Below are 46,271 nucleotides of genomic sequence, written 5' to 3' on the forward strand. Positions count from 1 at the left end.
CAGGCACGGACAAGACCAAGCTTCTGGCAGCAACCATCTTCGTAACGGATCTCAACAAGAAGCCTGAAATGGATAAGGTCTGGAAGGAATGGATTGATCCTTCGCTGCTGCCAACCCGTGCAACTGTTGGCGTTGCCGATCTGGGTGGTGATACGCTGATAGAGATTGTGGTTTCCGCTTACAAGTAATCAATACCAAACATCTGCAAAATCCGACAACCCCCTGAATAACAACAGGGGATTGTCGTGCGGCACATCCCACTTCGGTAGTAACCTGGACTCCATCGGATATAAATTCCGCTCTAACCGTTAATTCAGTCCAGTAAACGAACGGTCTAAATCCGATATCTCTTCCAACTTGTATAGTGACACGACGCTACTGGACGCCCCTTTTCGGATTTTCACCCACAGCACCCGAGCGACCGGCATGAAGGTGCTAAGCAGGCAATCGCGGCTTTGATTGCCAGTCAGAAATCGCTCAATGGCCGACCGCTGATAATGTAACTGCCCAGCCAACAGATGCGAAGGCATTATTAAACACTATAAGTATGCAAAGCGCCGGATAAGTGCATCCGGCGCCGGCTATCAAAGCAGGCCTTATTTCGCGTCCACGATTTCTTTTGGAAGCGGTGTACCATGATACTTTTGGTAGATCTCGTTTAACTTGCCATTTTGGAGGTTTGCCACAACCCATTCGTCAAGTTTGGAGAGCAATTCCGGTTCATTCTTATTCACACCAATTGCAAGGTTCAAAACGCGGATCGTTATCTTCGGTTCGAAAGCCAATGTTGGATTCTTGTCATGAATCTGTTTCACGAGCGTGGCTGATGTCGCAATCGCCTTGGCCTGACCTGACACAGCTGCTGTAACCATCGTCGCGTCATCGTCGTAACGAGTGACAGTAAAACCATGCTCGCCTGCGAGCTTCGTCAGTTCACTGTCCTGGGTCGTACCACGTGTCACGGTTACTGATTGTCCCTTCAGATCTGCCCAATCGTTGATCGGAGATTTTGCCGGGGCTGCAATCACCGAGACCAGTCCCGCATATGGCTTCGAAAAATCTATGACTTGTGCCCGCTCCGGGGTTACCGACAGCGTTGAGATGACGATGTCAGCCTTGTTCGTTTGGAGGTTCGGAATACGCGTGGCGCCCGTTGTCTGAATGAACTCCAGCTCAACACCCCAGTCCTTTGCGAGAAGCTGCGCGGTTTCGACATCGGAACCCACGGGTTTGAGGTTGGCATCAAGCATGCCGGACGGCGGAATTGCCAGGTCCGTCGACACCCGAATTTTCTTTGCTGCGATGATGTCGGCGTATGTATCGGCCATGGCCGGAACGCCTTGAGCAGTCAGCATCGCCCCTACGATGCTTAATACGAGAAACCTCTTCAACATTACATTCTCCTCCATTTTATTTTATCTCATAGATCGTGGCTCAAGAAGTCCTGGAGCTCCAATGTCATGGGTGCATTCAAGATCGATGCGTCCCCCTCCTCGTGAACGAGCCCGCGGTGCATGAAGATCACACGATCGGCGACCTTGCGTGCGAAGTTCATTTCGTGGGTAACCATGATCATCGTCATCCCGCTTTCTGCGAGTTTTTCGATCACTCGTAGAACCTCTCCGGTCAGTTTTGGGTCGAGGGCGGAAGTGACCTCATCGAATAGCATCACTTTCGGTTCCATCGCGAGCGATCGCGCGATAGCGCCTCGCTGCTGCTGTCCGCCCGATAATTGCTCGGGATAGTGGTTAGCCTTCTCATCGAGCCCGACGCGTTCGAGCGCAGCCCGCGCCATTTCGCGCGCCTCATCCTTTGGGATTTTCTTCACCGAACGAGGCGCAAGCATGACGTTCTCTTCGATCGTGAGATGTGGGAAAAGGTTGTAGCTTTGAAACACGATGCCGACGTCAAGGCGGAGTTTATGGAGATCAAGCTTTGGGTCATGAACCTTGTGGTCGGCCACGATGATCTCACCGCTATCGATCACTTCGAGACGATCGACGCATCGCAGCGCAGTACTCTTTCCGGAGCCACTTGCACCGATCAGTGCCGCGACCTGGCCCTTCTCTACTGAAAAACTTACTCCTTGAAGGACGGGAACCGCGCCGAAGCTCTTCTTGACTTGATTTAATGCGATCATGACCATGATCACCCTCCCTGAATTGCTGTACCCTGTGCTTCCGGCTCTTTTCGATTGCGCCGTCTCGGCCCCATGTTCTCAAGCCGTTGGCTGAATGCTGACAGAGGGAAGCAAAGGCAGAAATAGAGGGCGGCAACGATAAGATAGATGAGAAAGGGCTCGAAAATCGAGTTGTTGATAAGCTGCCCCGCTCTCGTCAGTTCAACGAAACCGACGACCGATGCGAGCGACGTGTTCTTGACGATCTGAACACTAAAGCCAACGGTTGGTGGGGTTGCGATCCGAACCGCCTGTGGAAGGATCACTTTGAACATGCGCTGCGTTCGAGAAAGCGCAAGGCACTCAGCCCCCTCCCACTGCGCCTTTGGTACTGATTCCAAACAACCCCGCCAAATCTCTCCAAGGTAGGCGCTGACATAGATTGTCAGCGAGATGCCGGCTGCAAACAATGGCGTGATCGAGAACCCAAGTGTCGGCAGTCCGAAGTAGATGATGAACATGATCACCAAGAGCGGGGTGCCCTGGATGAGCTGGACATAGGTCGCCGCAATGAGGCGGAGTGCACGCGATGGCGTGATACGACCGAGCGCAACGATGAAGCCAACAATCCCTCCTCCGATAAATGCCATTCCGGTAAGGATGACGGTCCAAAGAGCGCCTTCGAGAAGGAAAATCAGATGGTTGTGGTTGAATGCGGTAGTCACTGCTCGCCTCCCTTACAACGGCGTCCCGAGCCTGCGGCGGCGCGGGAACAATGCCATACCCAGCCCCCAGAAAAGCGCTCGCATCCCGAGGGAAAGGAAGAGGTAGATGACTGCGATGACGAGATAGGTTTCAAACGGTCGGTAGGTTTCCGACTGGATGAAGTTGCCGGCAGCGGTGAGTTCTTCGGCAGAAATCTGGGAGGTCACCGAGGAAGCAAGCATCAGCAGGATGAACTGACTTGTGAGGGCTGGATAAACCCGCTCCATCGCGGGGCGAAGCCCCACATGCCAGTAAAGCTGCGTTGAAGACAGGCCCAGACACTCCCCCGCTTCCCATTGCCCCTCCTGGATGGAATCGAACCCTGCGCGCATGATCTCGGCGGTATAGGCTCCGACATTGACTGTCAGAGCTACGACAGCCACGAAAATTGCGCCAAACGAATATCCAAGGCTGGATAGGCCGAAATAGATCACAAATATCTGGACGAGGAACGGCGTGTTACGAATGCTTTCGACATATGCGGTGGCCAACCTGCGCAGCACCGGTCCGCCGGATCGGCGCGCTATCGCACATGCTGTTCCAATAATGAAGCCGGTCACTGTCGTGATCAGGGCCAACTGCGCCGTCAGCGCCATGCCATCGACCAGCATGTGCCAGCGGAGGAGGACGACTGAGAAATCGAAGGTCATGGTCTGACTGCCATGTGTCGCGGCAGGTTCTGTCCCGTCATCCGGTCATAGACCCTGAAAAGGGCCTGGTTGCCGTTCGATCCTTCGCCATGCGCCCTCGCCTCGACATATTGCGAGGTGACAAGCGACGTAGCAGGAAGTGGAACATCCTTCTGTCCCGCCATTTCCAGGACAAGTCGGAGGTCTTTGAGCATCAGGTCGATGCGGAACCCAGCGCTAGTATCTCCAGCGATCATCGCCGGACCGAGCTTGTCGAGCATCCAGGAGGAAGCTGACCCGCCAAGCAGGACATCTCGCATCTGATCAAGATCGACGCCGCTGGCACGACCGAGCGCAAGAGCCTCACAGACTGCCTGGATGTTGACCGCGCAGACGAGCTGGTTACAAAGCTTCACGGTCTGACCAGCGCCCGGGGCCCCGACGTGCGTCACGGTCGCACCCATGACTTTGAACACCTTTTCGGCGCGTTCGAAAGCAGCCCGCTCGCCTCCGACCATGATCGATAATGCAGCGTTCTTTGCACCAATCGGCCCCCCCGAAACCGGGCCGTCGAGCATGAAGATGGATTTGGCAGCCAAAGCCGAAGCCATGGCCCGTGTAGCCTCCGGTGAAATCGTACTCATGTCGATGTAAATTCCCCCACCAGGCATGTGATCGATTATGCCGTCCCGATATACGACTTCCTCAACCTGAGGTGTGTTGGGAAGCATCGAGATTACGATCTGTGCATCGCATACCGCGGTGGCGACACTATCCGAAGCAGTGCCCCCCTGCTCTGCCAATGCTGAGATAGCATCTGACGAAATGTCATAGATCTTCACCGGATATCCAGCCGTGATGAGATGACGGACCATCTCCCGACCCATCACGCCGAGCCCGATGAAAGCGATCTTTGGAAAGTTGCTAGTCCCCATGTCTGCTCTCCAGTCTTTCGGTCACGCGACTGACTGCGCATTTTCCAATGCGGAAAGTTTTTCGACACGGCGGACGAAATCTTCGTTGCGGTCAAACCGAGCGTTCAGATAGGACAAGACCAAGTCGCGAGCGAGCCATGACCCGACGATTTTTGCGCCGATGCACATGACATTCACGTCGTCATGCTCCACACTCTGGTGCGCCGAATGGACGTCGTGGCAGACGGCTGCGCGGATGCCGTTGATCTTGTTTGCTGCGATGGCGGCGCCAACGCCAGTCCCGCAAACAAGAATGCCACGTTCGGCTGAACCATCCCGCACCTTCTTGCAGAGCAGGCCTGCTATGTCAGGGAAATCGACAGGATCCGGCGTGAAGCTACCAATGTCTTCCACCTGATGACCGAGCTCTTTGAGGACCTCGATCACGTCAGCTTTCAACGGAAAGCCCGCATGGTCGCTTCCAACGACAATATTCATGAATATCCTCCCTGATGAATGAGTGAACTAGTCTGAAACACTGGTTCCCTTTGCCAGTTCGTGCAGACTCGCCCGGCGCCGAAAATCGGCTCCGATTTCGAAGTGCTGATGCAGCAGATCATCGGCCCGAACGCGATCGCGGGCGGCAAGGGCTTCGAGGATCAATCGATGATGATCGATCAGGAACTCCTCGATTCCTTCGACTCGAATTATCTTCTCGCGGCGTTCCAGGTGCGAGCGCATCATGAGCTGCGATATCGAGGCATAGATCGTGACCAGCGTCGGCGAGTGTGACGCAGTGACGATTGCCTCGTGGAATTTGAAGTCTGCAGTGCCGCCCGCATCCGGATTTTCTATCGTCTCGATGATGTGCCGCAACGCAATTGCAATATTCGCAAAATCCTGTTCTGTCGCTCGCTGACACGCCAGACGAATGGCGTGGTGCTCGATGGCCTTTCTGGCCTCCATGATGTCACTCGTGATATCCGAGCCATGTGCGAGCATGAAGCTGAATACATCGCCCAGTGCCGATGCGTCCGGCCTTTTAACAATCGTGCCGACGCCATGCCTGATCTCAACGGCGCCGATCATGGAAAGCGCGCGAAGGGCTTCCCTGAGGACAGGCCGGCTGACATTAAGCATGGCTGCGAGTTCTCGCTCTGGCAAAAGGCAATCGCCAGCCTTCAATTCCCCAGACAGCAACTGGTCGCGAAGGAACGCAGTGACACGGTTATGTGCACCAGCTTCCTGCGTTTCGCGTCGGATTGATTTTTTTTCTGTCATCCCGTGTCCAAACCGTGGTATTACCACTAATCTATCCACGTCGAACATACTGTCAAGCAGCTTGGATCGAATTTCTGCTAACCCACTGTTCCAGATATCGTTTTGTTGACGCCGCCAAGCCATCCGGAGTCAGCTAAAAGAGCGTGGACTACACTTAACCTAGACTTCGGAGCTACTGCTTACCGGTATCCGGCGCGTATAGTTGCCGAACAGGATTTTGCCGTCGTAAGCTATACGCCTGAATCTCGTGTTCCGACGACACTGCCGAAACATCGCCGGACGTGCATTCAATCCGCGCTTATTTTTGAATGACCGGATTGGGGCCGGTAGCGGAATGGCGGCTCCTTGGCGGCGGACGTAAGTAAGCAGACATTCGTCGTAGTCACGTGTGCTAGGGTGCATTCCCGGGCCAGAAGCGGGACGTGATTAAAAGTTGAATTTTGCTTCCCCTTTTCGGCGCGGAACGATGTCTGGGCAGTTTAACATGTGATCAACTCGCGACTTTTTAGGCATGACTGGGCTGAACACGGTCAGGGTGAGATTTCTTTTCAGGTCAACACACTGACCACCACACAGCTGTAGCAAGTTTTACCCTCAAAGGTCACATTTTTGGGGATGAACGCAACCGCCAATATTGAATGGGTGTTTCGCCGACAGTACATTCGGAGAAATCAACGGGACGGCGGGGTTGCATGCCTAAGAAAATTTTGACCGTCGGCTTCGACTTGGTAGGGGACAACATCGAGAGCGCAACTTTCAGTGATAAAAACTCGCTCCTCGACTGGGACATCGTCCTCTTCAGACCTAATATTTCCCAGATCACTACCTACGCATATGGCAATGACGAGTATCTCGGCAAACTCTGCTTGAATGACAGTAAATCATTTGCGCTCCGGGAAGCGTGCGCGCACTGGCGGAGGGAAATCACGCAGGGCTGTAGACGCGGGCAAACTAGTTGTTGCCTTTCTTTCCCCGCCAGCCGAGGTGTATGTCGCGACCGGGTCGAAATCCACTTCTGGGACTGGTCGCAATCAAAAGGTGACGCGACACGTCGAATTATGCACAAGCTACAATGCCCTTCCGGTTGCGTCCAAATGGACTGCGACGCAGGGATCTTCAATGGCGCTCAGCCAAGGCACGCAAGAACTGTTCGCGGCGTACTGGCAAAAGTTTGGAAAAGACTCACGTTATAATGTCGTCTGGCCAGTAACCAGCAAAGGTGTGTGTGTTCAAACACAGACCGGGCACATCCCCGTGGGGCTATTTCTGAGAAGCAAGGTCTCCACCGGTGCGCTTCTACTCCTCCCCGACATGGATTTCGACCGGGACGAGTTTAGCGAAGAAAATAAAGATGGCGATTGGGTCTGGTCTCAAGCAGGCCAACAATTCAGCGCTTCACTTATTGGGGAGATTGTCGCTCTATCGAAGGCAATTGCCAGCGACGGTGAGAAAACGCCGCAACCCGAATGGGCGTCGGCTGACGAATTCGCACTCGCCCCGGAGGTCGAGCTTCGCCAGCAATTGCTCCAGGCAGAGACAGAACTGGAGAAAGCCCAGCGCGTGAAGGACGATCTATCCAACCAGATGGAGGACGCAGGACAGCTGCGCGCGCTGCTATTCGAGAAGGGCAAGCCGCTGGAGGCGGCGGTCATCATCGCGTTGACGGTGCTCGGCTTTAAAGCAGAACGATATGAGGACGGGAAATCGGAATTCGATGCAGTCTTCGAGAGCGCGGAAGGCCGCCTTCTCGGTGAAGCTGAAGGCAAGGACAACAAGGCAGTAAACATCGAGAAGCTGCGTCAGCTGTCAACCAACCTGCACGAAGACCTGCAGCGCGAGGAAGTTAGTCGACCGGCCAAAGGCATTCTATTCGGAAACGGCTATCGCCTGACGAATCCGGGTGAGCGCGCGGATCAGTTCACCGATAAGTGCATCACCTCGGCCACATCAATGTCATACGGATTAGTGTCGACCGACCGACTGTACGCCGCCGCACAGTATCTTTCCGGCACTTCAGACGACGAATTTGCTCGTCGCTGCCGTTTGGCCATGATCGAAATGTCAGGCATTGTAAGATTCCCGGATGTTCCGGTCACTGCTGACGAGGCTGCAGATGGGATTCAGATAGCCGAGTCGACAGAAATACGCCGTAATAATAATTCTTAATTAATATTATTAGTTTCAATCTAAATCTCGAACAACTCCTTTTGAGTTCAACAATGCATGCTTTCCAAGAAATTTTATCAAAATTGTTTCAATACTTAGGCATAGCTCGGGGTCAGAGATAGATAAAAATGAGCCACGCACGACCAATGGTGACTTGAACCAAAACCGTGTCTGATGATCTTTCACTCTGTTTCGGACATTTTTACTGGATTTCCCCACATATACAGGACGGTCAGTAATATCATAGAATACGTAAACTCCACTGGCCTGCGGTACTGTCTCCAGATCAGTGGGTGTGAAATCTACCCATTCGAGACCTGGTAACAACGCTGACTGACTGACGATTTCTGCTTCAATCGCAGGTGGAATGATTTCATTTAAGGCGGATGCCAGTTTCTCTCGTGTTTCTTTACGCGGCGAAGCTGTATTGCCTTTAATGATGTTCCAAATGCCAGTATATGTTATACCTGTCCTTTCTACCAAAGAAGCGATAGTTAATCCTTGCTTTGCCATCTCTCTGCGAAGCCAATCGCCGAAGGCTGAATGCTCATCGTTGTTATTGATTAGCTCGACAGATTCGGCTTTCTCAAGAATATCCATGTCAATTCCTATAGTTGACCATCTACTGCGTCTTTGAATTCTGCGATCAGAAAATCCACGGTAGCTTGGTCACGAAGTTTGCATACGATGTTCTGATTGGCAAAAGCGCCTTTGAACCACTTGGCTTGTGACGGCTCCACAGTCTTGATCCATTCAACGCCGACGACATATTCCGCTCGGTCAGGCGGTTCGCCAAGACGCTTCATTCGGGCTTCGGCAAGCGGTTGCTCGAAGAGTAGCCCGTCTGGAGTCATAAAGTCAGAGGCAAGCTGGGCTTTGCTGGTAACCGTCCCATAGCCGATATAGCCCTTGCCCTTGTCGTACACGAATATCTCGTCGCCAACGGCAAGCTGCTCCAGGCGCTTGGTGTAGAACTCGCCGCCGCCGGCGCTCACGAAGCCGTAGCGCTTCATGTCGGTCCAGGAGCGGTGTTCGCCGAGGCCGGCATTGACAAAGTAATAGCCGGACCACGGCGAGCGGACCTTGCGTTCGGAGCGCTCCTCCACTTCTTCCTGATCGAGCAGAAAATCCGTCGTCAGCCATTCTTGGCCGTTGGCCTCGAAGACGTTGAAAAAGACGGTGTTGATAGCAACGCCATGCTCTTCAGACAAGTATTCGACGATCCGCCGGGACGCCGGGTCGAGTTCGCTAGCCACGATCAGCATGGAGTGGCTGCCGTTGAGCTGTTCCGGAATGGCTTCTCCGAACTTCTCCCGGAAGGCGGTCACCAGGCGCGTCTGAAGATACCGTTCAGCCCGCTCGTAAATCTGGGGTGTCGTCAGCGTTCGAACCCAGGAGGCGTAATCAAGCACCTGCGCCACAATTTCGCGCGGGGTGCGGTCCTTCTTCAGTTCGATGATAATGATAGCACCTGAGGCATCCAGCGCCAGCAGGTCAATGAATTTGCCGTGGTCCGTCGGCACCTGCCGGCCGATCACCATGGCGTCGAGGCCGAGCAGGGACGGATCGGCCGCAACCCAATCCTCGATCAGGCTTTCCTTCATCAAGGCACGGCGCGTGGCAGGTTTCAATTTTCCGTCAACAATGGAGTAGAGCGAGCTCATGCCGCGTCCTCCATGTCTTCAGGTGGGTAGAGTTCTAGCAATTTGGCGTGCAAAGCCTGAATCTCGTCGTAGTGCGCCTCTCCGGCCAACGCGGAGACGTCAAAGTCGGAGCAGATGCCGATATCGGCGGATGACATATAATTCGCATGAACCAGGTTTGCAGCAATCTCGTCTGCTGGATCGGTATACTGGCGCTCTTCTACGTCCGAGCTTGATATCAAAAATCGCCGATAGAGCTCAAGGATAACCGGCTCCATATGCATCTCAATATTGCGGACTTCCCTCATCATGTCAGCGATTTCAGCGTCAATCGCCGCACGATCGTTAAAGAACACTGTTCCTGTCGGATGCGCGATCTTGTTGCGCCGCTTTACAAACTTGGCGAATTCTCCAACCTGCTGATTGGAGCAACCAATCAGCTTGAGAAACCGGAAAATCTGGCTTTCCTTCAGACGGTCGTAGAACTTAAACGGGCTTTCACAATCCATCAGACTGCCCTCTTCGTCCGAACGAAAACCAACCATAGCCATTGCGAACTGCTCGGGCCGGGCCAGCCTGATCTGCCAGATGGAGAAGCTCACAAAGCTCATATAGAGCAAGTGAAAGGCGAGACTGGCAAATTCGAAACGTTCAGCCTCGTAGTTCGTCTGGAAGGCGGACCAAAGAAAGTCGAGATAGGCCTGTTCGCTGGCGTTGGAGAATGAACGGGGCAAATAGCTACCCAGGTCGAGCGCTTCATCCATCAGACAAGCTCCTCCGTCTTGGCCTCACCCCAGACGCGGGCAATGGCGGCCTCGATCTTTTTCTCAAAGCGGGTGATCAGGTCGCGGTTGCCTTCGATAAGGGCTCGCTCGGCTTCGATTTCGGCAACGATGGATTTTTGAACGACCAATTCGGGCAGAGGTATCAATTCCTCTTCCACCACGGCGCGCGGGACACGCTGGAGGCCGCCAGTTCCGGTCATCTTAGCTGTCGCTCTCGCGCGGAAGTCGGGGGTGGTGAGCCAATGAAATAGCCATCCAGGCAGGGTTTCTTCATTTGCTCGGACAACATAGAACTCGCTCGATCCAAAGCCGATGCCGTTCTTAAGCCCTCGCGCGATGCCTGCTTTGCCATTCTCGAAGCATGGCGTAACCTTGGCTACCAGCACATCACTCTCACGAAAGTAGGTGTAGCTGCCTACGACTTCGCTGATCGTCTTTACCTCGACCGGATCGAAGCGGACGTTGTTTTCATTCAAGACTGCCATAGGGACGAATGAGACGGGCGTCGAAGGATCAGTATCCTTGAGTTCGCTTTTCTTCGGATTCACCTGCGCTACCTCTGATAGCGGGCGCATTGGCCACTCAGGATCAACAGGTATATAGGAACGATAGTTGTCAAGGACAGCGCGCGCACCGTCGATGACGCGCTGATAGCCTTCCACCTCGGCCACAATCTCGCGCTGCATCTCAAGTGGCGGGAGAGGAATTTCCAATTCGCAAAACTTGCTTTTCGAGATTTCCGCAAATGTACCACCCGTTGCCCAACTTTGCATCGTCGGCACAAGCTTCGTGACGGCAAAAGCGAGATACTCCGGCAGTACCCGTGCTTCGTCTGCAATGACGATGTTTTTGAAGCCTTGATTTGTAGCCAGCGGAACGCGGTTAATTGCAATTCGTCCGATGGTCGCGCGAGACGAGACCAGCACAGAATTTGCTGGTAGGATCTTGGCCGATGAGCCTTTCAGGCCTGCCTCACTAATGGTTCGGACGGTCCCCGTAATTTCAGTAATGAAATTTGAGGCGGGTAGGTCGACCAGCGTCGCCCATGGAATGCCCCCGTCCCAATACTCCGGAACGTCGGATTTAGGTGTGCCTCCGCTTTCGACCTTGAATAGGGCTTCATCGCCAAGCGAAACCATCGGAAAACCGGATTTTCCGATTTCTCGTGTCAAATACCGCTCGGCGCTTAATGTGATTGATCCTTCGGCCAGCAACTCTTTGCGCTCCACCGCAAAGCCAACGTTGCTTTCTAGCTCCTTACCACCACCTGCTCGCGCAGCCTTCAGCCAAGCCGCAAGCTCGGTCTTCACCTGCGCAAGTTGCGACCCCTTCACCGCCTTACGCTGCGCGCCCAGCGCAAAACCATCATTTTCGATCTTGAAGAACGCGACGTGCTGACTGGCCTTTGCCACCGCGCGGTCAAGTATCAGGATCGAGGTCTTCACGCCGGAATAGGGGTTGAATACGCCTGCGGGCAGCGAAATGACAGCGGCAAGGTGGTTCTCGACCAGCATCTTACGCAGGGCCACATAGGCGCTTTGGCTTTGGAAGATGATACCCTCGGGCACGACGATGGCGGCGCGGCCGTTCGGGGTCAGGTGTTCGGCGATATAATCGACAAACAATACTTCGCTGCGCTTGGATTGCACCTGGAAGCGGGTGTGCGGCTTAATCCCGCCTTTCGGCGACATAAAGGGCGGGTTAGCGAGAATGACGTCGGCCGTCTCTGTCCACTTGTCTTCGCTGGTAAGCGTGTCGTATTCCTCGACCTTCGGGTCAGCAAACCCGTGCAGATAAAGGTTCACAAGCGACAGGCGCACCATGTCGGGCGAGATGTCATAGCCCCGGATGTTGCGGGCAAGGCGGGCGCGGTCATCGGGTTGCAACAGGTCGCCGGGATAGCGCATCGGGCTCTCCAGTGCCTGCTCGGCGGCGTCGCCCTCAGTGCTGGCGCCATTGCTATTCACCACGCCGGTCGAGTTCTGCTTTAGGATATGCTTGTAGGCCGAAATCAGAAAACCCGCCGTGCCGCAGGCCGGGTCCATGATGACCTCGTTCTTCTGCGGGTTGATAATCTCGACCATAAAATCAATGATATGGCGGGGTGTGCGAAACTGGCCCGCGTCCCCCTGGCTGCCCAGAACGGACAACAGGTACTCGAAGGCATCACCCAGCTTTTCGCTATGGTCGTAGGTGAAGCTGTTGATCTCGCGCAGGAAGGCACGCAGCGTTTCAGGATCGCGATAGGGCAGATAGGCGTTGCGGAAAATGTCACGGAAGAGCTTTGGTAGCCCTTCGTTTTGCACCATGTTCGTCAGCGCTTCGGAATAGGTGTTGAGCATGTCTTGCCCCGACACGCCGGGGGCCACCAGTTTCGCCCAGCGATACCGCTCGTAGTCCTTGGTGAAGAACCGCCGCTCTCCGCCCAATTCCTCGGCCTCAAGGTCCATGTCATCCATGAACTTGTAGATCAGCGCGATGGTGATCTGCTCCACCTGGCTTTTCGGATCGGGCACCTTGCCCACGAGAATGTCACGGCAAGTGTCAATTCGGCGTTTGGTATCTGGATCGAGCATTTCGGGCTTTCATCACATAAAGGGGTTCAGGGACACGTAGTCCTTGATGTATTCGGGAATGCGCTTGCGCCACGGGGCGGGCACTTCCTTAAGGTCGCGGGTGGTGAAGGAAGGGTTTACGTTGAGGTCTGCGAAATGACCAGCGTCGATCAGCGCCCGAACTTTGGCGTCGCGGATATAGGCCTCGAAGAAGTAGCGCATTTCGCGTATACGGTCGGCTTCCTCAGGTTTTTGGTCGACCAGGAATTTCTGGAATTCGTCATCTATCAATTCTCCCTTGTTCTTGAACTTCGGAATAAAGCCGAAGGCTTTTTCCACCAGCTCTCGAACCGAGATACGGCGATCGACCCCTGCGGCGCGGCGCAGCTTCTCCAGGCTGAAAAACTCGCTCGGCTTGTCGAATAGCTCTTCGACGACGTGGCGCGTGGCCGCATCCCAGTCCCGCTGCTCAACCAGTTCAGCAAGTTTGGGATCAGAGCGCGCTGTTTCCTCGAATTTCTGGAATAGCTCACGGTCGATCCGCATGCCCTCCAGGCCGATCTGCTCTTCGACCTGGTAGACGACCTGATCGGGTTCCAAAAACTCGTAGATGGTAGGTTTCGAGGCGATCGCCGAACCATCGTCACCGCCATTTGACAACGGCATGGCGGCAGGCTTTGGCAAAGCCAATGCCTGGTCATAGTCGAACTTCTCTTCGAAGAATTCGCAGTTGGCGAAGAAGTCGAACAAGCGGTAGGAAGCTTTTTGGACATCCCCAAGCGCTGCCTTCCTGGCGGGATCGAAGAGCTCTTCCGCGAAATTGTGCTTTCGTGTTCCGCGCCCCTTCATCTGCACAAAATCCGATGGGGAGAAGATTGGCCGCATGAGGGCAAGGTTCAGAATGTCGGGGCAGTCATAGCCAGTCGTCATCATACCAACTGTGACACAAACTCGGGCCTTGCTGGTGCGGTAGTTTTCGACGAAACCGGTGTGTCCACCGAGATTGTTGTTCGCAAAATTGATTGTCATCTGCTGCGAGGCCGGTATGTCGCTGGTCACCTGCATCGCGAAATCAGACTGGTAGCACCCTGGCCACAACTGTTCAGCCAGCTCGTTGAGGATCTCCGTGATTTTGAGGGCATGGTTCTGGCTGACGGCGAAGGCGATAGCCTTGCCGAATTCGCCGGAAATCGGATCCCGTAAGCCGTTTTCGAGAAGAGCTCGGCAGAAGGCCCGGTTGGTCGCTTCGGAAAAGAAGCGCTTCTCAAAATCGCGGCCACCGAAGGCTTCCTTGTTCTCGGTGCCGTCTTCTGCCGTCGTTTCGATTGTGAAGCCTTCGTCTGACAACAGCTTGGTTGTGACACCCGTTCGGGCGTCGATGACGTAGGGATTGATCAGAAACCCTTCCCGCACGCCGTCTAGGAGAGAGTAGCGGAAAGTCGGATCGCCCGACTCGCAGCCAAACGTGCGATAGGTGTCGAGCATCATGCGTCGCTCGGCTTCTCGCGGATCGCGTTCCTTCGGTTTGTCCTTCTTCGTCTGCTTCAGATAGTCCTTTGGCGTCGCCGTCAGGCCGAGCTTGTAGCCGATGAAGTATTCGAACACGGCGCGGGCGTTTCCACCGATCGAGCGATGCGCTTCGTCCGAGATGACGAGATCGAAATCCGTAGGCGAAAACAGCCGGCGGTATTTGTCATTGAACAGCAGGCTTTGCACCGTGGTGACAACGATATCGGCTTTCCGCCAATCGTCACGCTGCTCTTTGTAGATGATCGAGGTGAAGTCCTTCTTCAAATAGGCTTTGAAAGCCTTGTCCGCCTGGGTTTCCAGCTCCAGCCTGTCAACGAGGAAAAGGACGCGCTTGGCGTTGCGCGTCTTCAGGAAGAGTTTGATGACCGCAGCGGACGTCAGCGTCTTACCGGTGCCTGTTGCCATTTCAAACAGAAACCGCGTCGCGCCCTTCTTGGCGCTCTTTTGAATCTCCTGGATTGCGCGTTCCTGATAGGGTCGAAGGAAGCGGAGCTTTTGCTTCTCGACGAATGATTCTCGCTCTGCCTCGTTCTTCCATGCCGCCTCGTTCGCGTAACCGGGCATCTGCGTGAGGACGATAAAGTCACGCTCGACCTTCTCGGCGAAGAGACGCTCCGCGTTTGGCTCAAAGGCGTAGTGGTTCTTGATTTCGTCAGGGCCAGGGAAAGCAGAGATGACCGTCGGATTGCCTTGCTCAAGGTCCCACAGATAATGGATGTTTCCGTTGCTGAGGATCACGAACCGAGCATTCTGAGCGCGGGCATATTTGCGCGCCTGCTCCTTGCCGATGCGAGGATCTTTGTCCTCAGATTTCGCTTCGAGAACGATCAGCGGCTTACCGTCCTTGTCCAGCAATAGGAAGTCTATGAAGCCCTTGGCGCTATTTTCGAAGTCCTCGCCAAGACTCTCAATGTGCTCGGGCTTCAGCTTTACGTTGGGCTCTAGTACGACGTTTGCGGCCCCGTTCAGATCATCGAAGAAGCGCCAGCCGGCCGCCTCCAGCAGCCGATTGATTTTGATCCTAGCTGCAGCTTCTTTTCGCAACACTTATCTTGCCCCCTCGAATACCCTGTGACAAAATCAAAAAATAAGCTATCCAAGCTGGGGTATCCGAGTAAACGGATAAACGCAATTTTGCCAATCCTAAGCGCAAAAATATCTGCTACGTTTGCCACAATTATCGCTCGACGAGTACCTGAAAAATGTCCCAATCGACATATGGCAAAATCACGTTTTTGCCATATGTTAAGCTCTGGATTCTTTGGCCGCAAGTTTCGCGCCTCTTATCTCTTATAAAGTCTTCTGAATGCTGCTCAAACCCTTCATAAATTCTGAAAATTGCCCTGCCTGCCGAACGGGTGGTTTTCCATTTCGACGTACCGGAAGAAATCCGTGATATCAGGAGAGGAGGATATCGAACAAATGACCGATGATTTCCGTTTCGCTACTCCCCTCCGTAACCAGCAGAAAACGTTGGACAGCCGAGCCGTCTGTGAAGTCATTGCGTTCGAATATCCGCTTTCATCGACGTCTACAATATCCCAGAAAACCATCAAACTAAGTTCTCGGGGCATCCGCTAGCACCCGATGATGTCCGCCTTTAGTTATCGACGCAGCCGGCTTGAACGGCCGAAATAAGGCGCAAAACAGTCCGAGCACTAGCAGTCCAATGTCGATCACCAGAACCAGAAGAGGGCGACCGAGAACAGCCGTTTCAGCCGTGAATGGTCTCTCCGCGTTCAAGCATACTAACGAAATCCCTGATCTTTCGAGCTCTGGTCTCAGCTTTCTTCACCGCGCCAATCCGATACAAGATCGCATATCGGTTAGCGCCAGTGAGCGTAGCGAAGAAAGCTGCGGCCTTCGGGTTCGCATCGAGCGCAGTCTGCAAGTCCGTTGGGACCTCAGCTTTGCTAGCTGGAGCATACGCCGCCTCCCATCTGCCATCTGCCATCGCTTTATCAATTTCCAATTGCCCAGACGATTGCATGCGCCCCGCCAAGATCAGTTCCAGCGCGCGTTTCCGATTTTCATCCGACCACTTGCTACGCGGTCGGCGAGGGGTAAAGCGGACTAACCAGCTGTCAACATCGTACTTGTCGAGTTGACCGTCGATCCAGCCATAGCAAAGGGCACTGTCGATCGCCTGAGCTTTGGTGACGCTTGCGATGCTCGAACCCTTCTTACGAAATCTAACCCATGCACCCTTGGAATCGCTCGGTTGCTCCGCCAACCAGCTCTCCAGTGCGATTTGATCAGCAAATGAAACTATCGGAAGGCCAGAACGCAATTCAGTCATTCTCCATCTTTAGCGCGGTCCGAGGATTCGATAAAGATCCGCTTCTGTTAACCGGGGTCCGATCGCTGTCGATCCGCAAACCATCCGTTCTCAGGCGTAATTCAGGATAAGCGCAAGACCGCTGTGGAGCCTGTGGGAATGCTACGCTAATGACTGAAATGAACTGCATAGCGATTCCCAAGGGTGGGCAACACCACTCGATTTTGCACGAACGGCATCGCCCGGTACGGCGCAGCGATTTTTTAGATCTCCGTATGCTCGGCGAGTTCCAGAGCATCCTCGATATCTACACCCAGATATCTCACTGTGTTCTCGATCTTGGTGTGACCGAGCAGGATCTGGATCGCACGGAGATTTCCGGTGGCTTTGTAAATTATCGCAGCTTTTGTGCGTCGAAGTGAGTGCGTGCCATAATCTTCACGTCGCAATCCGATTGCGGTGACCCACTCTTCGACCAGCCTGGCATATTGGCGAGTGCTGAGATGATCGGCATGATCGACCCGGCTCGGAAATGCGAAATCATCTATGGTGCCGCCTCTTCGCTGAAGCCACGCGAGCAAGCTTGCTCTGACTTCCGCCGTAATCTCGAACTGTACAGGACGTCCGGTTTTCTGCTGGATGACCGTTGCTCGTGTTCGGATATCCTGGCCCGTAACGAGAGTTCCGATCTTGATCCTGACCAGATCGCAGCCTCGTAGCTTGCTATCGATCGCCAAATCGAACAACGCTCGGTCTCGCATGCGCCCCTCTCTATCGAGGAAGAAACGAATTGCCCAGATTTGCCGCTGTTTGAGTGGCTTCTTCACGCCGACCTTTCGGCCAGCGTTCCAAGCTGGCCTACCCAGTGCAGCAGGATCATATTGTGCGATACCCATTTGAGTTCTCCTTTTACCAATATTGGCTTTGGGAAAACGCATCAGCGTGAGGGGCCGTCTGCAGCGGTACGGAATTAGAAGGGCCGCGCGAAACTGCCGCTCCGAAATCTAACGTGCCTGGCTACGAAGCGGCCTGATCCAGCTTTTCAGAATCGGGCATCGAACGGCCGAAATAACCTTCCGGCAAGCTATCGTAGGCCAAAAGCACGCGAGACCGCGTGTGCCTCATCGATCTCTTACCGACGACCTGCAAAGTTACTGTGGTAATGCAGTCCGGGAGGAATCCATGTTCCTCCCGGCGAACGGTTTACGGCTAACTTCTCAGGCATTACTGCAGATCAGGAAGACCGAATGAACCAGATTGGCCCCGCTTCAGACTTATTGATCGACACAGCCATCAGGCGCAGGTTTACCGGCGAAACGATCAGCAATCCAAGGCAGATACAGCGGTTCTGAAGCCGCAGGCGTGCTGAAATGGTCCTGCTCGCCCGGCAATTGTACACGCGCGATGTTACCGCCCATTTTGCACTTTTGTTCACGGTAGAGTTCACCCATAACCGGGGGAACAACGGTATCTTTTGTGCCCCAATAAATAATGACAGGGGCGACGGGCTTGGCATTGGGAACACTACCTGCCAGCATGGCATCTGCCCACGCCTTGGTGTTCGTCGGCGTTGCCTTCAGCATCGCGCTGAATTTATCGCCCACCGCATAGTTCAACGTATCCGAAGCCACATGGATGCATTTGTTCATCATAACTTCGTCAACCAGCTTGGCGCCATCTTCCGTGAAGATATCCGTCAGCTTCAGCTTTTCCGGAAAGGCTGACTGTGTTGCCCACATGTTCTGCGCAAAGTGGGTGAAATCGAACACGTTGCTGGAAAAGCTGCTCACCAGACCTCTCAGCATAGCTGCGCTTGTCGCTTCTGTTATCTCTCCCTTGGGAGCCGCAGCTGCGATATCCTGTGGCGCCATGGCCACAAATCCGACGAGTTCGATGCCATCGAAGGCCGTCCCAGTTTGATTGATGTAGTCGTCCGAACTGGCCGCAGCAATGGTCGTGCCGCCGCCTTGCGACCAACCATAAATAAGGGCGTTCTTTCCAGCGCCGACTTCCTTCAGGTCTCCTGCGGCGCGAATAGCGTTGATCGCATCCCGTCCATTTGTCGCCGCAACCGTATACTGGTGCTTGCCTCCACCGCCAAGGCCTTGATAGTCCGTTGCCACAACGACATAGCCGGCCTTTATGAATGTTTCGATAGCAGGGACGCCATAATCGGTGGATGCGTTGCCATTCGGAAGAAAATATAGATTCAACGGCGCTGCCGGGTTAACCACTTGCGAGGGGCCGCAATTCTGCGCAGTGCCCGTGGTGCCATGCGCCCAGGAAATTACCGGTCGCCCGTCCTTCGGAGCTTCTCCAACAGGCGCAATTAATAGGCCGGTGGAAATCGTTTTACGATCATTGAGATCCGAGGAAATATAGGCAATTCGCCAGGCCTCAGCGCCTTCGATTGGCGTAGATATTTTTTCCTTGCTTACGATCTGGCCAAGCTTACCCTCCGCCTTCATCTCCATCACCGCGGCATAGAACGGCGGCACGTCCACGTCGGCAAACGATGTTGTACTTGCCCCTATGACGGTTAAAGCAGTAACCGCAAATCCAAGGACCTTCTTTTTGAGGAAGGAATCCATTCATGTCTCCTTTAGATTGAGATTGAATCGCGCTTAGGTCAGGATACGCACTTTTCAGGACGGAGCGACAGAAGGGGCCTTCGGCGCTGCGTTCCATTTCAGTCGCCCGTACGTCTCATCGGTGGCGAGGGTTCTCAAAGATCTGAAGTCTTATCCCGATTTCAAAAACTAAATAAGATCTGGTTCATGTTTCGAGTCGTTTTAGATATTAACGAGATATACAATATTTCTTAGTGTATTGTTCTGATGTGGCGGGCGGAATACCGAATTCGCTACAGTTGATTAGCGCTCTCTGCCCTTGATTTCTTTCCGCTGAAGAAACAGAGAAAAGGTTGTTTTGTGAGATCATGGCCGCAGCATGGGGAAGCAGGACAGTGCAATGATTTCTGGCGCAGGCCGTGAGGTCGGTTTTTCGACCCGGCGCTTTCCCGGCATCGAGATGCGGTCATTCACTGTCGTTTCGTCGAGGACACGTGCAGCTCACCGTTCAAAACGATCTACATACAGATCGCCCAGGTTTGTTATCAGCTACTGTAGCATTCGGTTTACTTTTAAGTAATCAGAACGGGCATGATGATTAACGACATTTTTATTTCAACGACCATGGTCGAAGCTGAGCATCGCAACGACTTCTGGCGAGCCGCGGCAGGGCCAATCTTTGAACCATCGCCCCTCCCCGATGAGCGCAAGACACCTCTGGAGGGCATCTTGCGGGCGCGACCCCTTGGTTCGATGGTAGTGGGGTCAACCACATTCAACGCCCAAAGGTTCAGCCGCGACAGAAGGAACATCGTGCAAAGCGGTCTCGATTACTATTTCGTTCAGATCGCGGTAGCGGGCGCGATGAAAGGCGAATTCAATGGGGTCAGCGTCAATGTCGAGGTGGGAGACATCCTTATTGCGGACCTTGCACAAACGCTCACGACTGAGACCAAAGCAGGCTGCCGGGCTTCCACCCTGTTTCCCCGGGAACACCTCGAAAAGGCGGTTGGATTTCGAAACCTTCACGGGATCGTCCTGAAGGCAGGATGTCCGATGACCAAGTTGATCGCGACCTATCTCGGCGGGCTTTTTGCCCTCAGTACATCGTTCTCTTGCACACAAGCTGAAGCGGTTGAGGAAGCTGTGGTTATTCTGCTCGCCGCCGCCTTGAAGGGCGAGACTCTGGAGAAGGCAGAGGAATTTTCACCATTAACTCTGGTGCTGCGACAGAGGGTTATGGCGTTCATTAAGCAGAATATCCACCTGCCTGAAATGTCGCAGGAACTCATTCAGCGTCGCTTCAACGTTTCGCGCACCCACCTTTACCGCGCTTTTGCGGCGGACGGCGGCGTAACAAAGGTATTACGAGACATGCGGCTCGACGCTGCTTTTGTCGAACTCACCCGGCGAAATCGCCCGTCCCGCTCCATCACACAGATCGCAGCTAGCCTGGGTTTTTCCAACGGCAATCAGTTCCTGCGAGGTTTTCGCGCACGTTTCGGCGTGACACCGAGTGAAGCGCGAGCAGAATTGTTCATCGCTCAGCCGCCCGCGCGGCCAAACTCTGATCTATTTACCTATTTCTCGGATGTCCGCAACCAAGCTACCAAGATATAGTGATTGGTGTCTAACAATACACTGCAGTGATTGTACTAATGCGATCGCGAGCCCCACCAGTCCATTAACTCCCGGCGTTCAGAGTATTTCCGTGGAGAGCCTTGATCTCAGTATTCTCGAAGATTCCGGCCCGTTCAGCAATTTTCGAACTGAGAGAGGAAGATATCCATCTAGATCGTTGCCGCTGTTCGCTCAAGGCTCGGGCCTATCCAATTTCGCTTTATGAAAATAATCCGCTTCCAACTCAAGCCCACGATCAACATGCGCTGCGCGGATTGGCAGCTTCTGGGTTTCCTGGAGTAGGCGGCTGATGACCGAACTAAGGCGCAAAGCGAGCTGCAAACCGAGGCAGGAAAGTCCCTTTCAGCCGAGGCCGCGACGCTCTTCGATGACTGAAGGGAGGGCGCATAGCCGTCCCAGGGACGACACCACTCGATTATGCACGAACGGCATTGCCCGGTACGGCTCAGCGAATTTTTTGACTTCTGTGTAGTCGGCGAGTACCAGAGCATCAATATCTACACCCAGATACCTGACCATGTTCTCGATCTTGGCGGGACCGAGCAGAATCTGGATCGCAGGAAGATTCCCGGTGGCCTTGTAGATCATCGCCGCCTTCCAGCGTCGAAGAGAGTGCGTGCCGTTATCTTCAACACGCAACCCAATCGCGGTGACCCACTCATGACCATTGCTCGTGTTCGAATCTCTTCGCCGTGACCCGAGTTTCGATCTTAATCTTGACGAGATCACAGTCACTTAGCTTGCTGTCGATCGGGCGATCAAACAACGCTCGGTCTCGCATGCGCGCCTCTCTATCAAGGAAGAAGCGAACTGCCAAAGTTGCCGCTGTTTGAGCGGTTCTTTACGTCAACCTTCCTGCCAGCGTTCCATACGAAGCGCCCAGTGCAGCAGAAGCATATTGTGCGATGCCCATTTGAGTTCTCCCGGCCACCCTGGGCCACTGGAAGAACGAGTCAGTTCGAGATTCGTGGCCGGGGACCGTTGACGAAATGACCAGTTTTACCTAAAAGAATTGGAAAGCAGACATATTGTCCGTCGATCTGATTGAGTGCCAGTCCAAAAGCAGGGGCCTGATTGTAAATTACCAGAGCTTCTACTGCCGGTTAGTTTGCCGATTTGTCAGAACAATCTGCTAACTTCGAAGACCAATACGCCATTCGATCCTTTCTGCTTTCTCAACAGACTTCGAACTCTGGAGATCCGCCAAGACGACATCTCGCACGTCTATGGGCAGATCTGCTGCCCGTGGATGCTTCCCTTCTCGACTTACGTGCATCAAGAGTTGCTCGCAGAGTGCCAACATCTCCCTTTCCGCATTGTACAATCTCATGAATAGATGCAAACGTTTGTGATCGGCATCGATCAAGGCCAGCTCTACCTGTAATATTTCGCCGGCATGACATTCTCTCAAATACGCGATACGACTATCGAGCGTGTAGAGAGTGGCATTGTTGGTCGCACGATAAACAGCGTCGATGCCAATTCGATCCATATAGGCGGTCGCCGCGTCGGAAAAGACGATTCCATAGGCATAGTCCCCCATATGGCCGTTGTAGTCTATCCAGTTTGGCGAAACGCTTGTGCTATAAATCGTTAATGCTTCGCTCATGCTCATTTCCTCCGCTCTAACCACCCGTAGAACTCGCCTATGATTCCCTTCCGGAAGAGGAGGACGCATGCCATGAAGATGACGCCGGTTACGATCGTGACGGGGAAGTCCGATGTTGCGAGATAGTTCTGGAGGGCGACGACGAAGGCGGCGCCGACGATGGGGCCGATGAGCGTGCCAATGCCGCCCAGAAGCGTCATCAGGATCACTTCGCCCGACATCTGCCAGCCGACATCGGTCAGCGTTGCAAACTGGAAGACGAGCGCCTTCAGGCCGCCGGCAAGGCCGGCAAGCGCTGCCGACATGACGAAGGCTGCAAACTTGTAGCGGTTGACGGAATAGCCCAGCGAGATGGCGCGGTTTTCGTTTTCGCGCACSGATTTCAGGATCATGCCGAAGGGCGAGTTGATGATGCGCCAGATGACGAACACGCCCAGCACGAACACCGCCAGCACAAAATAATACATGGTCATCGGCTGGTTGAGGTCGATGATGCCGAAGAGATAGCCGCGCGGCACGCCCTGCAAWCCGTCCTCGCCATGGGTGAAGGATGCTTGCAGGCAGAAGAAGAAGAACATCTGCGCCAGCGCCAGCGTGATCATCGTCGAATAGATGCCCTGACGGCGGATGGCGAGATAGCCGATGACGAGGCCAAGGGCKGCGGCGGCAAGGACGCCGAGCACGAGGCCAAGCTCCGGCGTGACGCCCCAGACCTTGACCGTATGGGCGGTGATATAGGCCGCGCCGCCGAAGAAGGCGGCATGGCCGAAGGACARRATGCCGGTRTAGCCCAGAAGAAGATTGAAGGCGGARGCGAACAGCGCGAAGCACAGCATCTTCATCAGGAAGATCGGATACACCATGAAGGGTGCGGCCAGCAGCCCGACAAGGGCAATGCCGAGGATGACGGCCGAGAGGCTGTTGACGGCAGGCGCCTTGCTGTCGCGCGAGGCCGTATTTGCCTTGAGAGCGGTATCAGCCATGTCAGGCCTCCTTCCCGAACAGTCCGGCGGGKCGCACCAGAAGAACGATRGCCATGATGACGAAGATGACGATGCTGGAAGCTTCGGGATAGAAGACCTTGGTRAGACCTTCCGCCAGCCCCAGCACATAGCCGGTGATGATGGCGCCGAGGATCGAYCCCATGCCGCCGACCACCACCACGGCAAAGACCACGATGATGATGTTGGAGCCCATCAGYGGGCTGACCTGATAGATCGGCGCGGCCATGATGCCCGCAAGWCCGGCAAGGGCGGCACCGAGCGCATAGGTGAAAGTCAGAAGCAGCGGCACATTGATGCCGAAGGCYTTCACCAGYGTCGGGTTTTCMGTCGCGGCGCGCAGATAGGCGCCSAGCTTGGTCTTTTCGATCAGGAGCCATGTGCCAAGGCAGACGATGAGCGAGGCGACGACCACCCAGGCGCGATAGTTCGGCAGGAACATGAAGCCCAGATTATGTCCGCCCGCAAGCGACGGCGGCACCGCATAGGGCTGGCCCGCCGCGCCATAATAATAGCGGAACGTGCCTTCGATCACGAGCGCCAGGCCGAAGGTGAAGAGCAGGCCATAGAGCGGGTCGAGATTATAGAGCCGCGACAGCGCCACGCGCTCCACGATCGCGCCGCCCAGCCCGACGATGAGCGGGGCGAGGATCAGCGCCGGCCAGTAGCCGATGCCGAGCCAGCTCAACAGCAGATAGCCGACAAAGGCCCCCAGCATATATTGCGCGCCATGGGCGAAGTTGATGATGCGCAGGAGGCCGAAGATGATGGCAAGGCCGAGGCTCAGCATCGCATAGAAGGAGCCGTTGATGAGGCCGACCAGCAACTGCCCGAGAAGTGCCTGCAAGGGTATTCCAAAAATCATTGTCATTCAGACCCCCAATGCATGCGTGAGTTCTGCCATGCGGGCGGGCAGTTCGGCGGTGGGGAAGTTGTCCGTCACCACGCCATGATCCATGAGGTAGAAGCGGTCGGCGACCTTGGCGGCAAAGCGGAAGTTCTGCTCGACCAGAAGCACGGTCATGCCGCGTTTCTTCAGTTCCACCAGCACATCGCCGATGCGCTGCACGATGACGGGCGCAAGCCCCTCGGTCGGCTCRTCGAGGAGCAGCACCTTGACGCCGGTGCGCAGGATGCGCGCAATCGCCAGCATCTGCTGCTCACCGCCCGACAGCTTGGTGCCGGGGCTGTTGCGGCGYTCATGCAGGTTGGGAAAGAGTTCGTAGATCTCATCGAGCGACATGGCGCTCTGGCCGTCCCTGGCGACGACCGGCGGCARAAGCAGGTTTTCGTGCACGTTCAAGGTGGCGAAGATGCCGCGTTCTTCCGGAACGAAGCCCAGRCCCGCATAGGCGATGCGGTGCAACGGCACGCGCATGATGTCCTTGCCGTCKAGCGTGATGGTGCCGGTGCGCTTGCGGATGATGCCCATGATGGCGCGCAGCGTCGTCGTCTTGCCGACGCCGTTGCGGCCCAGAAGCGTGATCGTCTCGCCGGGCCAGATGTCGAGGTCGACGCCGTGCAGGGCATGGCTTTCGCCATACCAGGCATTGAGCCCGCGCACGGACAATARCGGTTGGCCTCTATTCATGTTCGGTTCCCATATAGGCGGTGCGCACGCGCTCGTCCTTCGAGACGGCGGCRTAATTGCCGGAGGCAAGTATTTCGCCGCGYTGCAGCACCGTGACGTGGTGGGCAATGTCGGCCACCACCTTGAGATTGTGTTCGACCATCAGCACCGCGCGGTCCTTCGCCACATCGGCGATGAGGGCGGCGATGGTRTGGACRTCCTCATGGCCCATGCCGGCCATCGGCTCATCGAGCAGCAGCACCTTGGGATCGAGCGCCAGCGTGGTGGCGATCTCCAGCGCGCGCTTGCGGCCATAGGACAGGTCGGCGGCCAGCGCATGGCGGGCATCGGCAAGGCCGACGCGCTCCAGAAGCGAAATCGCCTGCGCGTCGAGCCGGTCGAGCGCCGACAACGGACGCCAGAACTGCGTGGCAAGCCCGTTGGGGCGCTGCAGCGCGACCTTGACGTTTTCCAGCACCGTCAGATGCGGAAAGGTTGCCGAAATCTGGAACGAGCGCACCAGCCCCATGCGCGCCACCCGGGCCGGATCGGCTCTGGTGATGGTTTCGCCCAGAAGCGTGATCTCGCCGCTCGACGGCTGCAGGAATTTGGTCAGGAGGTTGAAAACGGTCGTCTTGCCCGCGCCATTCGGCCCGATCAGCGCGTGGACGCGGGCATGTTCCACATCGAGATCGACGTTCCTCACCGCGTGAAAGCCGCCAAAGGACTTGCCCAGTCCGCGCGCCGACAAAACCGTCCGGCCGCCGGATGAGCCGCCATCGTCCGGCCCTGCTTCATGCAGGGCCGTCATATTGCCAGTTGCTGCGTTCATTCAACCAGCCTCTTTTACTGCTTCACAAGCGGGCAGCCGCTTTTATCGAGCGGACGGAACGCTTCATCACCCGGGATGGTGCGCAGAACCTTGTAATAGTCCCACGGGCCGTTGGATTCTTCCGGCGACTTAACCTGAACGAGATACATATCGTGGACCATGCGACCATCTTCGCGCAGTTTGGCGTTTCGGGCGAAGAAATCGTTAATGTCCATGGTGCGCATCTTGTCGAGCACAGCCTTGCCGCTGGTGGATTTTGCAGCTTCGGAAGCTTTGAGGTAATTCATGACAGACGAATAAACGCCAGCATGAACCATGGTCGGCATCTTGCCGTTCATTCGTTCCCCGAAGCGCTTCGACCAAGCACGGGTCTGGTCATCATAATCCCAGTAAAAGCCGGTAGTCAGTGTCAGGCCCTTTGCAGTTTCGAGACCGACGCTGTGCACGTCGGAGAGAAACAGCAGCATTCCTGCAATTTTCTGGCCACCTTGCGCTATCCCATATTCATTCGCCTGCTTAAGGGCGGTCATTGTATCGCCCGACGAGTTAGCAAGAGCAATAACGTCAGCGCCCGATGCTTGCGCCTGCAACAGGAACGAAGAGAAATCGGTGGTTTCGCGCGGATGACGCACAGAGCCCACGACTTCACCGCCGCTAGCCTTGACGGCTTCCGCAGTATCGCGCTCAAGCGCATGACCGAAGGTGTAGTCAACAGTAATGAAGTACCATTTCTTGCCCCCCTCCTGTGTCATGGCGCGTCCCGTTCCGTTGGCAAGCGCATAGGTGTCCCAGGTCCATTGCGCGGTCGTGGGTGAACAAGCTTTCCCCGTCAAATCCGAAGAGCCTGCGGTGGACGCCAGAAACGCCACATCCTTGTTGCGGGTGATTTCCTGCACGGCCATTGCGACCGAGGACGTGGGGACGTCGATAATTGCCTTGACGTTCTTCTCATCGATCCAGCTACGTGCCAGAGTGGACCCGATGTCAGGCTTATTCTGATGATCTCCAACGATGACTTCGATAGGCTCGCCATTCAACTTACCCCCGAAATCCTCCACAGCCATCTTAGCCGCGACGACCGACCCGTCGCCTGCAAGATCGAAATTCATGCCGGACATATCCGTCAACACGCCCAGTCTAACCGGTTCTGCCAAGGTCGGGCTTGCGAGCACCATGGTGGCAAAAGCACCCGAAAGCATCATTGATTTCATTTTCATGTTTTCCTCCTCCCAAATTATAAATGTGTCAGCCCGATTGGCTGCTACTTTCCGCAATCAGTCTCGCCAGATAAAACTGGTCGGCTTCGTAAGATGCGGCCCAGTTGGCGCGGTGTTCCTGATCAATGGCTCTTTTCGTCATCCGCAAGCCCATGGGCGGGCATTCAGCGATGGTCTGCGCGAAGCGCTTGGCGGTTTCGACCGCGCCACCGGCCGGTGAAAACTTGTCGCAAAGCCCCATATGAAGCGCGTCCTGCCCGCCAATTCGTTCATTGGCGAAAAGCGCACGCTTGGCGCGTGTCGGACCGATCAGCGATGAAAGTAACGGCAGTCCGCCCCAGCCTAGCGTCATGCCCAGACGAACTTCAGGAAACTGAAAGAAGGCCCCCTCAGCCATCACGCGGAAATCGGTTGCCAAAGCCAGAATGCCGCCGCCACCAATCGCCGGGCCTTCAACCGCTGCTATAGTGATCTGTGGCAGCAACCGCCACCGATCACACATGACGCCGCCAAGCGACATGGACGTATGGCGTGTGACAGCGCCCGCGTTGACGCGCCACAGATTCTCGTCCGTCAGGTCCACTCCACCGGAGAAACGACTTTCGGTTCCTGTTAGGATAACAACCTGGACACTGTCATCCGCTGATAATTCGTCCGCCGCCTGTATGAGCGCAGTTATCGATTCTTCATTGAGAGCATTGGCCTTACCGCCACGGTCATAGCGCGCCACCGCAATCGGTCCTTCACGCCTTATATCGACTATGGCCATTTCCACATTCCTCAGGTTTTCACTTTGACATACTACCGAGTATGTTGCATATTCCGAATAGGTTTGCAACAGGCCTGTTTTGGCGGTTTAGTTGCGGCCGAGTAGGAGGAATTCAGAACATGACGCCAGACCAGCGCGCGCTCGACCGCAGCCATTCCGTGTTGCGATATCTTCTCGATCGACATGCAGCGGAGCGCCCCGCAGCACCATTCGTGCATTTTTGGCCTTCGACCGAATGGGATTACAAAACGACCAGAGACCGCGTCCGTCAGCGGGCGGCGACGCTTCAATCACACGGCGTGAAACGTGGCCATCATGTGCTTTGTTTTATGGGTAACGGCCCGGATTTGCTCACTACCTGGTTCGCAATCAACTATATCGGGGCGGTCTATGTCCCCATAAACACTGCAGCACTCGGGCGCTCCCTGGAACATATCCTGGGCGATGCGGATGCCGCGCTGATGGTTGCCCATGCCGATCTGGTGGAGCGATTGCTGGACGTTGCCCCCGGCAAGCTGCGCAAAGTCCTGGTGGTCGAAGGCTCTGCAAGCTGCGCCATTGCTGGGGTGGAAATCCTGCCTTTGACTGACGTGGAAACCGTTAGCGAGAGCGAACTTGCCCTCGACACGCCGATTGAGCCGTGGGACACGCTTGCCATCATGTATACGTCGGGCACGACCGGCAATGCCAAGGGCGTCGTGACCTCTTATGTGCAACTTTACACGATGGGTCCCGACGCCTTCGAGTGCGTGGATGAAACGGACCGTTGTATGATTTGTGGTCCGATCTTCCATTGCGGCTCCACGCTCTATGTCTATGCGATGCTGGCGCGCGGGCTGTCGATTGGCATGATGCGCGAGTTCAAAACGCAGCATTTCTGGCAGGCGGTGCGGGAAACGAACTCGACCTATTGCCTGTTGCTAGGCGTCATGGCGAGTTTCCTTCTGAAACAGCCGGTTTCACCGGATGATCGCAACCACCCGCTGCGACGCGCCTTCATTACCCCATTTGGCGAGGATGGCCCCTTATTTGCGGCAAGATTTGGCGTCGAGGCCTGGACTATCTACAACATGACCGAAATCGCTAGCCCACTCGTTGCCGGACCCGGGATTTCGCAAAAGGGAATCGCGGGAACACCGCGCCCCTGGTATCAGCTGCGCATCGTTGACGAGAACGATATCGAGCTGCCCGATGGCACAGCCGGTGAGTTGGTCATTCGTTCCGACCGCCCCTGGGCCTTGATGAAAGGTTACTACAACAATCCGAAAGCTACCGTCGAAGCCATGCGCAACGGCTGGTTTCACACAGGCGATAGCTTTCGCAAGGACGAAAATGGCGTCTATTTCTTCGTTGATCGTCTGAAAGACATCATCCGACGGCGGGGCGAAAATATCTCTTCCTTCGCTTTGGAAGCCGAAGTGCTTTTCCACGACAGCGTCAAAGAGTGCGCGGCTATCGCGGTGCCAAGCGAATTGAGCGAGGATGAAGTTCTTATCGCCGTAACCCCTGTCGAAGGCCACCAAATCAATGCTGGAGAACTGCTGGAGTTTCTAACAGGCCGCCTGCCCCGCTTTATGGTGCCTCGCTATGTACGAATTCTGGATTCTTTGCCGAAGACGTCAAGCGGTAAAATCCAGAAACATATCCTACGCAGCCAAGGCATTACCGGAGATACAATCGATCGCGATTTCAACGCCAAGCGCGCAAGCTGATCTCTCAAAATCGACAGACCTGAAACAAACTTCGTCATCAACACCACGCCATCTATCGTGCAACAAACCGGCGGGCTGGCGAAAATGGTTGATATTACAGAGCGTTTGCTGGGCAAGAGCGTCGTTATCGTCACCGACAAGGGAGCGCAAGCTCGGATCACTGAGCCGGCCAGAGGCGGATGCCCTGTCGATTTATAAAGCCGCATATTGATCGCAACGCAGGCAATCTTATAAAAAAAGGCCGGTTTTCACCGGCCTTTTTCGTTTCCATCAACAAATTTCAAACAGGCCCGCAGCACCCATGCCACCGCCGACGCACATGGTTACCACCACATAGCGTCCATTGCGCCGTTTGCCTTCGATGAGGGCGTGCCCGGTCATTCGCGCGCCCGACATTCCATAGGGATGGCCAATCGAAATAGCGCCGCCACTCACGTTCAGCTTTTCATTATCGATGCCAAGCTTGTCGCGGCAATAAAGCACCTGCGCCGCAAAGGCTTCGTTCAATTCCCACAGATCGATATCATCGACCGTCAGGCCATGCTGTTTGAGCAGTTTCGGCACGGCATAAACAGGGCCGATACCCATCTCGTCCGGTTCACATCCGGCTACAGCCATTCCGCGATAGATACCGAGCGGCGAAAGCCCCCGTTTTTCAGCCTCCTTCGCTTCCATCAGCACCGATGCCGAGGCGCCGTCCGATAATTGCGAGGCGTTGCCAGCAGTGATAAAGTGACCCTGTGCTATCGTCTGACCATCGGAAAAGACAGGCTTCAATCCGCGCAAGCCTTCCAGAGTCGTTTCGGAACGATTGCCTTCGTCCATAGCCAGCTCAACGTTTTTCGCGGAGACTTCTCCGGTGGTCTTGTCCTTGACCAGCATGGTGGAGCGGATCGGGACGATCTCGGCGTTAAGGCGACCTGCGACCTGCGCGGCGGCAGTGCGCTGCTGCGATTGCAACGCATATTCGTCCTGCGCCTCACGCGATATGCCATAACGCGCCGAAACGATCTCCGCTGTTTCGATCATGCTCATATAGGTGGCGGGCAGATGCTCCGTCAGCCACGGATCGCGCCAGCGATAGACGTTCATATGCTCGTTTTGCACCAGCGATATCTGCTCCACGCCACCGCCAATGGCAATCGTCATACCATCGGCGGTAATCTGCTTGGCCGCTGTGGCAATAGCCATCAGGCCGGACGCGCATTGGCGATCCATAGACTGGCCCGGAACGGAAACCGGAAGGCCAGCCCGCAACAAGGATGTACGGGCGATATTCATGTGGGTCGAGCCTTGCTGAAGTGCCGCACCAAGGACGACATCCTCCACTTCCGCGCTATCAATACCGGCGCGCTCCACTGCAGCGGCAATCGCGTGGCCTGCTAGGGTTGGCGCGGTCGTATCGTTGAAGGCTCCGCGATAGGCTTTGCCAATCGGCGTGCGTGCAGTTGATACGATTACAGCTTCTCTCATCAGATCTCCTCCGCTGACGCGGGCACGTAAAGCCTTTCGGCCAATTGTCTCAGCTCCGGGGTCAGCGCAACCGGGCGTCGCGTGTCTCGGTTGACATAGACATGCACATATTCGCTTTTAGCTGCGGCCAGCTCTTCGCCATCCTTGAAAATGCCAAATCCCCACAGCAGACTGGTATTGCCGATATGCTCGACACGAACCCCAACAGCGACATTGTCCGGGTAGGAAATCTCGGCGAAATAATTCGTCGAATTGCGCGCAACGATACCAATGGGCGTGGAGCCAAGCAGATCCAGTGCACCCGCCGCAATAAGCGATCGGTTCAGTGCGGCATCGCAATACTGCATATAGACGACGTTGTTGACATGGCCATAAATGTCCATGTCGCTCCAACGCGTCTGCATCTGATAAAACTCCCGATAGGCTGACCGTGGTTCAGCCTTGGGGCGGGGTTTTGAGGCCGTCATTCGATGACCTCATGTGCGCGGGAGGTCGCGATAATGCGATCAACATGCGCCAAACCGGCATCGGTCTCGATAAAGTTGGATATGTCGCCGATCTTTTTGAAAGCAGCAGCAACGGCTTCTGGCGTCCGCTCACTTTTCGGCAGATAAACGCCTTCACTTTCCACAATCGCCATACGGGCTACAGTGCCCGCGCCTGCCAGAAGCATGGTGCGGCTTGGCGCCTGATCGCTGACAAGGAAGAGAGCCGCAGGAACCACATTTTCGGGTGCGAGACGCACCAGCATTTCCTCGTCCAGCACATCGCCTGTCATACGGGTTGCCGCTGTCGGGGCAATCGCATTGACATGAATGTCATATCTATCACCCTCAAAATGCAACACATTCATCAGACCGACGAGCCCCGCCTTCGCCGCACCATAATTGGACTGGCCGAAATTGCCATAGACGCCCGACGTGGACGTCGTCATCAGGATGCGGCCAAAGTTTTGGCCTTTCATAATGTCCCAGACGGCACGGCTGGCGTTGGCCGAGCCAATAAGATGCACATCCACCACCGCGCGAAAATCAGCCATTTCCATTTTCGCGAAGCTCTTGTCACGCAAGATCCCGGCATTGTTGATGAGAATATCGATGCGACCGAATTCTTCGACTGTGCGCTTTGCCAGCGCCTGCATATCTTCCAACTTCGTGACATTGCCCGCATCAGCAATGGCGACGCCGCCCCTGGCGCGTATCTCCGCAACGACCTTTTCCGCCGCTTCAGAGGTGCCGCCGGTGCCATCACGGCTGCCGCCAAAATCGTTCACGACGACTTTTGCGCCGCGCCCTGCAAGCTCAAGGGCATAAGCACGCCCAAGTCCACCGCCTGCACCCGTTACGATTGCAACACGATTCTCGAAAGAAATAGCCATGTGGTCCTCAACCTACTGTCAGTATGAGCCAGTCAGCGGCGAGTGCTGGCTTGGTTTCGTCTTTGATTTCAATAGTCGCTGCAAGGGACTGGAGCTGACCATTACCCTTTGGTTGAACCGATTTGGAGCTGAACACACCTCGAATGGAAGCTCCCACCTTTACTGGTGAAAGGAAGCGAACCTTGTCGAAACCATAGTTGACTTCAATCGTGCCACTTGCAACCTCCGGCAATACCTGGCGACTGAGCTTGGTCAACAGACCAAGCAGGAGAAAACCGTGGGCGATAGTTCCGCCGAAAATACTTTCCGCCGCTGCGCGTGCCGGGTCGGTATGAATGAATTGATGATCGTCAATCACATCTGCAAACCGATCCACAAGCTGCTGATCGATCTTGATCCAGTCCGAATAAAGGGGCTGGCTTTGTGCGTCTGCTGGGCGTGCACACGCAACAGAATTAGGGCTAGTTTCCAAATTACATCCTCCAAGCGTCGAGAAATGGACAGTAGCCCATTACTTAACAACATACTGAGTAGTATGCACTTGAACGTAGCTCTGTCTAGTGGCATTCTGACATCGAAATTTGCTAAGCTGCCGCTTACCTATGCATAAATCGGAGAAGCAGATGGCTGAAAGCCGCCGTAATAACCGAACGGACAGTACCGGGAATGTCGTAATCCTGGAAACCGCCGCTCAGTGCTTCATGGAGCAAGGCTTCGCCACAACAAGCATTGATGATGTGGCGCGCAGGATGGGTTCGACCAAAGGGCGCATTTATCACTACTACTCGTCGAAGACGGATTTGTTTTTCGACGTGCATCGCGAAGGTATGGATCGGCTGTTCAAGGCTGTCGAACCGGTCATGACGATGAACAGCTCGGGCCTGCACCGACTTGAGGAGATGCTCATGGCGCATGCGCTCGCCATGATGACCAACGTCGCTTTCGAAGCCGTCGTGGTGCAAGGCGTCCATATGCACAAGCTAGCAGCAACCACGCCAGATCAGCGCCGCACACTGAACGAACTTATTTCCATCCGGCGCCGTTTCGAAGGTTTATTCAAGCAGGCTATTCGCGATGGAATAGAGGACGGCAGCATTCGGCAAGTTGATATATCAATAGCTGCCAAGGCGGTGCTCGGCGCGATCAACTGGTTGTCCATTTGGTATCAACCGAGAAGCGCAGAAACCGAAAACGACAAAATCACCTTAGCTAAGGAGATCGTGGGAATTCAGATAAATGGGCTTCGTTTATCCAACTAAGCATACGCTAGCAAACAATTGTAACATCCGAGATTGTACCTTGCCGTGTCCGAAACCATTGTCGGCAAAGCGAGGCCGAAGTGTACGCATTTATCGCGTTGATTAGTCGGAGTTACGCCGAGTAGAAATTGGCCCAACGATCGAGGCGAGGGTGAGTCCTGGGCTCGCGGTGCGTTAGGTGGCGTGAGGAGAACTCTAATCATAAAAAGAACGAATCGAGCCAAGTTGCCTGTCAAGGACCGCGGCAGGTCCAACAACATCGCAGATATTCTGGTAAAGGAAACGAGCGGGATTGACGTTCGTTTCTTCGGTAACGCTGATGTCTTGGAACTCCCGACGCTTGTAAGAACGCCGCACAGGTCAAGGCGCAGAGAGGTGAATACGGACTGGCCGAGAATGTCGATAAGGTCATTCTCTATGGCTCGATCATGGCCAGCGGCTGCAGAAGAACGCACCCTGGCGTAACAAGAAAAAGCGCTAAAGAAGCCCGAATAAATGAATGGCCCGGATATCCGGGCCCTTCATTTATGTCGATCAGAAACGAAATGTCTTCACTTCGTTTCCGCGCTCGATATTTCGGTTTTCGTGATGACGGACAGCCTCTGCATTTTCAATTTCGTCTTCCTGCAGATGTTTCAGGACCATTTCCAGACGTTCCAGCGCCGTTGCCTTGTTTCTATGCTGAGATCGCTCATTGCGCGCGATCAGTTGGATGCCCGTTGGAATATGAACAACACGTACGGCACTGTCGCTTGTGTTCTGGTGCTGACCGCCTGGACCACCAGCACGCAAAGTTTCGAAGCGAACATCATTTGGCTGAATGACAATGTCATTAATTGCTGGCCGCGCGATCCTGCTCACCGAAATAAACCAGTGCTGCCGCTTATGCTGCGGTCGAACTGGGCTTTTGAAAACCAACAGATAGCGAGTCAGCCATAAGATCATTCATTGCCGTAGACAGGGGGGGAGATGTCAGACCTTACCGTAGAAACGGCGGCGATCGACTGGGTGGATGTTACTTGCTGAGTGTTGCGGCCATCGGCAGTGATCGGCGAAACTGGCAGGCCGGGCGGGATTCGAACTTTTAGGGCGCGCTCGACTGACGCTCCGCCATTCCGCAGTATATGTCAGCTTTCGGGGACTCTTGGGGCGCACGGGCGTAGACTGCCGGAGGAAGCCGGCGGCTATAAGGTGGGCGTTCTTGTGCAGAGCAATTTCGGCAAGCGGCGGACCGATACCCGGCTCCTGCTTTATCAATTGAAGCGTCTTGCGCGGCCCGTGCCGATCGGTATCGGCCGCGTGGGTGGCTTTGGTGGCAATGGCAGCGGCGATATCTTCATTGCCTTTTCCACCGCCAACGAAGGGGCTTCAGCCGCGAGAAGAATGCGACAGCCAAAGTCGTTTCCAACGACGAGAGGGACCCGTTGATCCATGCGACGGCGCTCGCGTGGTCAATGCCGTGGTGGCGGCGGGAACCGCGACGACAACCTGTCCTTCGCGATCACACATGGCCATCAGCGGGGGAACCTCAGGAAATACAACCGCCGCAACCAATAGCTTGGATTGCGCGCGCTCAGTCTGCGTTCTTCGGTCGGTGCGGCTTGCCGGGCACCTGTTGACGCAGACTGTTGACGAGATAGCCTCGCCTCCCATTTACTCCAGATAAAGGCCGTTCGCTTCGTCTCGTCGCTCTGGCGTTGGACGACCGGTTGGTGAGCAGGAGTATCCATGGCCAGTCCCGACACTGTACCTTCCGAGCCAGCCGCGAGCGGCTCGCTCGCGATCGGCGACGTGACAATCATCGATAATGCCAAGCTGAAAAAAGCCATCACGGCGGCCGCGCTCGGGAACGCCATGGAATGGTTCGATTTCGGTGTCTATGGCTTCGTGGCCTATGCGCTCGGACAGGTCTTTTTTCCCGACGCTTCGCCCGGCCTTCAGATGATTGCTGCGCTCGGCACGTTCTCGGTGCCCTTCCTGGTGCGTCCGTTGGGTGGAGTGTTTTTCGGCGTGATGGGCGACCGATTTGGTCGTCAGAAAGTGCTGTCGCTTACCATCGTTATCATGGCCGTCAGCACGCTTTGCATTGGACTCATTCCGTCTTACGCGCAGATCGGGATCTGGGCGCCGATTCTGCTTTTATTGTGCAAGCTGGCGCAGGGTTTTTCAGTCGGCGGCGAATATACCGGTGCCGCCATTTATGTCGCTGAATATGCGCCCGACCGTCGACGGGGGTTTTTGGGAAGCTGGCTTGATTTCGGCTCCATAGCGGGCTTTGTGCTTGGCGCGGGGGTGGTGGTGCTGATTTCGACTATTCTCGGCGAAGAACGTCTTCTGGAATGGGGCTGGCGCCTTCCATTTTTCCTTGCGGCCCCGCTTGGCTTAGTGGGGCTTTATCTGCGCCGCGCGGCGGAGGAAACGCCGGCGTTCCAAGAACAGCTGGAAAAGATGGAGCAGGAGGACAGAGATGCAGTCCAGAATCCACCGCGTATCTCCATCCGGGTCATTCTGCGCAAATTTTGGCACGCGTTCGTCGTGTGCATTGGCATCGTGCTGGTAACCAATGTCACCTATTACATGCTGCTTACATATATGCCGAGCTATCTGTCCCACAACCTGAATTATTCCGAGGACCACGGCGTGCTCATCATCATTGTGGTGATGATCGGTATGTTGTTCGTGCAGCCGGTCGTGGGTTTTGCGAGCGACCGCTTGGGACGTAGGCCGTTCATCATGGCGGGCAGCATCGGGCTGTTCGTTATGGCATTGCCCGCCTTCAGGCTCATCATCAGCGGCAATATCGGTTTCATTTTCCTGGGTCTGCTGCTTCTGGCGGTGCTGCTTAATTTCCTTACCGGTGTGATGGCATCCACCCTGCCGGCCATGTTTCCGACACGCATCCGCTACAGCGCTCTTGCAAGTGCTTTCAACGTATCGATCATCGTGGCGGGCCTTACTCCCACGCTTGCCGCCTGGCTGGTCGAAAGCACCGACAACCTGATGATGCCGGCCTACTATCTGATGGCCGTGGCTGTGGTGGGGTTTGTAACGGCACTCATCATGAAGGAAACAGCTAACCGCCCGCTGCGTGGCGATACGCCCAACGCTTCCAGCCATGCGGAGGCGAAGGAACTGCTGCAGGACGCTTATGACCATATCGAGCAACGCGTCGAGGATATCGACGCCGAGATCAAAGCGGTCCGTGCCCAGCTCGCGGAGCTGGAGGCGCGGCGCCGCGACCTGGTGAACCAGCATCCTGAACTGGAGTAAAAGCAACGGTGCCTTTCGTCAAGCGACCCATCGGCTTTCGGGAATGGCGGCACCGGTCGCATAGCGGAGATCGAGGCCGTACCATCTCACGCGGCTGCAGGAAGACTCACTGCGGGCGGTTAGACTCGCCATCGCAAGCGCAGCGCAGGCCTCGGGAGGATCATCGGCGACAGCGGGATCCCTCGTCCACGAGTATTAGTTTCCGCCCCACAGTTGCATGAGTTCCAACCCTCTCCCGGAAATGCGTTAAGCCTATGGCAACGGATGAGGCCCAATAATCAGTCACACCACTGCATCCTATGCTTCAATATCCTCGCCTGCGGTCGATCTCTCCAATAAGCGCTTCGTCTCTATGCAGCCGCTTGAGGTTTTCAACCAGTACGTCTGCCGCGCCTTGGCTGTCAGTCATGCAAGCGATATGCGGGGTAACGATCACCTTTGGATGAGACCAGAGTGGATGTCCGGAGGGGAGCGGTTCCGGTGCTGTTACATCAATGAAGGCGGAGGAAAGCTGGCCGCTATCGAGCGCTGCAAGAAGCGCGTCGTAATCCGTCTGCGGCCCGCGACCGACCAGAACTACGCTTGCCCCTGTGGGCAAGCAGGCCAAAAATTGGGCATTGATCAAGCCTTCCGTCTCTGCCGTGAGCGGTAGCAGACAGACCAGAATGTCTGTTTGCGCAACGAATGTCCTAAACCCTTCTGCCCCGGAGAAACAACGTACGCCCTCGACATTCTTCTCGCTTCGGCTCCAGCCGGACAGAGGGAAGCCGAAAGGCTTGAGGGCCGACAACGCAGCCTGCCCCAGATATCCAAGCCCCATTACACCTACCCGACGGCAGCGGGCGCTTGGCTGGGGCAACGTCTGCCAGATCTCCCTACGACTGTGTTCCAGATAAGCGGGCAATTGTCGGAATAGAGCCAGCACGGCGAGTGTCACGTATTCCTGCATCATACGGGCAAGACCCGGCTCGGTCATGCGGACGATGCGGATATGAGCAGGGATCTCCGCCTGGAGAAATTGCTCTACACCCGCCCCGCTTGAGAAAATAATCTCAAGCGCAGGGAACCGATCCTGCAGCCTGTCAGGAACCTGCCAGCATAGCAAATGACGCACCCTTGCCGAAGCATCGGCATCCAACTCCCCTGAGAGGAACTCCACTTCCGGCAATTCGCGCGCAAATACCCCGCGGATTACTCCGGCGCGGGCCGGATCGAGGGAACAATAGAAAGCCATAACGCCTCCCCTTGCGCGACACGCAACCCGCGTCGCGCATCCATATAAATCAATGATTAAGAACGCGGCGCAGGAAGTCCTGCGTACGCGGATGCTGTGGCGCGCCGAGCACTTCCTTTGCCTTGCCCTGTTCCACGATGACGCCGCCATCAAGGAAAAGTACCCGATCAGCCACGTCGCGGGCGAAGCCCATTTCGTGCGTTACGACCAACATGGTGAGCCCCTCGTCAGCAAGGCTGCGCATGACATCGAGCACATCGCCCACCAGTTCAGGATCGAGCGCTGACGTCGGCTCATCGAACAGGATCGCCTGCGGGCGCATTGCTAAGGCACGGGCAATCGCAACACGCTGCATCTGACCGCCGGAAAGCTGGCCCGGGTAATGGTCGGCCCGGTCTCCTAGACCTACGCGCTGAAGCAGGTGTTGGCCGTATTTACGAGCTTCACTTGGGTTTTCGCCTTTGACGTAAACCGGTCCTTCAACGACATTTTCGAGGGCCGTGCGATGTGGAAACAGGTTGAACCGCTGGAAAACCATCGCCATCCGCGTGCGGAGATCGCGGATCGATCGATCCTGCGCGTCAACCCGCTGACCTTCGATCAAAATGTCGCCACCCTGATAGGTTTCGAGCCCGTTCAGGCAGCGCAGCATCGTCGACTTTCCCGACCCAGAAGGGCCAATCAGACAAACGACTTCACCCTTCTGCACGTCAGCGCTGATGCCTTTGAGGACCTGAAGCGGACCATAGGATTTTGTGACGTTCTTTATTTCAATCATCGCCATGATCAATGTCCGTTTCTTTTACCAAAGAGCTTTTCAAGACGCCCGACAGCCATCATCAGCGGCAAGCTCAGGCAGAGATAGAACATGGCAACCAGCGTATAGACGCTCATATTCTTGAAGGTCGAAGCAGCGAGCAGCTGGCCTTGCAGGGTCAGTTCGGCAACCGTGATGGCAGACGCCTGCGAACTGTCCTTCAAGAGCATGACCATTATGTTGCCATAGGGCGGCAGGATCACTCGAACGGCTTGCGGCAGGATCACGCGGCGCATCGTCATGAACCAGCCCATACCGATGGATTGCGCGGCTTCTGTCTGCCCGTGATCGATGGCCTCGATGCCGGCACGGAAATTCTCTGCCTGGTAGGCCGAATAGGCAATTCCGAGGCCTATGATACCGGCCTGAAGAGCGGAAAGCGCAATGCCGAATTCCGGTAGAACGAAGTAGATATAGAAGAGCTGCACCAGGATAGGAATGCCACGGATCACATTGACGATAGCTCCGGCAACAGCCGACAGCCAGCCGATTCCCGACACCCGCATCAGCGCCCAGACAAGCCCCAGAAGGGTCGAAAGGACAAGTGAGCCCAGCGTCACGAGGAGTGTATATTTCACGCCTTCCAGCAAGATCGGGAAGAACTCGCGGATGTCCATAAGGAAGTTTTGCATTGACTTTAACTCTATTTATTTGGCGCGATCAAACGCGGATGAGGCGCTGCGGCCGGTAAGCCCCGTTTCGGGCGCAGGCCGAGAAGCACAAAGAGCTTCTGCTTGGACGCGCGTGGAGCACACCTGAATTGTGAGCATGGGGATCAATCCCCATGCTCACACCGGAATTATTTCAGTCCGTATTTGGCAAGAATTTTCTGAAGCGTGCCGTCCGACTTGATGCGGGCGATGGCTGCATTGATTTTGGGCATACGTTCGTCGCCTTTGCGGAGGGCCAGACCGAACTCGCCCCCGGCCGACGCTTCATAGCTCTCGACCATCTTCACCTTGGGGTAGCGGCCCTGCGAGAGGTAGTAGGCAGCCATTGGTCCATCCCCGAAGCCGGCATCGATGCGCCCGGCATTCACGTCAGCAATGATATCGGGAATGCCTTTGTAGACCTTGACATCACTGAACAGGCCGCTCTTCCTGAACAGATCAACGAAGGTGGTTCCCACCTGTACGCCGACGGTCTTACCCTTGAGATCCGCATAGGTCTTGTAGGCCGTATCATCGGAAACCGGCACGAAAACGCCTTCACCATAGCCATAGACCGGATCGGAAAAGTCCACGATTTTTGCGCGCTCTTCAGTGATGAACATTGCCGAAGCAATCATATCGATCTTGTTCGCGGTGAGCGACGGCACGAGCGCCGAAAACTGTACGGCCTCGAATTCCGCCTTGATACCGATATCGGGTTCGATGGCCTTGACCACATCGATCAACACGCCATCCATGGCCTTGGTTTCCGTGTTCACAAAGGTAAACGGCAAACCGGTGGGAGACGAACCTACTTTGACCGCTTCCTGAGCCAAGGCAGGCATTGCGCCCCACATGATGATCGCCGTAGCTGCCAAACCAAAAATTTTCTTGAGACGCATGGCATTCTCCTTCCTAAATGCAGCGATAAGTTTTCTATTCGAAACGCCGGTCGTGAAACCACGTTTGATAAAGTGAAATTTGTTGTGACCAGCGTTCACGGTGCAGCTTCTCAATTGCGTTCACCCTGGAAGCTGGCACTGTTTCTCAACGCCCGTTCATTGGATGCTGTTGCTTCCAACTTGCGATCCTTTCGTTCAAGGTCGGCAAAAACCAGCGGCATGAACCAGGCTTTTCCGCGCCAGGTCGGCACAAACTGCGGCGCGCGAAAATCGAAACTGCTTTCGCTGTTCGGCACCCCCAGTATTTTCTGCGCGACCTTGAAGCCGAGCCATGGTGCCCAGACAACACCGGAGCCACAGAATCCTGTTGCATAATGCACTGCCCCGCGCTGAAAAATTCGCGGAACCATGTCCCTGTTCATGGCTACATAGCCGAACCAGCTATGCGAAATACCGACACCTTCCAGTTGCGGAAAAACCTTGCACATTTCCGTATAGTTACGTTGCGTAGCGCTATCCGGATCGCCGCGGCTCGTAACATCCCGACCACCAAACAAGATGCGTCGCCCATCCGGCGACGGGCGGAAATAGTAGGTCATCGCCCGGGTGTCGGTGAGCATTTTCAATCCTGGCACCAACGCGCTTACACGTTCCTCGCCCAGATCCTCGGTTGCGATTATTCGGGAACGCAATGGCACCAGTCGCTGACGCAGCCAGCGGTCCGAATGATCGGTATATCCGTTCGTGCAAACAAGGGCATCGCGCGCCCGGGCACGACCGCGTGCGGTTACTACCGTTTTCCTATCAGCTCCTTGGTTGATGCCTTCCACGCGACATTCGCTGTGGATCAATACTCCCTCAGCAACGACCAGCCGTACCAGTTCTGCATGAAACTTTGCGGGATGCAGGCCACCAATATCCATACGAACACTGCCGCCCGCATAGAGGTCAGTCGCGATATGCCGGTGGACCTCGCTAAGAGGAACCGCGTAGGATTCGACACCGGTTGCTCGCTGGATAGCTTCAGCGCTTCGCGCCATGGCATCATATTCTGCGCGCGTCATCGCACCGCTGAATCGACCCACAAGCTTGAAATCCGCGTCAACGCCTTCATTGGCCAGAAAATCGATCATGAAGCGACGCGCTTCATGGCCTTCAGAAGCAATCTTTGCCGCCCGTTCCATACCGAATTTGCGGATCAGCGTCTTGTCATCGGGACGAATATTGCCACTGGTAAACCCGCCGTTACGACTGGAAGCACCAAAGCCAAGTTGTTCCCGCTCGAAAACCTGAACCTTGCGCCCGGCTCTCGCCAGATAAAGTGCAGCGCAAAGGCCCGCATAACCGGCGCCAACGATGGCCACATCGCAGTCCGGCTCGATGGCACGTTGTCCGACGCTTCGCGGCGGGGCGGCCTCCCACCAGTAGGGCGTATCCTTGTGAGCCATTTCTGACATGTCCCCTCCATGTTCTGGATGGATTTTGTTTTTAGTTTATTGAATGTATGACGATTATGAAGCAGAATACTAAAAACTAATCAACCCCGATTCATTCGAGTTCGTAGCGAGAGCCATTAAAAGATGCCAAAAGTGAACAAGGCAGAGATATCGCGGATCGCCCCTATCAGCGAACCCACACCGAACGATGCGGGGGATATCGGAGCACGTATCCGTACGCGCAGGCAGGCACTGGGCCTCACTCTTGGCTATCTGTCGGAAGTGTCAGGCCTATCGACAGGGGCGCTGTCCCAGATCGAACGCGGTCTGGTGTCGCCAACGGTTCGCACCCTTTATACTATTGCCGATGTGCTCTCCATGAGTCCGGCGCAGCTCATTGACCCGCAGGGGTTCGCAGCTGCAGCTCGCGCCAATCCCTACGTATTGCGGGCAAGCGAACAGCCCGAAGTGTTGAACGGTGGCGGTGTCATCAAGCACCGCGCTTCGCCAGAACTCATTGAAACCATGAAGTCCTTCGCGGTGCGGATCGTTCCGGGAGGGAGTTCCGGTGAGGAGTGCTATACCCATTCCGGCGAGGAGCTAGGGTATGTCATTTCGGGCAGTTTCACGTTGCAGATTGAAGATGCTCAATATCTGCTTTCAGCAGGTGACGGATTTGCCTTGCCTTCAACGACCCGCCACAGATTCTTCAATAATAGTGAAGCGGAAGCTTTCGTTCTCTGGGTGAACAAACCCGAGTGAAATCACCTGGCAGGCCAAAAAAAGCTGGAGAAAGATGAAAATGGCAAGCAGTCCTGAGAGCTTCTCGCGCTCGCTCTGGTGGAACGCGGCTGGCGAAGCAAAGCCGAACCATCCCAAACTGAACGGCGTACACGATGCGGACGTCGTTATTATCGGCGGCGGCTTTACGGGTCTTTCAAGCGCATTGTTCCTTGCCGAGCGTGGCAAGACGGTCGTGGTCCTTGAAGCGCGTCATGTCGGCTTCGGTGCATCTGGACGTAATGGCGGACAGGTGATCCCCGGCTTGAAGCACGATCCGGAAGATCTTATTGCGACCTATGGGCTCGAACATGGCAAGCGCATGATCGACCTTGTAGGGGGCGCAGCCGATCTTGTCTTTAGCCTTGTGCGCGAACACGCTATCCTATGCTCGCCCGTTCGCGCCGGATGGATTCAGGCCGCCCATTCTCAGCTTGCAACCGCTGCCGTTCACAAGCGTGCCCGACAATGGCAGGCGCAAGGCGTCGAAGTCGAGATATTGGACCGCGAACAGATTGCCAGACTTTCCGGCACGGAGCGCTATTTCGGTGGATGGCGTGATCCACGCGCCGGCGCCTTGCAACCGCTGGATTATGCCCGAGGGCTGGCGCGGGCCGCTTCGGCACGCGGCGTTCAGATTTTTGAAGATTCGTCCGTCACGTCTCTCACGCACGAAAACGGCGATTGGGTGGCACGGACGGCGCGTGGAGCAATTCGCGCGAGAGAGGCCCTCGTCGCAACCAACGCCTACACCGACAAACTCGTGCCGAATCTCGCCCAAAGCATTCTTCCTGTGCAAAGCATGCTGATCGCGACAGAGCCCCTTTCAGAAAAGCAACGCGGGGAAATCATGCCGGGGGGTGTGGTACTTTCCGAAACGCGCAAGATTGCTTTTTATATGCGTCAATCAGTAGACGGGCGTTTTCTCATTGGCGGACGCGGCGCCGTGGGAATGAACGAAAAGAAGGCACTCATGGAAGCGCTGAAGGCCGGAATGGTTAGGCTGTTTCCGCAACTGGATGGCATTGGCATCGACTATCACTGGTCCGGTCATGTGGCGCTAACGATGGATGGCCTGCCTCATCTTCACAATCCCGCTCCAGGTTTGCACGCAATGCTTGGCTATAACGGCCGAGGCGTAGCGATGGCGACCGCTTTTGGCAAGATGTATGCCGAATACATCGCCGAAGGCCGCCCCATGGTTTATCCCACCACGCAGATACCGCGCCTTTCCTGGCACTCGATCCGCAAACCCGTCATGGATGTTGGCATCCGCTGGTATTGGGTCAAGGACAGTCTTGGATTCGCATCGAAATAAACCCTCTGCAGAAAGTACTGGACTTGTTGAAAAACGTAATCAATCTGGGAATTGCGCCCTCTTGCGCCGCGGATTTGGAAGCAGCTTTCCAAGCCCTCACTTTGAATGGACAGTCTACTGAACCCTTCGGCGTCGGACGCGCTGTTCTTTCAGGAGAAGGAAAGGGGACGAAAAGCCTGTTCCCCTCTATTGTAATGGTTCGTGAGGGCTCTTTATCGCTCGTGGACAGTAACGGTTTCGAAATCGTGCTGGCCAAGGGTGAGGCCGCGAGCCTACCCGCGTCCAGTTTTGCATGGAAGGCACAGGCGGCCGATTGCGTAATCCTCACGATTCATCAGGGGACCGCGCCAGTGTCGTTCACCAAACTCGACCTTGACCATCCCATGGTTCCCGGTGGCGCGCCCAATGCAGCGCTGCTTACCACGCCCGCTCCGACGACTCATCGTCACGAATTCCAGAGTGACGATCCACTTTCCTGGGGCATTTGGGCGACTACGCCTTACGCCCGCCATCCCATCAACTATTCCTTCTCTGAACTGATGATGCTGCGCAAGGGCGACGTTACCTTATCCAACCCAGACGAGGGGAGCGTGTCTTTTGCGGCAGGGGACATTTTCCTTATTCGCCCCGGCGCTATCGCCGCGTGGAGCAATCCTACGGATCTGCAGAAGTTTTGGATCATCCACGAGCCAGATTACGTCACATACCCTTGTGCTCCACTGTATCCATCGATTTGAAGGCAGTGATAGCCCCCTTGTTCCGATGAAGTGCGTGATACCCTGTTGACGACCTGAGGATTTTGAACGTAAGCGCGATTTTCGATGCGGATTGACGGCTGTGGCACCGCTAGAGCCGCCTTGCATCGGAAGCGATATCCGGCTCCGTTAGGCGGCGGAGGTTTTCGAGAAGTTGATCGGTAGCAGGTCGCCGATGTCGGCATCGTCGTCTCGCTGCGGCACTCCGTGAGCACGTGCCGCAGCCAGATCAGAGTGTCCACAGGCGCGGCATGTCAGCATCAAACTATAGATCACTGCGCTGGCCCTGGCTCCGTCAGCAGTGTCGCTGAACAGCCATGATTTTCTTCTGGTCGCAAAACTCTGATGTCACATTCCAAAATATTGTTATCGATCGGCATCCTGCCGTCGCTGATGTAACGCGTCAGGCCATTGCCCATTCACTGATGGGCAATTCCGAACTCCTGCTGCTCGAGGAACCTTCGCTAGGTCTGGCGCCGATTATCATTCACCAGATTTTCGAGATCATGATCAAGCTCGCCGAGGCGGGTGTCTCCATTGTTCTGGTCGCACAGAATGTCGATCTGTCCCTCGAAATAGCCGATTATGTTTATGCGTTCGAACATGGCGAGATCCACGTCTCCGGCCCGGCTGACAAGTTGTCCGGCGATGCGCGCGTGCGTGAAATCTACTTGCCAGCTTAACTTGTTTATCAAACGGCAAAGGGGATTATTCAGTAAAGTAAATGATACCCCCTATAGCCACTGAAACCGGACACCAGCCTTCAATGGGACAATACGAATTTGGAGAAAGATCTCTTCTCAATTTAACCTCGATCTACATGATGACGTAGGTTATGAAATACTTTGTCCAACGACAACGTCCTTTGCCGTGAATGGAGCGCCGCTTGCCTCTGCCAATAGGCGATGTGTTGATTGCCAGTCGATACTGGATTCCATGTTTGGCATGGTCAATGCGCTTCGCTCCGTCAGACCTCGACCCCTTCATTTCGTTGGTCAAAGCTTGCAGTGACGGGCCATCATTTCGGCGAGGTGTTCCCGCCCCTCTTCATGCAACTTTTTGATCGCTGCACTCATATCTGCTGCCCGCTCATCCTGTCCCAGCTTGAACTTGACTTCCATCTTCTCAATAGGCATTTCGTAGCCGACAATATTGCGCAGACGCCGCTCCAGACCACCGGGGCCGAGTTCCTTCATCTGCCAGGGGTTGTCACGACCCTTCTCCATATGTTTGACGAGTTCGTGGAGATGCTTTGCAGTCGCTCCTTCCGATAAGATTTTGGGCGTGCCATGGATATGAGCAACCATGAAGCTCCAGGTCGGCGCGCTGTCCCTTTCCGGACAACCCGGATACCAAGACGATGACACATAATGACCAGCATCCATCAGGATTGCAATTGATGGCAGGCCACGT

The 46,271-nt window shown here is 55.4% G+C and carries 45 protein-coding genes and 1 pseudogene (1 of these 46 only partly in view); 11 read left to right on the top strand and 35 right to left on the bottom strand.

The window, feature by feature from the left end; genetic code table 11:
* A protein-coding gene (locus ACOWVS_RS19435) for a RidA family protein (protein WP_006468219.1) crosses the window boundary here: on the top strand, positions 1-188 show its 3' portion. 157 nt of this gene lie to the left of the window's left edge; only the last 188 of its 345 coding nucleotides appear in the window; the start codon falls outside the window, past its left edge; its stop codon occupies positions 186-188.
* Between the two features lie 408 nt (positions 189-596).
* On the opposite strand, the gene ACOWVS_RS19440 is transcribed toward ACOWVS_RS19435, so the two are convergent.
* Genes ACOWVS_RS19440 through ACOWVS_RS19470 form a run of 7 tightly spaced genes read right to left on the bottom strand, consistent with a single transcriptional unit; the run spans position 597 to position 5,708 of the window.
* Positions 597-1,394 (bottom strand): transporter substrate-binding domain-containing protein, encoded by a 798-nt coding sequence (locus ACOWVS_RS19440; RefSeq protein WP_006472011.1) that lies wholly within the window; start codon positions 1,392-1,394, stop codon positions 597-599.
* Positions 1,395-1,420: 26 nt separating this feature from the next.
* A complete protein-coding gene (locus ACOWVS_RS19445; protein WP_006472010.1) occupies positions 1,421-2,146 on the bottom strand; it encodes an amino acid ABC transporter ATP-binding protein in 726 nt (241 codons plus the stop codon).
* A 2-nt stretch (positions 2,147-2,148) separates the two neighbouring features.
* Positions 2,149-2,844, bottom strand: a complete 696-nt coding sequence (locus ACOWVS_RS19450) for an amino acid ABC transporter permease (protein ID WP_006468217.1) — start codon at positions 2,842-2,844, stop codon at positions 2,149-2,151.
* Positions 2,845-2,856: 12 nt separating this feature from the next.
* A complete protein-coding gene (locus ACOWVS_RS19455; protein ID WP_006468216.1) occupies positions 2,857-3,534 on the bottom strand; it encodes an amino acid ABC transporter permease in 678 nt (225 codons plus the stop codon).
* Positions 3,531-4,448, bottom strand: a complete 918-nt coding sequence (locus ACOWVS_RS19460) for an NAD(P)-dependent oxidoreductase (RefSeq protein ID WP_006468215.1) — start codon at positions 4,446-4,448, stop codon at positions 3,531-3,533. Before ACOWVS_RS19460 ends, ACOWVS_RS19455 begins: the two co-directional genes overlap by 4 nt.
* 21 nt (positions 4,449-4,469) lie before the next feature.
* The gene (gene rpiB / locus ACOWVS_RS19465; protein WP_006468214.1) at positions 4,470-4,925 is read right to left on the bottom strand and encodes a ribose 5-phosphate isomerase B; all 456 of its coding nucleotides are present in this window, start codon (positions 4,923-4,925) and stop codon (positions 4,470-4,472) included.
* Between the two features lie 27 nt (positions 4,926-4,952).
* Positions 4,953-5,708, bottom strand: a complete 756-nt coding sequence (locus ACOWVS_RS19470) for a FadR/GntR family transcriptional regulator (protein WP_006472009.1) — start codon at positions 5,706-5,708, stop codon at positions 4,953-4,955.
* Positions 5,709-6,827: 1,119 nt separating this feature from the next.
* Between ACOWVS_RS19470 and ACOWVS_RS19475 the strand changes: the two genes are divergently transcribed.
* Positions 6,828-7,874, top strand: coding sequence for a hypothetical protein (locus ACOWVS_RS19475; protein ID WP_006472008.1), 1,047 nt, complete (start codon positions 6,828-6,830; stop codon positions 7,872-7,874).
* A 15-nt stretch (positions 7,875-7,889) separates the two neighbouring features.
* Here the strand turns inward: ACOWVS_RS19475 and ACOWVS_RS19480 are convergent, their stop codons facing one another.
* The 8 genes from ACOWVS_RS19480 to ACOWVS_RS19515 all read right to left on the bottom strand — a co-directional run bounded on the left by ACOWVS_RS19480 (position 7,890) and on the right by ACOWVS_RS19515 (position 19,256).
* Positions 7,890-8,474, bottom strand: a complete 585-nt coding sequence (locus ACOWVS_RS19480; protein WP_006468208.1) for a hypothetical protein — start codon at positions 8,472-8,474, stop codon at positions 7,890-7,892.
* A gap of 8 nt (positions 8,475-8,482) precedes the next feature.
* Positions 8,483-9,538 (bottom strand): hypothetical protein, encoded by a 1,056-nt coding sequence (locus ACOWVS_RS19485; protein WP_075042409.1) that lies wholly within the window; start codon positions 9,536-9,538, stop codon positions 8,483-8,485.
* Positions 9,535-10,281 (bottom strand): hypothetical protein, encoded by a 747-nt coding sequence (locus ACOWVS_RS19490; protein ID WP_006468206.1) that lies wholly within the window; start codon positions 10,279-10,281, stop codon positions 9,535-9,537. Before ACOWVS_RS19490 ends, ACOWVS_RS19485 begins: the two co-directional genes overlap by 4 nt.
* Positions 10,281-12,878 carry an N-6 DNA methylase gene (locus ACOWVS_RS19495; RefSeq protein ID WP_006468205.1) on the bottom strand — a complete coding sequence of 866 codons (2,598 nt, stop codon included), beginning with the start codon at positions 12,876-12,878 and terminating at the stop codon, positions 10,281-10,283. The genes ACOWVS_RS19490 and ACOWVS_RS19495 overlap by 1 nt, the downstream gene beginning before the upstream one ends.
* A 12-nt stretch (positions 12,879-12,890) precedes the next feature.
* A complete protein-coding gene (locus ACOWVS_RS19500) occupies positions 12,891-15,434 on the bottom strand; it encodes a DEAD/DEAH box helicase family protein (RefSeq protein WP_075042408.1) in 2,544 nt (847 codons plus the stop codon).
* Between the two features lie 667 nt (positions 15,435-16,101).
* Positions 16,102-16,686 (bottom strand): YdeI/OmpD-associated family protein, encoded by a 585-nt coding sequence (locus ACOWVS_RS19505; protein ID WP_006468203.1) that lies wholly within the window; start codon positions 16,684-16,686, stop codon positions 16,102-16,104.
* 242 nt (positions 16,687-16,928) lie between these two features.
* Complete coding sequence (locus tag ACOWVS_RS19510; RefSeq protein ID WP_022568022.1) at positions 16,929-17,561, bottom strand: tyrosine-type recombinase/integrase; 633 nt, start codon at positions 17,559-17,561, stop codon at positions 16,929-16,931.
* A gap of 378 nt (positions 17,562-17,939) precedes the next feature.
* The gene (locus ACOWVS_RS19515; RefSeq protein ID WP_006468200.1) at positions 17,940-19,256 is read right to left on the bottom strand and encodes an alpha/beta fold hydrolase; all 1,317 of its coding nucleotides are present in this window, start codon (positions 19,254-19,256) and stop codon (positions 17,940-17,942) included.
* 570 nt (positions 19,257-19,826) lie between these two features.
* Between ACOWVS_RS19515 and ACOWVS_RS19520 the strand changes: the two genes are divergently transcribed.
* Complete coding sequence (locus ACOWVS_RS19520) at positions 19,827-20,855, top strand: helix-turn-helix domain-containing protein (protein WP_006468199.1); 1,029 nt, start codon at positions 19,827-19,829, stop codon at positions 20,853-20,855.
* Positions 20,856-21,218: 363 nt separating this feature from the next.
* Here ACOWVS_RS19520 and ACOWVS_RS19525 read toward each other — a convergent pair whose 3' ends face one another.
* The 8 genes from ACOWVS_RS19525 to ACOWVS_RS19560 form a co-directional block, all read right to left on the bottom strand.
* Positions 21,219-21,464 (bottom strand): hypothetical protein, encoded by a 246-nt coding sequence (locus ACOWVS_RS19525; RefSeq protein WP_006471999.1) that lies wholly within the window; start codon positions 21,462-21,464, stop codon positions 21,219-21,221.
* 544 nt (positions 21,465-22,008) lie between these two features.
* The gene (locus ACOWVS_RS19530; RefSeq protein WP_022569828.1) at positions 22,009-22,485 is read right to left on the bottom strand and encodes a thioesterase family protein; all 477 of its coding nucleotides are present in this window, start codon (positions 22,483-22,485) and stop codon (positions 22,009-22,011) included.
* Between the two features lie 2 nt (positions 22,486-22,487).
* Entirely contained in the window at positions 22,488-23,468 is a 981-nt protein-coding gene (locus ACOWVS_RS19535) for a branched-chain amino acid ABC transporter permease (RefSeq protein ID WP_420984185.1), read from the bottom strand.
* Position 23,469: 1 nt separating this feature from the next.
* Positions 23,470-24,357 (bottom strand): branched-chain amino acid ABC transporter permease, encoded by an 888-nt coding sequence (locus tag ACOWVS_RS19540; RefSeq protein ID WP_006467529.1) that lies wholly within the window; start codon positions 24,355-24,357, stop codon positions 23,470-23,472.
* Complete coding sequence (locus ACOWVS_RS19545; protein ID WP_006467528.1) at positions 24,358-25,077, bottom strand: ABC transporter ATP-binding protein; 720 nt, start codon at positions 25,075-25,077, stop codon at positions 24,358-24,360.
* The gene (locus ACOWVS_RS19550; protein ID WP_006470028.1) at positions 25,070-25,888 is read right to left on the bottom strand and encodes an ABC transporter ATP-binding protein; all 819 of its coding nucleotides are present in this window, start codon (positions 25,886-25,888) and stop codon (positions 25,070-25,072) included. The genes ACOWVS_RS19545 and ACOWVS_RS19550 overlap by 8 nt, the downstream gene beginning before the upstream one ends.
* Positions 25,889-25,902: 14 nt before the next feature.
* Complete coding sequence (locus tag ACOWVS_RS19555) at positions 25,903-27,105, bottom strand: ABC transporter substrate-binding protein (RefSeq protein WP_006473178.1); 1,203 nt, start codon at positions 27,103-27,105, stop codon at positions 25,903-25,905.
* 28 nt (positions 27,106-27,133) lie between these two features.
* Complete coding sequence (locus ACOWVS_RS19560) at positions 27,134-27,874, bottom strand: enoyl-CoA hydratase/isomerase family protein (protein ID WP_006473179.1); 741 nt, start codon at positions 27,872-27,874, stop codon at positions 27,134-27,136.
* A gap of 119 nt (positions 27,875-27,993) precedes the next feature.
* On the opposite strand from ACOWVS_RS19560, the gene ACOWVS_RS19565 reads away from it, so the two are divergent.
* Positions 27,994-29,586 (top strand): AMP-binding protein, encoded by a 1,593-nt coding sequence (locus ACOWVS_RS19565; RefSeq protein ID WP_006473180.1) that lies wholly within the window; start codon positions 27,994-27,996, stop codon positions 29,584-29,586.
* Between the two features lie 270 nt (positions 29,587-29,856).
* On the opposite strand, the gene ACOWVS_RS19570 is transcribed toward ACOWVS_RS19565, so the two are convergent.
* Genes ACOWVS_RS19570 through ACOWVS_RS19585 form a run of 4 tightly spaced genes read right to left on the bottom strand, consistent with a single transcriptional unit; the run spans position 29,857 to position 32,909 of the window.
* Positions 29,857-31,059: an acetyl-CoA C-acyltransferase gene (locus ACOWVS_RS19570; protein ID WP_006470026.1), complete on the bottom strand. Its 1,203-nt coding sequence runs from the start codon at positions 31,057-31,059 to the stop codon at positions 29,857-29,859.
* Positions 31,059-31,463 carry an acyl-CoA thioesterase gene (locus ACOWVS_RS19575; protein ID WP_006473181.1) on the bottom strand — a complete coding sequence of 135 codons (405 nt, stop codon included), beginning with the start codon at positions 31,461-31,463 and terminating at the stop codon, positions 31,059-31,061. The genes ACOWVS_RS19570 and ACOWVS_RS19575 overlap by 1 nt, the downstream gene beginning before the upstream one ends.
* A gap of 59 nt (positions 31,464-31,522) precedes the next feature.
* Complete coding sequence (locus ACOWVS_RS19580) at positions 31,523-32,437, bottom strand: SDR family NAD(P)-dependent oxidoreductase (RefSeq protein ID WP_006470024.1); 915 nt, start codon at positions 32,435-32,437, stop codon at positions 31,523-31,525.
* A gap of 7 nt (positions 32,438-32,444) precedes the next feature.
* A complete protein-coding gene (locus tag ACOWVS_RS19585; protein WP_006470023.1) occupies positions 32,445-32,909 on the bottom strand; it encodes a MaoC family dehydratase in 465 nt (154 codons plus the stop codon).
* A gap of 151 nt (positions 32,910-33,060) precedes the next feature.
* Here ACOWVS_RS19585 and ACOWVS_RS19590 point away from each other — a divergent pair, with 151 nt between their 5' ends.
* Positions 33,061-33,696, top strand: a complete 636-nt coding sequence (locus ACOWVS_RS19590; RefSeq protein WP_006473182.1) for a TetR/AcrR family transcriptional regulator — start codon at positions 33,061-33,063, stop codon at positions 33,694-33,696.
* 534 nt (positions 33,697-34,230) lie between these two features.
* Here ACOWVS_RS19590 and ACOWVS_RS19595 read toward each other — a convergent pair.
* The gene (locus ACOWVS_RS19595) at positions 34,231-34,641 is read right to left on the bottom strand and encodes a peptide chain release factor-like protein (RefSeq protein ID WP_006470021.1); all 411 of its coding nucleotides are present in this window, start codon (positions 34,639-34,641) and stop codon (positions 34,231-34,233) included.
* A gap of 258 nt (positions 34,642-34,899) precedes the next feature.
* Here ACOWVS_RS19595 and ACOWVS_RS19600 point away from each other — a divergent pair, with 258 nt between their 5' ends.
* Positions 34,900-35,124 (top strand): P1 family peptidase, encoded by a 225-nt coding sequence (locus tag ACOWVS_RS19600; RefSeq protein ID WP_374846628.1) that lies wholly within the window; start codon positions 34,900-34,902, stop codon positions 35,122-35,124.
* Between the two features lie 300 nt (positions 35,125-35,424).
* Entirely contained in the window at positions 35,425-36,966 is a 1,542-nt protein-coding gene (gene proP / locus ACOWVS_RS19605; RefSeq protein WP_006470019.1) for a glycine betaine/L-proline transporter ProP, read from the top strand.
* Positions 36,967-37,270: 304 nt separating this feature from the next.
* Here the strand turns inward: proP and ACOWVS_RS19610 are convergent, their stop codons facing one another.
* The 5 genes from ACOWVS_RS19610 to ACOWVS_RS19630 form a co-directional block, all read right to left on the bottom strand.
* On the bottom strand, positions 37,271-38,200 hold the full coding sequence (locus ACOWVS_RS19610; RefSeq protein ID WP_006470018.1) for a 2-hydroxyacid dehydrogenase: 930 nt from the start codon (positions 38,198-38,200) through the stop codon (positions 37,271-37,273).
* A gap of 49 nt (positions 38,201-38,249) precedes the next feature.
* Complete coding sequence (locus ACOWVS_RS19615) at positions 38,250-38,978, bottom strand: amino acid ABC transporter ATP-binding protein (RefSeq protein WP_006473184.1); 729 nt, start codon at positions 38,976-38,978, stop codon at positions 38,250-38,252.
* A gap of 8 nt (positions 38,979-38,986) precedes the next feature.
* Positions 38,987-39,649: an amino acid ABC transporter permease gene (locus ACOWVS_RS19620; protein WP_006470016.1), complete on the bottom strand. Its 663-nt coding sequence runs from the start codon at positions 39,647-39,649 to the stop codon at positions 38,987-38,989.
* A gap of 167 nt (positions 39,650-39,816) precedes the next feature.
* Positions 39,817-40,569, bottom strand: coding sequence for an ABC transporter substrate-binding protein (locus ACOWVS_RS19625; RefSeq protein ID WP_006473186.1), 753 nt, complete (start codon positions 40,567-40,569; stop codon positions 39,817-39,819).
* A gap of 110 nt (positions 40,570-40,679) precedes the next feature.
* Positions 40,680-42,017 carry an NAD(P)/FAD-dependent oxidoreductase gene (locus ACOWVS_RS19630; protein ID WP_006473187.1) on the bottom strand — a complete coding sequence of 446 codons (1,338 nt, stop codon included), beginning with the start codon at positions 42,015-42,017 and terminating at the stop codon, positions 40,680-40,682.
* 132 nt (positions 42,018-42,149) lie between these two features.
* Here ACOWVS_RS19630 and ACOWVS_RS19635 point away from each other — a divergent pair, with 132 nt between their 5' ends.
* From ACOWVS_RS19635 to ACOWVS_RS19645, 3 genes are read left to right on the top strand one after another with little or no spacing between them, the layout of a single operon-like run.
* Complete coding sequence (locus ACOWVS_RS19635; RefSeq protein WP_006470013.1) at positions 42,150-42,767, top strand: cupin domain-containing protein; 618 nt, start codon at positions 42,150-42,152, stop codon at positions 42,765-42,767.
* A gap of 40 nt (positions 42,768-42,807) precedes the next feature.
* Positions 42,808-44,103 carry an NAD(P)/FAD-dependent oxidoreductase gene (locus ACOWVS_RS19640; RefSeq protein WP_006473188.1) on the top strand — a complete coding sequence of 432 codons (1,296 nt, stop codon included), beginning with the start codon at positions 42,808-42,810 and terminating at the stop codon, positions 44,101-44,103.
* Between the two features lie 23 nt (positions 44,104-44,126).
* Complete coding sequence (locus ACOWVS_RS19645; RefSeq protein WP_081375278.1) at positions 44,127-44,840, top strand: cupin domain-containing protein; 714 nt, start codon at positions 44,127-44,129, stop codon at positions 44,838-44,840.
* Between the two features lie 147 nt (positions 44,841-44,987).
* On the opposite strand, the pseudogene ACOWVS_RS19650 reads toward ACOWVS_RS19645, so the two are convergent.
* Positions 44,988-45,265 (bottom strand): annotated as a pseudogene (locus ACOWVS_RS19650) (IS66 family transposase); the annotation flags it as partial.
* Here ACOWVS_RS19650 and ACOWVS_RS19655 point away from each other — a divergent pair.
* The gene (locus tag ACOWVS_RS19655; RefSeq protein WP_235693813.1) at positions 45,227-45,541 is read left to right on the top strand and encodes a branched-chain amino acid ABC transporter ATP-binding protein; all 315 of its coding nucleotides are present in this window, start codon (positions 45,227-45,229) and stop codon (positions 45,539-45,541) included. The pseudogene ACOWVS_RS19650 and the gene ACOWVS_RS19655 sit on opposite strands and share 39 nt — an antisense overlap.
* A 312-nt stretch (positions 45,542-45,853) precedes the next feature.
* On the opposite strand, the gene ACOWVS_RS19660 is transcribed toward ACOWVS_RS19655, so the two are convergent.
* On the bottom strand, positions 45,854-46,271 hold a 418-nt coding region (locus ACOWVS_RS19660; protein ID WP_420973152.1), incomplete at its 5' end, for an FMN-binding negative transcriptional regulator.

Source organism: Brucella sp. IR068, assembly GCF_049065885.1.
Taxonomy (GTDB): domain Bacteria; phylum Pseudomonadota; class Alphaproteobacteria; order Rhizobiales; family Rhizobiaceae; genus Brucella; species Brucella intermedia.

Coding starts and splice junctions, on each gene's coding strand:
- ACOWVS_RS19440 (WP_006472011.1), bottom strand. CDS start 1,394: ATGTTGAAGAGGTTTCTCGTATTAAGCATCGTAGGGGCGATGCTGACT.
- ACOWVS_RS19445 (WP_006472010.1), bottom strand. CDS start 2,146: ATGGTCATGATCGCATTAAATCAAGTCAAGAAGAGCTTCGGCGCGGTT.
- ACOWVS_RS19455 (WP_006468216.1), bottom strand. CDS start 3,534: ATGACCTTCGATTTCTCAGTCGTCCTCCTCCGCTGGCACATGCTGGTC.
- ACOWVS_RS19460 (WP_006468215.1), bottom strand. CDS start 4,448: ATGGGGACTAGCAACTTTCCAAAGATCGCTTTCATCGGGCTCGGCGTG.
- rpiB (WP_006468214.1), bottom strand. CDS start 4,925: ATGAATATTGTCGTTGGAAGCGACCATGCGGGCTTTCCGTTGAAAGCT.
- ACOWVS_RS19470 (WP_006472009.1), bottom strand. CDS start 5,708: ATGACAGAAAAAAAATCAATCCGACGCGAAACGCAGGAAGCTGGTGCA.
- ACOWVS_RS19475 (WP_006472008.1), top strand. CDS start 6,828: ATGGCGCTCAGCCAAGGCACGCAAGAACTGTTCGCGGCGTACTGGCAA.
- ACOWVS_RS19480 (WP_006468208.1), bottom strand. CDS start 8,474: ATGGATATTCTTGAGAAAGCCGAATCTGTCGAGCTAATCAATAACAAC.
- ACOWVS_RS19485 (WP_075042409.1), bottom strand. CDS start 9,538: ATGAGCTCGCTCTACTCCATTGTTGACGGAAAATTGAAACCTGCCACG.
- ACOWVS_RS19490 (WP_006468206.1), bottom strand. CDS start 10,281: ATGGATGAAGCGCTCGACCTGGGTAGCTATTTGCCCCGTTCATTCTCC.
- ACOWVS_RS19495 (WP_006468205.1), bottom strand. CDS start 12,878: ATGCTCGATCCAGATACCAAACGCCGAATTGACACTTGCCGTGACATT.
- ACOWVS_RS19505 (WP_006468203.1), bottom strand. CDS start 16,686: ATGACTGAATTGCGTTCTGGCCTTCCGATAGTTTCATTTGCTGATCAA.
- ACOWVS_RS19510 (WP_022568022.1), bottom strand. CDS start 17,561: ATGGGTATCGCACAATATGATCCTGCTGCACTGGGTAGGCCAGCTTGG.
- ACOWVS_RS19515 (WP_006468200.1), bottom strand. CDS start 19,256: ATGGATTCCTTCCTCAAAAAGAAGGTCCTTGGATTTGCGGTTACTGCT.
- ACOWVS_RS19520 (WP_006468199.1), top strand. CDS start 19,827: ATGATGATTAACGACATTTTTATTTCAACGACCATGGTCGAAGCTGAG.
- ACOWVS_RS19525 (WP_006471999.1), bottom strand. CDS start 21,464: ATGATCTACAAGGCCACCGGGAATCTTCCTGCGATCCAGATTCTGCTC.
- ACOWVS_RS19530 (WP_022569828.1), bottom strand. CDS start 22,485: ATGAGCGAAGCATTAACGATTTATAGCACAAGCGTTTCGCCAAACTGG.
- ACOWVS_RS19555 (WP_006473178.1), bottom strand. CDS start 27,105: ATGAAAATGAAATCAATGATGCTTTCGGGTGCTTTTGCCACCATGGTG.
- ACOWVS_RS19560 (WP_006473179.1), bottom strand. CDS start 27,874: ATGGCCATAGTCGATATAAGGCGTGAAGGACCGATTGCGGTGGCGCGC.
- ACOWVS_RS19565 (WP_006473180.1), top strand. CDS start 27,994: ATGACGCCAGACCAGCGCGCGCTCGACCGCAGCCATTCCGTGTTGCGA.
- ACOWVS_RS19570 (WP_006470026.1), bottom strand. CDS start 31,059: ATGAGAGAAGCTGTAATCGTATCAACTGCACGCACGCCGATTGGCAAA.
- ACOWVS_RS19575 (WP_006473181.1), bottom strand. CDS start 31,463: ATGCAGACGCGTTGGAGCGACATGGACATTTATGGCCATGTCAACAAC.
- ACOWVS_RS19580 (WP_006470024.1), bottom strand. CDS start 32,437: ATGGCTATTTCTTTCGAGAATCGTGTTGCAATCGTAACGGGTGCAGGC.
- ACOWVS_RS19590 (WP_006473182.1), top strand. CDS start 33,061: ATGGCTGAAAGCCGCCGTAATAACCGAACGGACAGTACCGGGAATGTC.
- ACOWVS_RS19595 (WP_006470021.1), bottom strand. CDS start 34,641: ATGATCTTATGGCTGACTCGCTATCTGTTGGTTTTCAAAAGCCCAGTT.
- proP (WP_006470019.1), top strand. CDS start 35,425: ATGGCCAGTCCCGACACTGTACCTTCCGAGCCAGCCGCGAGCGGCTCG.
- ACOWVS_RS19610 (WP_006470018.1), bottom strand. CDS start 38,200: ATGGCTTTCTATTGTTCCCTCGATCCGGCCCGCGCCGGAGTAATCCGC.
- ACOWVS_RS19615 (WP_006473184.1), bottom strand. CDS start 38,978: ATGATTGAAATAAAGAACGTCACAAAATCCTATGGTCCGCTTCAGGTC.
- ACOWVS_RS19620 (WP_006470016.1), bottom strand. CDS start 39,649: ATGCAAAACTTCCTTATGGACATCCGCGAGTTCTTCCCGATCTTGCTG.
- ACOWVS_RS19625 (WP_006473186.1), bottom strand. CDS start 40,569: ATGCGTCTCAAGAAAATTTTTGGTTTGGCAGCTACGGCGATCATCATG.
- ACOWVS_RS19630 (WP_006473187.1), bottom strand. CDS start 42,017: ATGGCTCACAAGGATACGCCCTACTGGTGGGAGGCCGCCCCGCCGCGA.
- ACOWVS_RS19635 (WP_006470013.1), top strand. CDS start 42,150: ATGCCAAAAGTGAACAAGGCAGAGATATCGCGGATCGCCCCTATCAGC.
- ACOWVS_RS19640 (WP_006473188.1), top strand. CDS start 42,808: ATGGCAAGCAGTCCTGAGAGCTTCTCGCGCTCGCTCTGGTGGAACGCG.